44 protein-coding genes and 2 pseudogenes (2 of these 46 running past the window's edge) are annotated in these 57,671 nt (G+C 69.7%); 32 read left to right on the forward strand and 14 right to left on the reverse strand.

The window, feature by feature from the left end; all coding sequences use genetic code 11:
* Both OHS81_RS36615 and OHS81_RS36620 read left to right on the forward strand, forming a co-directional pair.
* Positions 1 to 765 carry the 3' portion of an ABC transporter permease subunit gene (locus OHS81_RS36615; protein WP_328390567.1) on the forward strand. 177 nt of this gene lie to the left of the window's left edge, so 765 of the gene's 942 nt are visible here — the last part of the coding sequence; the start codon falls outside the window, past its left edge; the stop codon is at positions 763 to 765.
* Positions 762 to 2,375, forward strand: a complete 1,614-nt coding sequence (locus tag OHS81_RS36620; RefSeq protein ID WP_328390569.1) for an ABC transporter ATP-binding protein — start codon at positions 762 to 764, stop codon at positions 2,373 to 2,375. The genes OHS81_RS36615 and OHS81_RS36620 overlap by 4 nt, the downstream gene beginning before the upstream one ends.
* Here OHS81_RS36620 and OHS81_RS36625 read toward each other — a convergent pair.
* From OHS81_RS36625 to OHS81_RS36635, 3 genes are all read right to left on the reverse strand, one after another.
* Positions 2,302 to 3,648 carry a cytochrome P450 gene (locus OHS81_RS36625; RefSeq protein WP_443058820.1) on the reverse strand — a complete coding sequence of 449 codons (1,347 nt, stop codon included), beginning with the start codon at positions 3,646 to 3,648 and terminating at the stop codon, positions 2,302 to 2,304. The genes OHS81_RS36620 and OHS81_RS36625 overlap by 74 nt on opposite strands.
* On the reverse strand, positions 3,645 to 4,463 hold the full coding sequence (locus OHS81_RS36630; RefSeq protein ID WP_328390572.1) for an alpha/beta fold hydrolase: 819 nt from the start codon (positions 4,461 to 4,463) through the stop codon (positions 3,645 to 3,647). Before OHS81_RS36630 ends, OHS81_RS36625 begins: the two co-directional genes overlap by 4 nt.
* 194 nt (positions 4,464 to 4,657) lie before the next feature.
* Positions 4,658 to 6,070 carry an alpha/beta hydrolase family protein gene (locus OHS81_RS36635; RefSeq protein ID WP_328390574.1) on the reverse strand — a complete coding sequence of 471 codons (1,413 nt, stop codon included), beginning with the start codon at positions 6,068 to 6,070 and terminating at the stop codon, positions 4,658 to 4,660.
* Positions 6,071 to 6,529: 459 nt separating this feature from the next.
* Between OHS81_RS36635 and OHS81_RS36640 the strand changes: the two genes are divergently transcribed.
* From OHS81_RS36640 to OHS81_RS36655, 4 genes are all read left to right on the forward strand, one after another.
* Complete coding sequence (locus tag OHS81_RS36640) at positions 6,530 to 7,510, forward strand: ABC transporter permease (protein WP_328390576.1); 981 nt, start codon at positions 6,530 to 6,532, stop codon at positions 7,508 to 7,510.
* Positions 7,511 to 7,615: 105 nt separating this feature from the next.
* On the forward strand, positions 7,616 to 8,680 hold the full coding sequence (locus tag OHS81_RS36645) for an ABC transporter permease (protein WP_328390578.1): 1,065 nt from the start codon (positions 7,616 to 7,618) through the stop codon (positions 8,678 to 8,680).
* Between the two features lie 82 nt (positions 8,681 to 8,762).
* Positions 8,763 to 10,898, forward strand: a complete 2,136-nt coding sequence (locus OHS81_RS36650; RefSeq protein WP_328390580.1) for an ABC transporter ATP-binding protein — start codon at positions 8,763 to 8,765, stop codon at positions 10,896 to 10,898.
* An 87-nt stretch (positions 10,899 to 10,985) separates the two neighbouring features.
* Entirely contained in the window at positions 10,986 to 12,671 is a 1,686-nt protein-coding gene (locus OHS81_RS36655; protein ID WP_328390582.1) for an ABC transporter family substrate-binding protein, read from the forward strand.
* A gap of 125 nt (positions 12,672 to 12,796) precedes the next feature.
* Here OHS81_RS36655 and OHS81_RS36660 read toward each other — a convergent pair whose 3' ends face one another.
* A complete protein-coding gene (locus OHS81_RS36660) occupies positions 12,797 to 14,002 on the reverse strand; it encodes a cytochrome P450 family protein (protein WP_328390584.1) in 1,206 nt (401 codons plus the stop codon).
* Between the two features lie 313 nt (positions 14,003 to 14,315).
* Here OHS81_RS36660 and OHS81_RS36665 point away from each other — a divergent pair, with 313 nt between their 5' ends.
* From OHS81_RS36665 to OHS81_RS36675, 3 genes are all read left to right on the forward strand, one after another.
* Positions 14,316 to 15,017, forward strand: a complete 702-nt coding sequence (locus OHS81_RS36665; protein WP_328390586.1) for a class I SAM-dependent DNA methyltransferase — start codon at positions 14,316 to 14,318, stop codon at positions 15,015 to 15,017.
* Positions 15,018 to 15,067: 50 nt separating this feature from the next.
* On the forward strand, positions 15,068 to 17,065 hold the full coding sequence (locus OHS81_RS36670) for an ATP-binding SpoIIE family protein phosphatase (RefSeq protein WP_328390588.1): 1,998 nt from the start codon (positions 15,068 to 15,070) through the stop codon (positions 17,063 to 17,065).
* 284 nt (positions 17,066 to 17,349) lie between these two features.
* Positions 17,350 to 18,048 (forward strand): hypothetical protein, encoded by a 699-nt coding sequence (locus OHS81_RS36675; protein WP_328390590.1) that lies wholly within the window; start codon positions 17,350 to 17,352, stop codon positions 18,046 to 18,048.
* Between the two features lie 76 nt (positions 18,049 to 18,124).
* Here OHS81_RS36675 and OHS81_RS36680 read toward each other — a convergent pair whose 3' ends face one another.
* On the reverse strand, positions 18,125 to 19,375 hold the full coding sequence (locus OHS81_RS36680) for an RNA polymerase sigma factor (protein WP_328390592.1): 1,251 nt from the start codon (positions 19,373 to 19,375) through the stop codon (positions 18,125 to 18,127).
* Positions 19,372 to 19,731, reverse strand: a complete 360-nt coding sequence (locus tag OHS81_RS36685) for a YciI family protein (RefSeq protein ID WP_328390594.1) — start codon at positions 19,729 to 19,731, stop codon at positions 19,372 to 19,374. Before OHS81_RS36685 ends, OHS81_RS36680 begins: the two co-directional genes overlap by 4 nt.
* Before the next feature lie 471 nt (positions 19,732 to 20,202).
* Between OHS81_RS36685 and OHS81_RS36690 the strand changes: the two genes are divergently transcribed.
* From OHS81_RS36690 to OHS81_RS36700, 3 genes are all read left to right on the forward strand, one after another.
* Positions 20,203 to 21,423 carry an AI-2E family transporter gene (locus OHS81_RS36690; protein WP_328390596.1) on the forward strand — a complete coding sequence of 407 codons (1,221 nt, stop codon included), beginning with the start codon at positions 20,203 to 20,205 and terminating at the stop codon, positions 21,421 to 21,423.
* 171 nt (positions 21,424 to 21,594) lie between these two features.
* Positions 21,595 to 22,395 (forward strand): AAA family ATPase, encoded by an 801-nt coding sequence (locus OHS81_RS36695; RefSeq protein WP_328390598.1) that lies wholly within the window; start codon positions 21,595 to 21,597, stop codon positions 22,393 to 22,395.
* 282 nt (positions 22,396 to 22,677) lie between these two features.
* Entirely contained in the window at positions 22,678 to 22,953 is a 276-nt protein-coding gene (locus tag OHS81_RS36700) for a hypothetical protein (RefSeq protein WP_328390600.1), read from the forward strand.
* Positions 22,954 to 23,152: 199 nt separating this feature from the next.
* Here OHS81_RS36700 and OHS81_RS36705 read toward each other — a convergent pair whose 3' ends face one another.
* Entirely contained in the window at positions 23,153 to 23,452 is a 300-nt protein-coding gene (locus OHS81_RS36705; RefSeq protein WP_328390602.1) for a hypothetical protein, read from the reverse strand.
* A 1,157-nt stretch (positions 23,453 to 24,609) separates the two neighbouring features.
* On the opposite strand from OHS81_RS36705, the gene OHS81_RS36710 reads away from it, so the two are divergent.
* The 10 genes and pseudogenes from OHS81_RS36710 (at position 24,610) to OHS81_RS36755 (ending at position 41,164) form a co-directional block, all read left to right on the forward strand.
* Entirely contained in the window at positions 24,610 to 25,935 is a 1,326-nt protein-coding gene (locus tag OHS81_RS36710) for a condensation domain-containing protein (RefSeq protein ID WP_328390604.1), read from the forward strand.
* A 153-nt stretch (positions 25,936 to 26,088) separates the two neighbouring features.
* Complete coding sequence (locus tag OHS81_RS36715; protein WP_328390606.1) at positions 26,089 to 27,045, forward strand: fatty acid desaturase family protein; 957 nt, start codon at positions 26,089 to 26,091, stop codon at positions 27,043 to 27,045.
* Positions 27,046 to 27,065: 20 nt separating this feature from the next.
* Entirely contained in the window at positions 27,066 to 27,731 is a 666-nt protein-coding gene (locus tag OHS81_RS36720) for a GNAT family N-acetyltransferase (RefSeq protein WP_328390608.1), read from the forward strand.
* Complete coding sequence (locus tag OHS81_RS36725; RefSeq protein ID WP_328390610.1) at positions 27,703 to 29,412, forward strand: aspartate aminotransferase family protein; 1,710 nt, start codon at positions 27,703 to 27,705, stop codon at positions 29,410 to 29,412. The genes OHS81_RS36720 and OHS81_RS36725 overlap by 29 nt, the downstream gene beginning before the upstream one ends.
* A 98-nt stretch (positions 29,413 to 29,510) precedes the next feature.
* Positions 29,511 to 31,016 (forward strand): AMP-binding protein, encoded by a 1,506-nt coding sequence (locus OHS81_RS36730; protein ID WP_328391692.1) that lies wholly within the window; start codon positions 29,511 to 29,513, stop codon positions 31,014 to 31,016.
* The gene (locus tag OHS81_RS36735; RefSeq protein ID WP_328390612.1) at positions 31,013 to 32,086 is read left to right on the forward strand and encodes an amidohydrolase family protein; all 1,074 of its coding nucleotides are present in this window, start codon (positions 31,013 to 31,015) and stop codon (positions 32,084 to 32,086) included. The genes OHS81_RS36730 and OHS81_RS36735 overlap by 4 nt, the downstream gene beginning before the upstream one ends.
* Complete coding sequence (locus OHS81_RS36740) at positions 32,083 to 32,331, forward strand: phosphopantetheine-binding protein (protein ID WP_328390614.1); 249 nt, start codon at positions 32,083 to 32,085, stop codon at positions 32,329 to 32,331. The genes OHS81_RS36735 and OHS81_RS36740 overlap by 4 nt, the downstream gene beginning before the upstream one ends.
* Positions 32,328 to 33,311: an amidohydrolase family protein gene (locus OHS81_RS36745; protein ID WP_328390616.1), complete on the forward strand. Its 984-nt coding sequence runs from the start codon at positions 32,328 to 32,330 to the stop codon at positions 33,309 to 33,311. The genes OHS81_RS36740 and OHS81_RS36745 overlap by 4 nt, the downstream gene beginning before the upstream one ends.
* Before the next feature lie 187 nt (positions 33,312 to 33,498).
* Positions 33,499 to 39,747: pseudogene (locus OHS81_RS36750) on the forward strand (amino acid adenylation domain-containing protein); the annotation flags it as partial.
* 442 nt (positions 39,748 to 40,189) lie between these two features.
* Entirely contained in the window at positions 40,190 to 41,164 is a 975-nt protein-coding gene (locus OHS81_RS36755) for an aldo/keto reductase (RefSeq protein WP_328390620.1), read from the forward strand.
* Positions 41,165 to 41,194: 30 nt separating this feature from the next.
* Here the strand turns inward: OHS81_RS36755 and OHS81_RS36760 are convergent, their stop codons facing one another.
* Both OHS81_RS36760 and OHS81_RS36765 read right to left on the reverse strand, forming a co-directional pair.
* The gene (locus OHS81_RS36760; RefSeq protein ID WP_328390622.1) at positions 41,195 to 42,418 is read right to left on the reverse strand and encodes an MFS transporter; all 1,224 of its coding nucleotides are present in this window, start codon (positions 42,416 to 42,418) and stop codon (positions 41,195 to 41,197) included.
* A gap of 272 nt (positions 42,419 to 42,690) precedes the next feature.
* The gene (locus OHS81_RS36765; RefSeq protein WP_328390624.1) at positions 42,691 to 43,185 is read right to left on the reverse strand and encodes a hypothetical protein; all 495 of its coding nucleotides are present in this window, start codon (positions 43,183 to 43,185) and stop codon (positions 42,691 to 42,693) included.
* 639 nt (positions 43,186 to 43,824) lie between these two features.
* Here OHS81_RS36765 and OHS81_RS36770 point away from each other — a divergent pair.
* Together OHS81_RS36770 and OHS81_RS36775 are read left to right on the forward strand one after the other, a co-directional pair.
* Positions 43,825 to 44,328, forward strand: a complete 504-nt coding sequence (locus OHS81_RS36770; protein WP_328390626.1) for a lamin tail domain-containing protein — start codon at positions 43,825 to 43,827, stop codon at positions 44,326 to 44,328.
* Positions 44,329 to 44,522: 194 nt separating this feature from the next.
* Positions 44,523 to 44,969, forward strand: a complete 447-nt coding sequence (locus OHS81_RS36775; RefSeq protein ID WP_328390628.1) for a PPOX class F420-dependent oxidoreductase — start codon at positions 44,523 to 44,525, stop codon at positions 44,967 to 44,969.
* Between the two features lie 273 nt (positions 44,970 to 45,242).
* On the opposite strand, the gene OHS81_RS36780 is transcribed toward OHS81_RS36775, so the two are convergent.
* A complete protein-coding gene (locus tag OHS81_RS36780; protein WP_328390630.1) occupies positions 45,243 to 45,833 on the reverse strand; it encodes a choice-of-anchor C family protein in 591 nt (196 codons plus the stop codon).
* Between the two features lie 510 nt (positions 45,834 to 46,343).
* Positions 46,344 to 47,063 carry a CTP synthase C-terminal region-related (seleno)protein gene (locus tag OHS81_RS36785; protein WP_328390632.1) on the reverse strand — a complete coding sequence of 240 codons (720 nt, stop codon included), beginning with the start codon at positions 47,061 to 47,063 and terminating at the stop codon, positions 46,344 to 46,346.
* 70 nt (positions 47,064 to 47,133) lie between these two features.
* Between OHS81_RS36785 and OHS81_RS36790 the strand changes: the two are divergent.
* Positions 47,134 to 47,430, forward strand: a pseudogene (locus tag OHS81_RS36790) (LysR family transcriptional regulator); the annotation flags it as partial.
* A gap of 7 nt (positions 47,431 to 47,437) precedes the next feature.
* Here the strand turns inward: OHS81_RS36790 and OHS81_RS36795 are convergent.
* Positions 47,438 to 48,313 carry an IS5 family transposase gene (locus OHS81_RS36795; RefSeq protein WP_328390634.1) on the reverse strand — a complete coding sequence of 292 codons (876 nt, stop codon included), beginning with the start codon at positions 48,311 to 48,313 and terminating at the stop codon, positions 47,438 to 47,440.
* A 32-nt stretch (positions 48,314 to 48,345) separates the two neighbouring features.
* Between OHS81_RS36795 and OHS81_RS36800 the strand changes: the two genes are divergently transcribed.
* The 5 genes from OHS81_RS36800 (at position 48,346) to OHS81_RS36820 (ending at position 54,332) form a co-directional block, all read left to right on the forward strand.
* A complete protein-coding gene (locus OHS81_RS36800) occupies positions 48,346 to 50,502 on the forward strand; it encodes a hypothetical protein (RefSeq protein WP_328390636.1) in 2,157 nt (718 codons plus the stop codon).
* Positions 50,503 to 50,944: 442 nt separating this feature from the next.
* Positions 50,945 to 51,652: a hypothetical protein gene (locus OHS81_RS36805; RefSeq protein WP_328390638.1), complete on the forward strand. Its 708-nt coding sequence runs from the start codon at positions 50,945 to 50,947 to the stop codon at positions 51,650 to 51,652.
* Positions 51,562 to 52,185, forward strand: a complete 624-nt coding sequence (locus OHS81_RS36810) for a tyrosine-type recombinase/integrase (protein WP_328390640.1) — start codon at positions 51,562 to 51,564, stop codon at positions 52,183 to 52,185. Before OHS81_RS36805 ends, OHS81_RS36810 begins: the two co-directional genes overlap by 91 nt.
* Before the next feature lie 68 nt (positions 52,186 to 52,253).
* Positions 52,254 to 53,324 (forward strand): hypothetical protein, encoded by a 1,071-nt coding sequence (locus tag OHS81_RS36815; protein WP_328390642.1) that lies wholly within the window; start codon positions 52,254 to 52,256, stop codon positions 53,322 to 53,324.
* A 747-nt stretch (positions 53,325 to 54,071) separates the two neighbouring features.
* Positions 54,072 to 54,332: a hypothetical protein gene (locus tag OHS81_RS36820; RefSeq protein ID WP_328390644.1), complete on the forward strand. Its 261-nt coding sequence runs from the start codon at positions 54,072 to 54,074 to the stop codon at positions 54,330 to 54,332.
* A gap of 5 nt (positions 54,333 to 54,337) precedes the next feature.
* Here the strand turns inward: OHS81_RS36820 and OHS81_RS36825 are convergent, their stop codons facing one another.
* Positions 54,338 to 54,955, reverse strand: a complete 618-nt coding sequence (locus tag OHS81_RS36825) for a TetR/AcrR family transcriptional regulator (protein ID WP_328390646.1) — start codon at positions 54,953 to 54,955, stop codon at positions 54,338 to 54,340.
* 69 nt (positions 54,956 to 55,024) lie between these two features.
* Here OHS81_RS36825 and OHS81_RS36830 point away from each other — a divergent pair, with 69 nt between their 5' ends.
* Together OHS81_RS36830 and OHS81_RS36835 are read left to right on the forward strand one after the other, a co-directional pair.
* Entirely contained in the window at positions 55,025 to 56,359 is a 1,335-nt protein-coding gene (locus OHS81_RS36830; RefSeq protein ID WP_328390648.1) for an alpha/beta hydrolase, read from the forward strand.
* A gap of 113 nt (positions 56,360 to 56,472) precedes the next feature.
* The gene (locus OHS81_RS36835) at positions 56,473 to 57,105 is read left to right on the forward strand and encodes a substrate-binding domain-containing protein (RefSeq protein ID WP_328390649.1); all 633 of its coding nucleotides are present in this window, start codon (positions 56,473 to 56,475) and stop codon (positions 57,103 to 57,105) included.
* Positions 57,106 to 57,583: 478 nt separating this feature from the next.
* On the opposite strand, the gene OHS81_RS36840 is transcribed toward OHS81_RS36835, so the two are convergent.
* On the reverse strand, positions 57,584 to 57,671 hold the end of the coding sequence (locus OHS81_RS36840) for a hypothetical protein (protein ID WP_328390651.1). 578 nt of this gene lie beyond the right edge of the window; the window shows 88 of its 666 coding nt (coding positions 579-666); its start codon lies off the right edge, out of view — the gene reads right to left on this strand; it ends in the stop codon at positions 57,584 to 57,586.

The raw sequence follows: 57,671 nt of genomic DNA on the forward strand, positions 1-57,671 counted from the left end.
GTCTGGCGGCAGGTGCTGCTCGGGGGCCGCCCCGTGGTCCTGGCCGCACTCGCGGCGACGGCGCTGGCCTACGCGGTGGCGCTGCCCCTGGGCCTCCTCGGTGCGCTGACCCACCGCCGCTGGCTGGAGGAGCTCGTGATGCGCCCCCTGGACATCCTGCTCGCCGTGCCGTCGCTCCTGGTCATCTTGCTGGTGGCGGCGGTCCTGACGCCCGGTGCCGGCGGACTCGCCCTCCTGGTGGCCCTGGTCAACATCCCGGATGCCGCCCGGACCGTCCGGGCAGCCGCCGCCGAGGCGGCCGCTTCGCCCGCGGTCGAGGCGCTGCGCATGCAGGGCGAGACCTGGTGGCGGACAGCCGTGGGCTACGTCGGCCGCTCGGCCCTGCGCACCCTTGCCGCCGATGCCGGGGTACGGCTGACCGGCGTGCTCTATCTGGTGGCCACGGCCGCCTTCCTCGGCGTCGGTGCCGAACCGGACGCCGCCGACTGGGCGGTGATGGTCGACCGCAACCGGACGGGCATGTTCGTCCAGCCCTGGGCCGTCGCGCTGCCCGCCGTGCTGATCATGGCCCTGACCATGGGCACCAACCTGCTCTGCGACGCCGCCCTCGACCGAAGCGGCCCACGACAGCGGCCTGGCCGTGCACCGCGGCCCGAACGGGGCTCCCGGCGGCACCGTGCATCGCGACCCGGACCGGCCCCCGACCCCCTGCCCACCGATGCCACGGCCGCCGGGCCGGGGCGCAGTGAGAAGAGCCACGCATGAACGCCACCGACATCGCCCAGGTCCAGGACCTCCGTGTCGAGACCGGCGGCCGGGCCCTTGTCGACGGGGTGAGCCTCCGGGTGCCGGCCGGCCAGGTCACCGCGCTGATCGGTGCCTCCGGCAGCGGCAAGACCACCACCGGGCTCGCCCTGCTCCACGAGTATCCGCCCGGTGCCACGGTGACCGGCGAGGTGCGCGTCCCCGACGGCCTCATCGGCTACGTACCACAGCACCCCGCCACCGTCCTCAACCCCGCCCGGCCGGTGGCCGCCCTCCTCCGGGACATCGCCCGCAGCCGGGTACGCCACCTGCCCCGCCGCGCCCGCCGCCCCGCCGTCCGGCAACACCTGCTGCGCGCCCTCGGCCAGGCCCGGATCCCCGACGGCGAAGCCCTGCTGCACCGCTTCCCCCACCAGCTCTCCGGCGGCCAACAGCAACGTATCGTCCTCGCCCAGGCCCTCCTGAGCGGTGCCACCACCCTCATCGCGGACGAACCGACCACCGGCCAGGACGCACTGACGAAGCAGCAGATCGCCGGCCACCTGGCCGCCCTGGCCCGGCAGGGCCTCGCGATCCTGCTCCTGAGCCACGATCTCGACGTCGTCCGCACCCTGGCCGATGAGATCCACGTCCTGCGGGCCGGCCGCATCGTGGAGTCCGGTCCGCCGGAAAAACTCTGGCGCTCCCCACAGCACTCCTGGACCCGCGAACTCCTCACCGAAGCCGGTACCGCCGGGCCGTCGGACAACGCGCTTGCCCACCGCAGCGCCACCACCCCGGGCACCGGTACGCGGCACGGCACCTCCCTGACCGCCCCCGCCGCCCCGGAACCCGTGCTCCAGGTGCGGGCCCTCACCGCCCGCCACGGCAGGTCCCCCGTCCTGCACACCGTAGATCTCCGCCTCCCGCCGGGCTGCTCGGCCCTCGTGGGCCGCTCGGGCAGCGGCAAGACCACGCTCGCCCGATGCCTGGCCGGCCTCCACCGGACCCACGACGGAGAGGTGCTGCTCGACGGGGCCGCACTGCCCCGCAGTCTCCGCGACCGTACCCGCGAACAACTGGCGGCAGTGCAGTACGTCTTCCAGGACGCCCGGGCCGCCTTCGACGAACACCGCCCGGTCCTCGACCAGGTGAGCCGCACCGCCGTACGCCTGCGCCGGGTCCCCGCCCCCAAGGCCCTGGCCGACGCCGAGCGCACCCTGAGCACCCTCGGGCTCGCCGGCGACCTGGTACGCCGCAAGCCGGCGGAGCTGTCCGGCGGCGAACTCCAGCGCGCCGCCCTGGCCCGCGCACTGCTGGCCCGCCCCAGGGTCCTGATCTGCGACGAAATCACCTCCGGCCTGGACACCGTCGCGCGCCGGAACCTCCGCGCCCTCCTGGTCCGGCTCCTCGGGGCTCACCCGGACCTGTCCCTGCTCCTGATCACCCATGACCGCGACACCGCAGCCCTGGCCACCCGCACCGCCGTGCTCGACCGGGGCCGCCTCGTCGAACAGGGCCCGACCGGTCAGCTCCTCGCCGACCCGCAACACCCCCTCACCGCCGCGCTGCTGCAGGCTCCCCTTGGGGCTCGTTCACCAGCCGCAGAGGCAGCGCCTTCAGCCCGTTGATGAAGTTCGACACCAGCCGCCGGGGAGGCTCGGCGACCGCCAGGGAGGGCACCAGGCGGGCCGTCTCCTCGTACAGCACCCGCAGCTGCAACCGGGCGAGATGCGCGCCCAGGCAGATGTGCGGGCCGTCACCGAACGAGACATGGGGGTTGGGGGAGCGGGACAGGTCCAGGCGGTGCGGGGTGGCGAAGGCCCGCTCGTCGTAGTTCGCCGAGCCGTGGAAGACGACCACTTTGTCGCCGGCGCGTATCCGCTGCCCGGCCACCTCGGTGTCGCACACGGCGGTCCGGCGGAAGCTGAGCACCGGCGGATGCCAGCGCAGCAGCTCCTCCACTCCCGTCGCCGTCCCCACCGCACCGGTGCGCAGGCGCCGGTACGCCTCCGGCTGCCGGGCCAGCGCCAGCAGGCCGCCGGGGGCCGCGCTGCGTACGGTGTCATTGCCCGCGATGGTCAGCAGGAAGAAGAACATCTCCAGCTCGGGCGTGGCCAGTTCGCCGTCCGCTGCCAGGACGGTCATGACATCGTCGCCCGGATGCCGTCGTTTGTGGGCGGCCAGCTCGCGCGCGAAGCCGAACATGTCCTGCAGCATCGCCGGGGACCGCGGGTCGGCGGGGCGCCCGTCCGGGCCCGGGGCGGCCGGGCCCGACTCGTCCGGGTCCTGGTAGCCGATGACGCGCCGGGTCCAGGCCAGGAGCAGCCCGCGTTCAGCGGGCGGTACCCCGAGGAGATCGGCGAGGTTGAGCAGCGCGAAGTCGTCGGTGACATCGGCGACGAGGTCGCGCACCCCGCTCCCCGCACGCGCGGCATCGACCGCCGAGGTCAGCAGGTCACGGGCCCGCTCGCGGACGGCCGAGCCGAACCGCTCGATACGACGAGGAGTGAAGGCACGGCTGACCAGGCGCCGCAGCCGTCCGTGGCCGGGGGGATCCTGATTGAGCATCATGCGGCGGATGAACGGCAGATCGGCGGGGTCCGGATCGCGGATCTGGGTGGCTCCCAGATGGGAGGAGAACCTGCCCGCGTCCTTCAGCACCCGCACGACGTCCTCATGGCGCGTGACCGCCCAGAAGCCGGGCCCGGCCGGCCAGCCGAGCACTTCGTGCTCCTCCTGCCAGGCCACCGGATGCCGGTCCCGCAGCAGCCGGTACGCCGCGTGCGGCAGACCGCCGGCATAGCCGCGCGGGTCGAAGACGTCAGGCACATCCGACACGTCAGGCACATCCGGGACGCCCGGCAGACCCGGCCGAGCCGCACCACCGGCGGGCACGGTCATCCGCCTTCGGGCCCGTCACCGTCACCGTCACCGTCACCGTCGTCGTTCCCGTCGGCGCGCAAGAAGTCCTCCACGGCCCGGATCAGCTCCAGCGGGGTTTCGTCCATGGCGTAGTGCCCTGCCGAGGGCAGTTCGACCAGCCGGCTGTTGGCGTACCAGCGCATCCATGTCGCACGCGTCAGGTCGGCGGTCAGCGCGGGATCCAGCGCCCCGGTCACCGCGAGCGCCGGTACCGCCGAGCCCTCGACCTCGGCATGGAACGTCTCCCCGGACCAGGAGTCCAGCCAGGACCGGAACGCCTTCGGATCGCTGCACTCCAGGGACCGCCGCACCATCCTGTCCAGCCAAGCGGCGGGGCGCTGCCCGCCGGTGGTGAGATCGATGATGGTCCGCCGGTTCTCCGGTGTGTGCGCCGCCGAGGAGAACAGCTCCCACTGCTGCGGTGGCAGCGGCAGCCCGGAGGCGGGGACCGGCGAGATTCCCACCAGCCTGCGCACCCGGTGACCAGCCGCGGCCAGTACCCGTTGGACGACGCTGGCGCCCATCGAATGTCCCACCACCGAGAACCGGTCCCAGCCCAGCCGGTCGGCGAGCGCGAGCACATCGGCCGCGCCCTCGCCCGAGGTGTACGCGCCGGCCGCGCCCCTCGCCTCGCCATAGCCACGGAGGTCGACCAGCGCGTACTGGAAGGCGCCCTGATCGAGATCCGGCAGGACCGGGTCGAAGGCGGACCTGTCGGCGAACCAGCCGTGCACGGCGATGACCTTGTGCGATCCCCGTCCGTGCAGGGTATGAGGCAGTACGAAGGAAGCCACGTGCACTCCAGAGGTGTGACGAACCCACAGGCGGCCACGGGCCGCGTCCGACCACACTGGCCGTACTCTCCCCGCCGTGCAAGAGCGCCGCGGGCCGGGTACGGCAGGCCGGAGGGCGGGTACGGGCGCGGGTGCGGTGCGCCGCGGCAGGTGGGAGCCGTTCCGGCCCGGCCGGGGGAGGGGCGCCGCGGAAGTCAGCTGCCGGTCAGTTTCTCCTGCAGCCAGTCGAAGACGACCTCGCAGTGCTGCTGCGGGGCCATCGGGGAGCAGTGCAGCTGCGCGCCGGTGGCCGCGGTGAGCTTCACGTAGTCCTTGGGAGCCGTGAGTTTGTCGAACATCTGGCGCGGCTGTCCCGGGTAGAACTGCTCGAATTCGTAGTCGAGCACCAGCGTGGGCATCGTGATCCGGCCCACGACGTCCGTGATGTCCAGCGACTTGATGAGGGTGGCAGGGGTGTAGAAGTCGGTGAACATCTTGCCCTTGCGGGCCGCGAGCATCGCCGGCACGGAGAACGGCTCGAAGCGCTTCTTCATCGTCGCGGCCGCGGACGGCGGCAGGTCCGGGACGACCTCTTTGTTCCAGATGGCGTTGGTCTTCTCCTTGTCCGGGGTGAGAACTTCCCGGATCTCCGGAGGAAAGCCCAGCCAGGGCGTGAGCACACCGGGCATCGCCACCAGCGCCGCGATCCGGTGCTCGAAGGCCGCGGCCCGGGGGGCCAGATTGCCGGCCATGCTCAGCCCGGTCAGGGCGATCTTGCCGCTGTCCACGTCCGAACGGGCGGACAGCCAGTCGACGAGCGGGGTGACGGCCCTTTCCCAGCGTGGCGTGAAGACCACCTGGTCGACGAAGAGCAACTGGCCCTGTCCGGGCCCGTCGTACACCAGGGCGTTCCAGCCGCGCTGCAGAGCGGCCGGGACGCCATAGGTCCACATGTCGACGTTCTGCCCGTCGCTGCCGTTGGTGAGGATCACGGTGGGGCGCCGCTCGCCGGAGCCGTCCGGCCGGAAGAACCACACGGGCAGCGGGGTCTTCCCGTACGGGACGCGGGCCGTCACCGGTGCCGGGTCGCACCGCTTGCAGAACGCGTCCCAGGCGTCGCGCCCCGCCCGGTACAACTGCTCCTCGCTGCCGGGGGTGTGGGAGCCGAGGACGAAGAAGAGCCCCTGGCCGTAGTACTGCGCGGCCCGCAGGTCCCGGAACCGTGTGGTCTGCGTCCCGGGCTCGCCGGCCTGAGGCGGTTCCCTCAGCTGATCGCCGAGCTTCCTGAACGTCTCGGTGTACGTCTGCGCGGAGAGGCCGGCCTTGTTGATGGTGTTCACGGCGGTGAGCACCTCGCCCACCTCACCGGCACCGTAGCCGGACGCGCCGAGCGTAAGGAGCCCGTTGAAGTTGAAGCCGGAGTCCTTGAAGAGCGTCATCACACCGGGCGTGGGATCGCTCGCCGAGGCATAGGCCCGCGCCGTGCGACGGGTCTCGGGCGCCGTCGCGGGCGAGGCGCCCGAGGTGCTGCACCCGGAGGCCAGTACGGCCCCGGCCCCACCGGCGAGCCCGGCCAGCGCGGTGCGGCGGGTGGGGCCGGATGTGCGATCAGCCGATACGTACGTCATGCCGACCGAACGTACGAGCCGCGCGCACCGGTCCCCCTCTGCGACACCCGCCCTTCCCCCGAACGGCACCCGACGTGCATCCGTCCGCCCGGCGGCAGCAGCCGCGATGTCTCTTCGGACGCTCCGTCAGCCCGGGGGGTCCCCGATACCCCCTCCGTCGTAAAGTCTTCGTCAACTACCTCTGTGCCGTATCACGTTCGCGCGGTGTCCGACTATCGGGTTTCGCTACGCGGGGGAGCGGTGCAAGCCTGGGATTCGAAAGTATTGCTCCGCGATTGCCATCGATTGGCGTGGTCATAGGCGCAATGCCCTTGACTGACGGGGCAGTTGGCGTTACCGCTCCGTAAACATCTTGTGATCGACAAATGTGTCGATGACAAGAAGGATGTGTTCGATCCGTACCGACCCCCACTTCAGCTGCACATGGCTGTTTCGGTGCGCATGAGGAGAGACATCACCATGGGCCGATATCTGCTGCGCCGATTGGCGAACTACCTGGTCCTGGTCGTCGTCGCCGCGTCCCTGACGTACTTTCTGGCCGGGCTCAGCCTCAACCCCCGCGCCAAGTTCGAGGGCCGCAACCCGCCGCTGCCCGAGTCGTCCATCACCAAGACACTCGACGACTACAACATGAACCCGGACACCCCGATCCTGTCCCGGTTCGGACACTGGGCGGAGGGTGTCGTCCACGGTGACCTCGGCAAGACCATCGAAGGTGACGACGTCAACGACGACTTCGGCCGCCGGGTGGGTGTCTCCACCCGGCTCCTGCTGATCGCCACCCTCATCGGCTCCCTGGGCGGTGTCGCGCTCGGCGCATTCGGCGCCATCCGCCAGTACCGCCTCTTCGACAGGTTCACCACCCTCGCGTCATTCTTCGTGCTGGCCATGCCGGTGTTCGTGATCGGCGTCGCGCTCAAGATCGGTGCCACCGCGCTCAACGACGGCACGCAGACCATCAAGGTGCTCGGCGAGTACGACCCGCAGTACGCGGGGCAGTGGAACTTCGACGCCCTCGTCAACCGCGCCCAGCACATGCTGCTCCCGGCACTGACCCTGATCATCCTCCAGGTGGCGCTCTACAGCCGCTACCAGCGCTCCACCATGCTTGACGTCCTCGGCAGCGACTTCCTGCGCACCGCCAGGGCCAAGGGGCTGCGCCGGCGAAAGGCCCTGGTCAAGCACGGGCTGCGGACCGCGATCCTGCCCGTCGTGCCGTTGCTGGTCTACAACATCGTGCTGCTCTTCACCGGAGCGACCTTCACCGAGAAGACCTTCGGCTGGCACGGCATGGGCGAACTCCTCGTCGACTCCATCAACAAACAGGACGTCAACTCCGTTGCCACCGTCGGGCTGTTCACGGCCGTTCTGGTGCTGATCGCGGGAGTGCTGTCCGATCTGCTGTACGCGGCGCTCGATCCGCGCGTACGGGTCCGCTGATCCCCCAGCCACCGCTGGGAGGTGCCCCCACCCCCGGCTACCGCTGGGAGGTGCCCCCGTCGCCGACCGGCCCCCCACCCCCACCGCCCCTCAGGAGAGCGCGCGATGAGCGTCCAGCTGCCCCCCGCGACCGAACCGGCCCCCGGCCCCGTCCCGCCCGGTGAAGCCGAAGGCCCATCCACCAAGGCCCGTACCTCACGAATGCGGCTGACGGTCCGCCGCTTCGCCCGGAACCGACTGGCACTGCTCGGCCTGGTGCTGCTGGTGCTGCTGTTCGCCGGTGCCTACGGAGGCCCGTTCCTCACCAAGTGGGACTACCAGCAGCACGACTTCATGAACTTCCTCTCCAGCCCCTCCGGGGACCACTGGTGGGGCACCACCCAAGGCGGCGTCGACCTCTTCTCGCTGACCATGCGCGGTCTGCAGAAGTCGCTGATCATCGGCCTCCTGGTCGGTCTCATCTCCACCTTCCTCTCCGCCACCGTCGGCGCCTTCGCCGCGTACTTCGGCGGCTGGACGGACCGGGTGCTGATGTGGATCGTCGACCTGCTGCTGGTGATGCCCTCGTTCCTGATCATCGCCGTGCTGTCGCCCGCGTTCCGCGGCGCCACCTGGCTGGTCTTCGTGATCCTGCTCGGCGCCTTCAGCTGGATGGTCACCGGGCGCGTCGTACGCTCCATGACCTTCACGCTCAAGGACCGCGAATTCGTCAAGGCCGCCAAGTACATGGGCGTCCCCGCGCCCGTCATCATCTTCCGGCACATCCTGCCCAGCATGGCCTCGATGCTGATCATCGACGTCGTCATCCAGGTCGGCGCGGCGGTCATCGGCGAGAGCAGCCTGTCGTACTTCGGGTTCGGCGTGCAGGCGCCCGATGTCTCCCTCGGCACGGTCATCGCCGACAACACCACCAACGCCTCCACCTACCCGTGGCTGTTCTTCTTCCCGGCCGGCTGCCTGGTGCTGATCGGCGTCTCCATCTCCTTCATCGGCGACGGGCTGCGTGACGCGCTCGACCCCAACGCGTCCGGTGCAAAGGCGCGTTCGCCCCGCAAGAAGAAGCAGTCGCGACCGTCCGCGGCCGCGGTGGTCCCGGCGCAGGCGACGGCTGCCGGCACCCGGCCCGACGAGCCCGAGACGTCCGCCGGCAGCCAGGGCGCCGCCTCGTGAAGCGCGTCGCACACTCCCAGCATCAGCATCAGCATCAGCACCAGCACCCCGCGCACCGCGCGCCCCAGGAAGGACCCCGACGGTGACCGAAACCAGGCCGTCCCAGCCCACCGAGGCCCTTGACGCGGCGCAGCCCGTCCTCGCCGTCAGCGATCTGACGGTCTCCTTCCCGAGCGAAGCGGGCGAGGTGCAGGCCGTACGCGGCGTCTCCTACGCGGTGCGTCCCGGGGAAGTACTCGGCATCGTCGGCGAGTCCGGCTCCGGCAAGTCCGTCTCCTCCATGGCCGTACTCGGACTGCTCCCCGAGAGCGCCGAGGTCGCCGGGTCCGTCAAGCTCGCGGGCCGTGAACTGCTCGGCCTCGGCGACGCCGCCCTCTCGAAGATCCGCGGCAAGGACATCGGCATGGTCTTCCAGGACCCGCTGTCCGCGCTGACCCCCGTCTACTCCGTCGGCGACCAGATCGTCGAGGCTCTTCAGGTCCACCAGTCCCTGGACAAGAAGGTCGCCCGCAAACGCGCGATCGACCTCCTCGACGTGGTCGGCATCCCTGACTCCAAGCGCCGGGTGGACGCCTTCCCCCACGAGTTCTCCGGCGGGATGCGCCAGCGCGCGATGATCGCCATGGCCATCGCCAACGACCCCAAGGTCATCATCGCCGACGAGCCCACCACCGCCCTCGATGTGACCATCCAGGCCCAGGTCCTGGACGTGCTCAAGACCGCCCAGGAGGTCACCGGCGCCGCCATCGTCATGATCACCCATGACCTCGGTGTCATCGCCGGCTTCGCCGACCGGGTGCAGGTCATGTACGCGGGCAAGCCGGTCGAGGCGGGTCCGGTGGACGCGGTCTACTACGGGCCGCGGATGCCGTACACCCTCGGCCTGCTCGGCTCCATCCCGCGGCTGGACGAGGCCCGTGCGGAGGGCACCGCACGCCGCGCGCTCACCCCCATCGAGGGCAACCCGCCCAAGATGGTCGACCTGGCGCCCGGCTGCCCCTTCGCCCCCCGCTGCCCCATCGCGATCGACCGCTGCCACACGGTGGAACCGGAGCTGACCCTCGCCGAGGGCTCCGACCACCCCACCGCCTGCCACCGCGCCCACGAGATCGGCGCGGGCCTCGACCGCGACGCCGTCTACCCGGTGCCGGTCCTCCCGGAAGCCGGCACGGTCGAGCGGCTGCCGCGCGAGGAGCGGCCCACCGTTCTCGCCCTCGACGGACTCGTCAAGCACTTCCCGCTCACCAAGGGCGCCCTCGTCAAGCGCACGGTCGGCACCGTACGGGCCGTCGACGGCATCAGCCTGGACATCCGCGAGGGCGAAACGCTGGGCCTGGTCGGCGAGTCCGGCTGCGGCAAGACCACCACCCTGCTGGAGATCCTCGACCTGCCCAGCGGCCAGGCCGGCACCGTCACCGTCTTCGGCAAGGACATCCGCGGCCTCAGCCGGGCGGACCGCAAGGGACTCCGCCGTGACATGCAGATCGTCTTCCAGGACCCGATGGCGGCGCTCGACGCCCGGATGCCGATCGGTGACATCCTCGCCGAGCCGCTGAAGACCCACGGCTGGGACAAGGACCGCATCGCCGCCCGTATCCCCGAACTCCTCGACATGGTCGGCCTGGAGGCCGAACACGCCGACCGCTACCCGCAGGAGTTCTCCGGCGGTCAGCGCCAGCGCATCTCCATCGCCCGTGCGCTCGCCCTGGAACCCAAACTGGTCATCCTCGACGAGCCGGTCTCCGCCCTCGATGTGTCCATCCAGGCGGGTGTCCTCAACCTCCTCGACGAGCTGAAGACCCGCCTCGGGCTCAGCTACCTCTTCGTCGCCCACGACCTGTCCGTCGTCCGGCACATCGCCGACCGCATCGCGGTGATGTACCTCGGCCGGATCGTGGAGCTCGGCGCGGCCGACGACGTCTTCGCCGCGCCCTCCCATCCGTACACCCAGGCGCTGCTGTCCGCGGTGCCGCTGCCCGACCCGCGCAAGGAGCGCGAACGCAGCCGGATCCTGCTCAAAGGCGATCTGCCCAGTCCCGCGGACGTGCCGGCCGGCTGCCGGTTCGCGGGCCGCTGCCCGAAGTACGCCGGGCTCGGGGAGAGCGAACAGGCGCGCTGCCGGGACGAGGACCCCGCCACGGCGGTCCTCGGCACGGACCACACGGCGGCCTGCCATTACGCGGCGCCGCTCGATGTGGTCGAACCCGCGGCGCAGTGAGACGCGCTCCCGACCGCTCCGTACCGCACCGCTCTGCACATTCACATCCGTAGCCGGCACGTTTCGACAGCTCAGGAAGAGGCATCAGTGAAGGTCTCCCGATATCCCCTCGCGCTCGTAGCGACCCTCGCCGTGTCGTCGCTGGCACTGACCGCCTGCGGCGGCTCGGACGACGACGCGGAGCAGAAGGCCCCGGAGGGGACGACAGCCCTCAACATCAAGGCGACCGACCCCGCGAAGCTGAAGCAGGGCGGGACGATGAACTGGGCCGTCCAGACGTTCGCCACCCAGTGGAACGTGGCCGAGATCGATGGGCTGGAGGGCACCGAGGTGATGAAGTCCCTCATGCCGAGCCTGTGGCACTCGAACGCGCGCGGCGAGCAGGTGCCGAACAAAGCGTTTCTGCTGGACGCGGACTCCCGGACCGTCAAGGGCAAGCAGGTGGTCACCTGGCATCTGAACCCCAAGGCCAAGTGGTCCGACGGCACCCCGATCACCTGGAAGGACATCGCCGCCGGCACCCGCGCCATGGACGGTCACGACAAGGCGTTCAAGGTGACCTCCACCGTCGGCTTCGACCAGGTGGCGGACGTCAAGAAGGGCAAGGACGACTACGAGGCCGTCATGACCTTCACCAAGCCGTTCGCGGACTGGAAGGGCATGTTCAACGCGGCGAACAACCAGCCGCTGTATCCGGCGAAGTACGTCTCCGACCCGGAGTCCTACAACACCGCCTACGTCAACAAGATCCCGGTCACCGGCAACGCCTTCAAACTGGGCAGCATGGACAAGTCCGCCAAGACGGTCACGGTGGTGGCCGATCCGAAGTGGTGGGGCGACAAGCCCAAGCTGGACAAGATCGTCTTCCACGCGATGGACCAGGCATCGATGCCCGGCGCCTTCGCCAACGGCGAGATCGACTACTTCGACGTCGGCGGCGACTCCTCCGCCTACAAGCAGGTGTCCAAGGTGTCGGGTGGCGAAATCCGTGAAGCGGGCGGCCCCAACTACCGCCAGATCACCCTTAACGCCAAGAGCGCCAAGCTGAAGGACCCGAAGGTACGCCAGGCTCTTTTCAGGGCCACCGACCGCGCCACGATCGCCAAGTCGGACCTCAAGGGCCTCGGCTGGAAGCCCTCCACCCTGGACAACCACCTCCTGATCGCCAACCAGAAGGGGTATCAGGACAACGGGGGCACGCTCGGTAAGTACGATCCGCAGGCGGCCGGAAAGCTGCTGGACGAGGCGGGCTGGAAGCTCAGCGGCAAGGTCCGCAAGAAGGGCGGCCAGGAGCTGTCCCTGCGGTTCGTCATCCCCTCAGGCACCCCCGCGGCCACCAACGAGGGGTCGATGCTGACCCAGATGTACCGGCAGGTCGGCGTGAAGCTGCAGGTCCAGACGGTGCCGAGCAACGACTTCTTCGAGAAGTACATCACCCCGGGCGACTTCGACGTCACGCCCTACACCCTGCTCGGCACACCGTTCGCCGCGAGCGGTGCCACCAACGTCTACGCCGCCAAGGGCGGCAACAACTACTCGAAGATCGGCAGCAAGAAGCTGGACGACCTCCTCAACTCCGCCAGCACCAACGCCGCCGACCCGGCCGGCGCGCTCAAGACGACCAACCAGGCCGACGCCGAGGCCTGGCAGCTTGCCGGCGTCCTGCCGCTGTACCAGCGCCCCGACATCGCGGCGGTCAACAAGAAGCTCGCCAACATGGGCGCCCTCGGTATGACCGACCCGGTCTACGAGCACATCGGCTTCACCAAGTAGTCCGCTGAGCAGCAGGCGGCCACACGCCGGTGGCCGTACCCGAAGCGTTCGGGTACGGCCACCGGCGTTCGTGCATGGCGGAGTTGACCGTCATGACAGGCTGGGCCGTCTGCCGGCCGGGTCCTTCACGACCAGCGGACAGGAAGACTCCGCGGACCACGGAGCAACGCGCCCAACCGCCAGGAGAGGTCGGCCGGGTAGGCGTCCAGTGCCAGTTCCGGGCAGTGCTCCAGGAGTGTGCGCACCGCGATCCGTGCCTCCAGCCGGGCGAGCGGGGCTCCGAGGCAGAAGTGGATGCCATGGCCGAAGGCCACATGGCCCCTGGCGTCGCGGGTGATGTCGAAGCGGCCGGGGTCGTCGAACCGCAGGGGGTCGCGTCCCGAGTCGGAGATCACGGGGAGCACCACCTCGCCGCCGCCGGGGACCACCGTGCCCGCGATCTCGGTCGGCTCGACGGTGAAACGGAATGTGGAGGTCTCCAGGGGGCCGTCATAGCGCAGCATCTCCTCGACCGCACCGTCGATGAGGGACGGATCGGCGCGCAGCAAGGCGAGCTGGTCGGGGTGGGTGAGCAGGGCCAGGACCCCGTTGGAGATCAGATTGGCGGTGGTCTCATAGCCGGCGATCAGCAACAACTGGGCCATGCCGAGGAGTTCGTCCCGGCTGAGCCGGTCGCCGTCCTCGTCGCTCACCGCAATCAGATCGGTCAGCAGATCGTCGCCGGGCCGGGCGCGCTTCGCCTCCACCAGGTCGTCGAGGTAGCAGGACATGGCCGTCCGGGCTTCCCTGGTCTGTGGCGTCGCGGCACCGGCCAGCAAGATGTCGGTCCAGGTGCGGAAGGCCTCCCGCTGCAGGAACGGCACTCCCAGGAGCTCGCAGATGACGGTGACCGGGAGCGGGAAGGACAGCGCCTCGACGAGGTCGCCGCGGCCTTCGGGCCGGTCGAGCATCGCCGCCAGGAGCTCGTCGGTGATCTCCTGGACGCGTGGCGCGAGGGACGCCACCCGGCGGGCGGTGAAGGCACGGGCGACCAGTCCTCGGATGCGGGTGTGCTGCGGCGCGTTGGAGCGGAGCATCGACACGCCGATGGACACCGGCTGCAGGGACTGCGCGGACGACGCGTGCCGCCACTCCTTCGACAGCCGGGGGTCGCTGAGGGCCGCGCGCACCTCTTCGTAGCCGACCACCAGCCAGACGACCGTGCTCTCCGGGAGCCGTACGCGATGCACCGGCCCCCGCTCGCGCAGCCGCGCGTACACCTCGTACGGATGGCGGACGAAGTCCTCCCCTAACGCCGCCAGGTCAAGGGTCTCCACCGGTTCCGTTGCCATCTGGCCTCCTGCCCCCGTGCGCTGTGCCGCGGTGCATGTGGGTACGGGGGGAACTATCCGTGACGGCAGCTCCGCAAACCGCCGGCCGTCGCCGGGAGGCCGTTGCGCCCGGCGGTGGCGCGGCCGGCAGCCGTGTGTCCCGCGACGGTCGGGCTGCCGGAGGAACGGTCGGCCCTGGCCACAGCCCGCGCTCCGCCCGCGCCCCTGCGTGCTCCGTGCGTGCCCCGGCGGCCTGCTGCGCAGGGCGCGGTGGCGGACGGACGGGGTGCATGATGGAGGTAATCGAATAAACGCACGTGAAGAGGCGTCATTCGTGAGCGAAGGATTTCTGGAGACCGGTTACGAGAGCGATGAGGCCGCCGCCGAGGGCACACGACCCGACCGCGAGGGGCAGGCCGAGGCGTTCGACGCGATCGGCGACCGCTATGACGAGGCCTTCCCGTACAAGAAGGGGCAGCTCGCCGCCGCCGAGTGGCTGATCAGGACGCTGCCCGCCGGGTCCCGGGTGCTGGACCTGGGCTGTGGAACCGGCCTCCCGACGGCCCGGCAGCTGGTGGAGGCGGGCTTCGAGGTGGTCGGCGTCGACCTGTCCCGTGGCATGGTGGACCTCGCCCGGGAGTACGTGCCCCGTGCAACGTTCCACCGCCTGGACATCGCCGACCTGGCGCCCGACGGCCCCCATGACCTGGGGCCTTTCGATGCCGTCGCGGCCTTCTTCTCCCTGCTGATGCTGCCGCGCACCGAGATCCCCGGTGCCCTGCGCACCATCCACGACCTGCTGGTTCCCGGTGGCCTGTTCACCCTCTCGATGGTGGAGGCCGATGTGGACTACTTCACGATCCCGTTCCTCGGCAACACCATCCGGGTCTCCGGCTACCTGCGGGACGACCTGCGCGCGGTCATCGAGGAAGCGGACTTCGAGGTCGTCGACGAGTCCTCGTACACCTACGCCCCCGCGGTCTCGGACGTGCCGCCCGAGGAGCAGCTGTTCCTCAACTGCTCGCGACGCGGCTGAGGCCACCGCCCCCGCGGTCCCTGACGCCCACCGGACGGACGAGACGAGTAATGGAGCCCCGCACCCCCGACCACGGCCCCGGCCGGCTCCCCGCCGGGACCGAGGGCCGTGGTGCGCCCCAGGACCTGGCACTGAACGCCACACCCGTGGACACGGGCGCCACTCCGCCGGTACGGCCGCCGCCACCCCCGAGCGGCCGTCCCGGGAGCGTGCCCCCCAAGGGCCCGGACCCTCCCGGCCGCGGCACCACCCGTCCGGATCCGGCCGCCCCCGAGTGCCCCGCTGAGGGCGTCCGGGACGCGACGGAGCGCGCCCCCGGGACGGCGACCGACCGGCTTCGCTACCTCGAAGCCGCCACGCGGCAGATCGCCCGGGGCCTCGACCAGGACGAAACCCTCCGGGAACTGTGCCGGGCAGCGATCCCCACCTTCGCCGACGCGGTCCTGGTTCACCTGCGTGATCCCCTTCCGACCGGGGAGCGGCAGCCGGCCGGCCCTCTCGTCCTGCGGCTGCACAGCATCGCTCAGGGGCCGGAGGATCTGGTCACCACCGCGCCTCCGGGCTCCGGCGACTTCGGGCAGCTCACGGTCACCGGCCGGTTCGCCGAGCTCCTGCTGGCCGGGCGTCCCGCGTTCGGCGATGCCCCGGAGACCGCCCCCGCGGTGACCGGGCTGCTGCAGCCGGTGGCGAGCGGGCCGGCGGCACCGCCACCGGGCCGACGGCTGATCATCGCCCCGCTGTACGGCCGCCGGCACCTCATCGGAACCGTCGCCCTGCTGCGCGGCGCCGAGCGGCCCGCCTTCACGGGCGATGACCTCCTCGTCGCCTCCCAGCTCGCCACCCACACCGCCTTCGGCGTCGACAAAGCGGTGCTCCACGGGCACGAGGCCTCGCTCGCCGATGCGCTCCAGCTCACGATGCTGCCCTCCTCGCTCCCCGAGACCACGGGTGTCCGGCTGGCGAGCCGGTACCTGCCGGCCGCCGAGACCTCCCAGGTGGGCGGCGACTGGTACGACGCGATCCCGCTGCCCGGCAACCGCGTCGCGCTGGTGGTCGGCGACGTCATGGGCCACTCGATGACCTCCGCCGCGATCATGGGGCAGCTGCGCACCACCGTGCAGACCCTCGCCGGGCTCGACCTGCCGCCGGAAGAGGTCCTGCACCACCTCGACGAGCAGGCCCAGCGCCTCGGCAGCGAGCACATGGCGACCTGCCTCTACGCCATCTACGACCCCATATCGCAGCGGCTGCTGGTGGCCGACGCCGGGCATCTGCCTCCGGTACTGCTGCACCCGGACGGGTCGGCCGAAGTACTGCGGATCCCGCCCGGCGCGCCGATCGGCGTGGGCGGCGTCCCCTTCGAATCCGTGGAGATGCCCGCGCCCACGGGAGCGACCCTGCTCCTGTACACCGACGGCCTCGTGGAGTCCCGGGGCAGGGACGTCTGGACAGGAGTGGAGGTGCTGTGCGCCCGCCTGCAAGCCACCGCCGCCGTGGTCGCCTCCCCGCCGCTGGAAATGCTCTGCGACACGGTGCTGACCATCCTGGACCACGGGGCCCGGGACGACGATGTCGCGCTGCTCGCCGCCCGGTTCGACGGTTTCCCGCCGCGCAATGTCGCGTACTGGTTCCTCAACCCCGAGCCGCAAACGGCCGGCCGGGCCCGGCAGCTGACCCGCAGAGCGCTGCACCGCTGGGGCCTGGACCCGCTGCTCGATACGACCGAACTCCTGGTCAGCGAGGTGGTGACGAACGCGGTGCGCTACGCCTCCCGGCCCATCGCCCTGCGGCTGCTCCGTACCGATGTGCTCCGCTGCGAAGTGGGCGACGATTCACCGCAGGTGCCCCGGATGCGGCGCGCCCAGGCGGGTGACGAGGGCGGACGCGGCCTGTTCCTGGTCGACCGGCTCGCGGATCGCTGGGGAGCGACCCGGCTGAGCACGGGCAAGGTCGTCTGGTTCGAGCAGCCGATCCCCGAGGAGTACCGCCCGATGGACCGGAAGGACTCCACGGACGCGAGGGACCCGAAGGACGGCGACGCGGCGTAACTCCGGCCACCGTGTTTCGGTACTGCCGCGCAGGGCACACGCTCTGCAGTCCCCGGCCGGCCCCCCGTCCGGCCGGGGATTCCCTCCGGCCGTAGCTCCGCGGTGACGATGTATCGGATGATCGGCCAGGTGTTCCACCGGCGCATTCCGGTCGCTGCGTCGCGCGCCCGGCCGGTGGGAGGAATCTGCCGCCTAAACCTCCGCCCCGCCTGTCGCGTTTTCCCTCACGGCTCGTTGTCGCTCACATGATTCCCTGTAGCAGCCCCCTCTCGGGTACCAAAACGATGAACGGACCGAAGAGCGTCAGCTGGGCCGGACGCATCGCCTTGATCGAGCCCGCCCCCAAGCCGGCCCGTTACGCCCGCTATCTGGCGCCCCATTGGAAGGGCATGGCGCGTCTTGACAGTGACAACGGGATCGGTGCCCTTCCGGCCACCCTTCTCCTTCTGCTCGCCGGGGTGCTGCTGTTCGGAGCCGGCGGGGCCGGCGCAGCCCTGGTGGCACAAGCGGCCTGCGGGCGGCCCCCGCTGCTGCAGCTCTGGCTGGCCTTCGACACCGTCACCGCTCTCGTCCTGGCGGCCTCCTACTGGCTGGTGAGCCGCTACGGCCTGCGGTTCTACGACACCGAACCCGCCGAGAACGAGATCTGGCGCCTGGTGACCGTGGCCAACACCGCCTGGCGCGCCCTACCCCGCTCCCACCGGCGCATCCACCAACCCCGCCTGCGTGCCGCCAACACCGCGGCCCGCCTGCTGCTCACCGACCTCTCCGATACCCGTACCCGTCAGGTCCTGGCCGCCCATACCGAGCTCCTGCGCCATCTGTCGATCACCGTTCTGCCGGACACCCAGCCGCACGGCCAGGCGGACGAAGCCCTCAGCGCCGTCCTCGCCCACCACGATGCGGACGCCTGCCAGATCCTGGACGCCACCGCCCCTGCGCCGCCCACCTCGCTCCCGTCCCTGGCCGCCGCCTCGGCATGACGGGCCACTCCAGAGCGGTCCGTCGCCCCTCGGCCCCTCCGTCGCTCTGCCTGCCGTGGCAGCCGGGCCGCCTCCTTCACCGCCGGGCCTGGCCCTCCCCGGGGAGGGCTTGACGACTGCGCCGCAGGAAGTCACGCTCCGCCGCGTTCTCGGTGCGGGCGATCGCCTCCTCGTACGCCAGGGCCGCCTCGGCATCCCGGCCGAGGCGACGGAGCAGGTCGGCACGGACGGCGTGGAACAGGTAATAGCGGTCGAGCTGCAGGCTGCCGACGAGGGCGAGTGCCTGCTCGGGCCCCTCGACCTCGGCCACCGCGACCGCGCGGTGAAGAGCTACGACGGGGCTCGGGTCGAAGGAGAGCAACTGGTCGTACAGCTGAAGCACCTGCCGCCAGTCGGTGAGTGCCGCGGTCGGTGCGTCGCTGTGAACGGCCTGGATCGCCGCCTGGATCTGGTAGGGGCCCGGTTGATTGCGTCGCAGGCACCGCCGGACGAGGGTGTGGCCCTCGGCGATCAGACCGCGGTCCCAGCGACGGCGGTCCTGGTTGGCCAGCAGGACGAGGGTGCCGTCCGGGCCCGTACGGGCGGCGCGGCGCGATGCCGTCAGCAGCATGAGGGCGAGCAGCCCCGTGGCCTCGGGCTCGTCGGGCATGAGCTCGGTGAGCAGCCGGCCGAGACGGATCGCCTCCCTGCACAGGTCGTCGCGGACCAGCGCCTCACCCGAGCTGGCCGTGTAGCCCTCGTTGAAGATGAGGTAGAGGACGGCCAGTACGGCCCGGAGACGGTCGGGGAGATCGGCATCGGCAGGGACCCGGTAGGGGATGCGGGCGTCGCGGATCTTGCCTTTGGCCCGGACGATCCGCTGCGCCATGGCCGGCTCGGCGACCAGGAAGGCGCGGGCGATCTCGGCGGTGGTCAGCCCGCCGAGGAGCCGGAGGGTCAGGGCGACCCGGGCGGCGGGGGCGAGCGCGGGGTGGCAGCAGGTGAAGATCAGGCGTAGCCGGTCGTCGCGCACGGGTCCCTCCTCGGCCGGTGCGTCCCCGGCGTGCAGCAGAGCGGCCTGGGCCTGCCGGTCGTCGCGGGACGCTTCCCGGCGCAGGCGGTCGATCGCCCGGTTGCGGGCGGTGGTGATGATCCATCCCGCCGGGCTCGGGGGCAGCCCGGTGGACGGCCAGCGCTCGGCCGCCGTGGTGAACGCGTCCTGGACCGCTTCCTCGGCGACGTCGAGGTCACCGAAGACGCGGACCAGGACGGCGACCGCACGGCCGTACTCCTCGCGGAACACGCCGGAGATGTCCGCCGCGGTCGCCCCCGGCCTGCCGGATGTCACCCGCAGGATCCGTCCTGCAGCGGCCTGACCTCGATCGGGAGGGTGGTGGCGCGGGCGAGCTTGCGACCCCATGCGAGTGCGGCATCGAGATCGGGGGCCTGGATGACGGTAAAGCCACCGATGTGCTCCTTGCCCTCGATGTACGGCCCGTCGGTCGTGAGCATGTCGTTGTCCTTCTGCCGCACCACGGTGGCCGTGCTCGGCGCGTGCAGGCCCCCGGAGAACACCCAGGCGCCGGCCGCCCTGAGCTCGGCCTTCAGGGCCTCGACGTCCCGCATGATCGGCTCCAGGAACTCCGGCGGCGGCGGGGTCCCGTCCCCGTCGGGCTGGTAGATGCTGAGCAGGTAGTGCGTCATGGTGTGCCTCCTTGGCCGATTCTTCCGGCCCTGTGCCGGCGTCTCACCCTCTGTACGAACGGCCTCTTCGCGGATCGACACCGGAGCACGACCGGACGGCAGTTTTTTTGCGCCCGCTCCGGCAGCGGGGGAGCGGAGGTGCCCTCAGGTGCCCTCCGCGGAAGTGCCCCCTGCAGGGCTGCCCCCTGCAGGGCTGCCTCTTCTCCCAGCGTGAACCCTCGGCTTCTCCCGGTGTGAACCCTCGGCTTCTCCCGGTGTGAACCCTCGGCTTCTCCCGGCGTGATCCCTCCGCCCCGGAACCCCTTTCCCTGCCGCGTGCCTTTGGGGGAATGCAGCCCCGCTCACGTTCGAAGGTCCGCTCGCGGTGATACCACGTTGGGGTATGCGCGGAGGGCGGGTGCCGTCCCTCGTGCGGCAGACGTCCCTCTTCCGGCCCTGGGCACGGGAGGGGAGGGAGGTGGTGGCGGCCAAGTGCGGAACCGATCCGGCAGGTATCGCGGGCGTGACCCCGCTGCCCACGGGGTCACGGCGCAGCGCCGCAGGAACAGCGCGCGGCGCCTGGCCCGCGGGGCGCGCGTCATAGGCATCCGCTGGTCGGTCGGGGGCCTGCCCGATCGCGGTCCCGGCGCGGAGGCCGAGGTCTCGCCGTCGCTGCGGGTGGCGGCGGCCTACGGGTGGCGCCTGATCATCGTGGGGGCCGCCGTCTACGCGGTCTTTGCGGCGCTGGGGCGGTTCCAGCTGGTGACGCTGGCGGTGTTCCTGGCCTTGGTGCTGACGGCTCTTCTGGAGCCGTTGGTCAGTCTGCTGAACCGCTGGATGCCGCGGTCCGTGGCGGTCGCGGGCGGCCTGCTGCTCGGCATCGTGCTCCTCTTCGGCATTCTGAGTCTGATCGGGGCGAATGTCGCGGGTGAGTGGGAGGGACTGCGCCGGGAGTTCGTCGGCGGTGTGGCGCGGATCGAGCGGTGGCTCGAAGGCCCGCCGTTCCACCTGCGCGCGGGGACGCTCTCGGATGTGCAGGCGCGGGTGTCACGCTTTGTGTCGAGCCATCGCACGAGTCTGATCAGCACCGCGCTCAGCGGGGTGGGCCAGCTGGTGGAAGTTCTGACGGTGGGCGTGCTGGCGCTGTTCTGCGCGGTGTTCTTTCTGCATTCGGGCGACCGGATGTGGGGCTGGTTCGGCGGTCAGCTGCCGGGGCGCGGGCGGCATCCCGTGCGTCTGGCGGGGCGTGCCGCGTGGGTGACCTTCACCGGGTACACCCGCGGCATCGTGGTGGTGGCCGCGATCAATGCGGTGCTGGTGGGGGTGACGCTCTTCGTCCTGGGCGTTCCCCTCGCCGTTCCGCTGGCCGTGCTGGAGTTCTTCGCCGCCTTCATCCCGCTGGTGGGTTCGCCCATCGCGCTGGCCGTGGCCGCCGTCGTGGCGCTGGCCGCCAAGGGGCCGCTGGTGGCCGTGGCCGTGGTGCTGCTGATCGTGGCCATCGGACAGATCGAAGGCCATGTGCTGCATCCCCTCGTGATGAGCCGGGCCGTCCGTCTGCATCCGGTGGTGGTGGCGCTCTCGGTCATCTGCGGCAGCGTCACGGCGGGCGTGCCCGGAGCGGTCGTCGCCGTACCACTGGTCTCCGTGGCCTGGTCCGTGTACGGCGTTCTGCGCGCGCACCCGCGCCCGCCGTCCACCTCGCCGGCACGCTGAGCAGGCCCTCAGGACGACAGCAGACGAGCCGGCGGACCCGGTCGGCGGCATCGCCACGGCGGGCCGGCAGCAACCGGTACAAAGCGTCCCGGCTTTGTAGTCCTTGAGCCGTGTGTGAAGATCGCTCGTCGCAGAAGGTGGGGGAGAACCAGTGAGGCCAAAGGACGCGTAGTGGGTAATTCGGTCTGGCCGGGTGCAACGGAGAAGTCCGTTGATCCGCACGGGGGGTTGACGCTGCGGCCGCGCGGACTGGTGGATCTGCGGGGCCCGGGAGACGTGCCGGCCCTGTTGTCGTATCCACCGGGGGCGGTGGTGGTGGTCTCCGGACTGCCGGGGAGCGGCAAGAGCACCTTGCTGCGACGTTGGTCCGAGGCCGCGTCCGTTGCCGACCCGCGCACCGTGCATCTCGCCTGCGAGGCGGTGATGCCGGCCCGGTTGCCGTATGCGGTGTACCGCCCTTGGGCGCGGTGGAAGTACTTCCGGTGGCTGCGTGTGGCGGTACGCGCCGGCGAGGCGTTGCTCGTCCACGATTGCGGTGGCCGGCCGTGGATGCGCCGGTGGCTGGCCAGAAGCGCCGGACGGCAGGGGCGCGAACTGCACCTGGTGCTGCTGGACGTAGGGGTGGCCGAGGCGTTGTCGGGGCAGCAGGCCCGCGGCCGGTGGGCCCCGCGCCGCGCCTTCGTCCGGCATCGCAGAGGCCTCGACCGGTTGCTCGGGGCGTTGTCCGGCCGCGGCGCGGCACCGTTGCCTGCCCCACGAGCTGCCGCCGGTGAAGCCGATGACGCTCCGTCCCCACACACCGTCAGGCTCCCGAAGCAGTCCGCACCGTCGGCGAACCCGGCCGCCGACCCGGTGCCGGAGGCGAGATCGGTGGTTCTGCTGGACCGCGGTTCACGAGAGCAGGTGGCGGCCGTGGAGTTCGTCCCCGCAACGGTCCGGTCGCCACTGACGGAGGACGGGGTACGACCGTAGCGCCCGCTCTTCACGCCGGTCCGTCCGGTGAGCCCTGGGCGGCGAGTCCTGCCCGGGGAGTCGTGCCCGGTGTGTGGGGGGCGGCGAGTCCGGGGCGGTGTGCCTTGCCTGGCGAGCCCCGCACGGCGGGTCTTGCTCGGCGGAGCCCCGCCCGGCTCGCGCCGTCGACTGCCCCGGACACTCCTGCAGGGCGCTGTCGCGACCGTCGTCCGGACAGCCGGGCGGAGGTCTCACGCGGGGGCTGGTTTGCGGGCGGCACGAGGTGCAAGGCACCCTTGCGTCATGTCATACGTGAGGCTCGAAGCCTGGATCGGCGGAGAGTGGCTGGAAGTGGACGCCGTGAGCGTCACCGTAATGGACTCTGCGCTGACCCTGTCCTTCGAACCCCAACGAAGCGAGACGGCCTACCGGAGTCTCATCTGGGAGCCCCTGGAGAACTTTCTGAGGGAGTACCGCGATGAGCCGGTCGTGGTGGTGCCGCTGGGGCGCAACCTGCCGGTGATGTTCGGCCCGGGCGCCGCGGGACCCTTCCGGCTGGCGGAGACGTCGGGCAAGTGACCCCCGATCGCCCCTCCCGGCTTCGCTGAAGAACCAGGCATTGCGGCCCCCGTCGAGCGGCGGGGGCCGCAGCGCGTCAGCCGATCGGCTGACGCCGGGGGTGTACCGGCTTGGGGCGCCGGGGGACGGACCGGCTTCCTGCTCCTGAACTTGTGGGCACGAGGCCGCGCCATCGCATCACACGCTCGGTGGATCCGGGCTAAGTGAGCCCGGTCTGGGCCTTGCTGAACAGCACACCCTCGGAATAGAAGAACACCGCGCTGCTGCTTCCGTCGGCGCCGTAGCACGTCCAGGTGAGGGGGTAGCCCTTGGCGGGCTTCTCGCTTTCCCGCTGGCAGGTGCTGGCGTAGGTGAACAAGGTCTTCTCGCTGCTTCCGGCCTTGAGCTTCTCGTATTCGGCGAGGGTCAGCGGGTCGGTGGAAGCGGTGCTGCCCTGGTAGGCGCCGGCGATCACGAGAAGGCCGAGTATGCAGCCGCCGGCTATCGCGCTCTTCTTCACGGGTGGGGTTGTCCTTTGGCGGGTGGGGCCGGGAAAGCGCCGGGCCTGGGCTGGAGGTGCGGGGCGGCGCGTATGACGTCGCCGGTGAAGGCGGGGGAGCGAGCGCCGCCGCGGGCGGGGACGGACACGGACTGCTCGGGCACGGCGGGGCGGCACCTTTCTGCGGGTGGGGGCGGCGGACGAGCCGGCAGGGGGAGTCTATGCGGCGCGCTCTCACGGACGCGTGGGGATGCCCGCCCGGGAGCACTGATGGAGGGAGCGTTGGGTCAATGCCGAGCAGCAACGGGTGGACGCGGTCGTGGACAGGCGGCTCGTGGGCGAAGGCCCGGCGTACGTGGTGGTGGTTGGCGAGGCGCGCCATCAGTTCATGGAGGGCGAGCCACCGGTACTTCTCGCCGAAACGCCCGGCCTTGTGAGCCTGGCGGGATGAGGGAAACGATCCGCGCAATTCGTCGAAGTCGTCGAAGAGCTGTGGGCGCAGCCCAGCTCGTCCACGCGGGCGATGATGAGCAAGCCGGTAACGCTTGGCTGTGGCCCACTCGTGCTCGCGCCGCGCCTCGGATCCACTGTCAAGATGGCCTTGACGGAACTGGCCAGCTCATCGCCGGCCGGTGAGCTGGTGACGAAGTCCCCCGGTAGACGCCGCCGGCCCCGCTCCCGCCGCTGCTACCAGCCGTGTCACCCCGGCCGTCAGCTGCCCCTGGGCGGGCGGGACGTCCCAACCACCGGCCACACGAGGCGGATTGGACCACACCGTTCACTCTGGCCAATCCGGCATCGGCGTTCCCGTGACCAGCGGATCTTCCGTAATCCCCCGGGTGCACGGTGAGCAAATTCAGCCGTATCACAGCCTGTCTTGATCACAATCAGGGATATTCCTTGATCCTTGAGGCCGTCTCGTTGCGCGTGTAGCGTCTCCCCGGTCGACTGATGAACATCATTTTCGGGCTGCAAGGCGGTCGGCATTCGGACTGTTCACAGTGTTTACCGGGCACCGACTACCAGCCATGGCCGTCGGCATGACATCCATGCCGGATATCTGTTCTGTCCCGCCGGCCGACTATCGAGCGTGACCATTAACGAGTGCATCCAGTCAATTTTCTCCTCACTCGCTTCTGCGTATTTCGGTTTGCCCCACATCAGAGAAGGGACGCACGGTGCATGCATCTCACGGGGGACACTTTCCGCTGCTCCCCGCACAGTTGAGAACCTGGAATGCACAGATCGACGACCTCACCAATCCCGTCTTCTTCATCTGTGACTATTTGGAAATCCGCGGTCCAGTGGACCCGGATATCCTGCGTGCCGCACATCTGCAGGTCGAGCGCGAAGCCGACGCGCTGCGTCTGGGCATCATCACGGTGGAAGGCGAACACCGCCAATTCGTGCACCCGGACCCTACTCCCTTGCAATGGGTCGACCTGAGTGCACGGAGCGATCCGGCTGCGGCGGCTGCGGCGTGGATGGCGGAGGACGTCCACCGGCCGGTGGATCCGCTGAGGCTGTGCGGTGCTGCCGTTATCAAAACGGCGGACGACTGTTTCCTGCTGTACTGGAAGGTCCACCACGCCGTCGTCGACGGCTGGAGCCTCGCGCTGATCTTCAACCGGATGGCGGCCGTCTACAGCGCCCTGTCGGAGGGGCGGAGTTACGAGAAGGGGATGCTCCAGCCGTTCGAGCGGCTGCAGGAGCACGAGGCCGCGTACTGGCAGAAACGTTCCCTCGCAGATCGAGCACACTGGCACAGCAAGCTGGCGGACCGCCCGGAGCCCGTCGGACCGTCCCGTCGCCGGGCCCAAGTCGCCGCAGGCCGGCGGCTTCGGCACGAGCTGGCGCCCGACCGGGTCGCCCGCCTGGGGGAGGTGGCGGACGGCCTGGGCGTGACCTGGTCCGATCTGGCCATCAGCGCGATGGCCGCGTACGTGGGCAGCACGGTCCAGGTGCCTGAAGTGCTCCTCGGGCTGCCGACAGCCGGCCGGCTGAGTCCGCAGGTGCGCAACGCCGTCGGCATGGCGACGAACATCCTGCCGCTGCGGGTCCCCTTTGACGACGGATCGTCCCTGGCCGGTCACGCCCAACGCGTCTCGCGCGAAGTACGTGAACTTCTGTTGCACTCGCGCTATCCCACAGCAGAGTTGTCACGGGAGATCACCGAACGGGGCGGCAGCGGACGGCTGTGGGCCGCCATGGTCAACGTCATGCTGTTCGACCACCGGCTGGACTTCGCGGGAGTCCCGGCGATCCAGCACACGGTTTCGATCCCCCTCACCGTCGACATGACGTTGTACCTGATCCAGATCGCGTCCGACGGGACCATGGAACTCATCCTCGACACCCACCCCGACCTCTACAGCGCACCGGAGACCGAGGCGCATCTGGCCGGGCTGCTGTCGATGTTCGATGCGATCGAGAAGGCCGGTCCGCACACGCCGCTCCACGCGCTGTGCCCCGGGCCCGAGCGGTCCCGTGCGTTGTCGGGCTGACCACGCGCCGACCCGAGCAGAGCCGAGCGGCGAACCAGGCCTGGCCAGAACCGGACCAGGCCAGGTCGAGGGCGGTGTGCCACGAACACACCCTGCCCGAACGTGCCCTCCGCACTGCACACCTTGCGTCGTGATCGGAAAGGAGGCAGGCGCGTGGACGCGTCCGCAGGCGAGACGACAGTCCCTCGTTCATCCCGGCAGCAGGAGGCCGCTGACCTCAAAGCAACGCTGAAACACCTGCGCACCGAGCCCCGGGGCTGGGTGTTCTCTCTCAAACTGACACTGTGCGTCGTCCTCACCGGGGCGGGTGTCGCGCTGGCGCTGCAGCCCGTGCTCTGGTGCCGGATCGTCGGAGTGGCCCTGACCGGCGCCATGTTCGCGCATGCCGCGGAGCTCCAACACGAGACGCTGCACAATCTGGCCTATCGCAGCCGCCGGGCGAATACCGTCACCGGCATCGTCCTCGGACTGCCGATGCTCATCTCCTTCGCCGCCTACCGGGCCACCCACATGCGCCACCACCGCGATCTGGGAACCCCGTTGAACCGTGAGTTTTTCGACTACGGCAACCAGTACGGTGCGAAAGGGGACCGGTCGCGACTGGCTGTCGGCCTCGACTGGGCCGTTCGTTTCTCCATGGCCCACCACTACGTGTTCTTCATCGCGAATCTCGGCCGCTCGCTGCTGGGCCGCGATTTCGCCGATGAGAACGCCCTGGTATCCCGCAGGATCCGGCGGGACCATTTTCTTGCGGCGGCTGTCATTGCCGGGTTAGGAGCGCTGACCTGGTGGACAGGGTATGCCGTCATCGTCTGGGTGTGGTTGCTGCCGCTTCTGCTCGTCGCCGCTCCGGTGCATGCAGTGATCGAACTGCCCGAGCACTACCGGTGCGAGACCCTCAACCGGGACCCGTTCGCCAACACACGGACGATACGTTCCAACCGGATCGCCATGTGGTTCACCAATGGCAACAACTACCACGTCGAGCACCACTTGATGCCGAATCTTCCGATCGAGCGACTGCCTGCTCTCCACACCGAAGTCCGAGACCGGATCCGTTACTTCCACAGCGGGTATCTCGACTTTTTCGTGAAGTTGCTCCGCAAGTAATCTCAAAAGGGGTGAAGGTCGTGGATGTTACTTATCGAATAGCCCGGACAGAGGCCGAGCGAGCCGATGTGATCCTGCTGCGTGACGCCGTCTACGTGCAGGACCAGGGCCGGCTCGCCGACACGGCCGACACGGCAGCCACCTTCGACCGCTTCGACGGGACGGCCGAATACATCGTCGGCTACCTCGACGGCGTGCCGGTGGGCACCGTCAAGGTCGTTCCGGACTCGCCGTCGGGGCTGCCCTGCGACGACACCGTCGACCTTTCCCTGCTGCGGCCGGGAAACCGCCTGGTGGAGTTCGGCCACCTGATGACCCTGCCGAAGCATCGGCACCAGGAGATCGGCATGGCGCTCATGCGGCAGGCGCTGGTCCACAGCGTCCGTGCGCACGGGGCCACGCACATCATCGGCGACTTCTTCGTCGACGACTCGGGCGGCCTGCGCAGCTTCTACCAGGACATCGGCTTCGTGGCGCTCGGCGAGCCGTACGCGGACGAACGCTTCCAGGGCGCGCCGCTCAGCCTGGTGGCGACCCTGGATGTGTCCGGAGCCGCACAGGCGGCGCGCGAGGACGTACACCGCGGCAATCGGCTGCTGCAGTACTTCTTCGGCGACTACGACACCTACACGTCCGCCGATCCGAAGGAGGCCGTATATGCGCACTCGACGCCAGCGGCTGGCTGAACTGAAGGCGGCACACAACCACCCCACCTACGCCAAGATGGCGTTCGTCATGGGCTGCAAGGTCCAGGACAGGGGGGAGGGGAGCCGCGTCAGCGACGACGAGGGACGGTCGTTCCTCGCGATGTTCGACCAGTACGGCAACCAGTCCTTCGGCTACTCCCATCCGCGGATCGTCGCGGCCGTACGCGAACAGCTCGACACCGGGGTGCTCAACAGCACCAAGATCATGTTCGAGGATGTGCAGATACGGCTCTCCGAGCGGCTCGCGCAGATCACCGGGCAGCGTCTGCCGTACTCGTACCTGGCCAACGGCGGAGGGGAGACGATCGACAACGCGCTGAAACTGGCCCGTGCCGCGACCGGCCGCCCCGGTGTCATCAGCGCCCGCGGCTGCTTCCACGGCAAGACCTTCGCCACCCTCAGTGCCTCCAACCGCCCCGAACACCGCGCGCACCTCGCCCCGTTCATGGAGCACTTCCGGCAGGTGACCTTCGGTGACACGGCCGAGCTGGCCGCCGCGCTGGACGACTCGGTCGGCGCGGTTCTGCTGGAACCCGTACAGGCGGAGGCCGGGGTGATCGTGCCGCCGCCCGACTACCTGCGGGAGGTGCGCAGGCTGTGCACCGAGGCAGGGGCCCTCCTCATCCTCGACGAGATGCAGACGGCCTTCGGGCGGTGCGGGACCTTCTTCGCTTACGAGCAGTTCGGCATCGTCCCCGACCTGGTGTGTGTGGGCAAGGCGTTCGGTGGCGGTGTGCTGCCCGTCTCGGCGGTGCTGGGCACCGAGGAGGTGTGGAAAGTGCTGCGGGAACTGCCCTCGACATTCGGGTCGAGTCTGGGCGGCAACCCGCTGTCGTGCCGGGTCGGTCTGGAGAGTGTCGCCATCGCCTCGGATCCCCTTTTCCTCGACGGAGTGCGGGAAAGGGCGCGGATGATCGAGCAGCGGCTCACCGCGGCTGCGGAGCGGCACCCCGGCGTGGTAGCAGCGCACCGCGGTGTGGGCATGATGCACGGCCTGGAATTCCACGACCAGGCCCTGGCCGGTCTCGTCCTGGGACGGCTGCTGGAAGAGGGCATCACGTCCACGTATTCGCTGTACAACCCGGGGGTGCTGCGGGTCCAACCCCCCATGGTCATCACCGTGGACGAGCTCGACCACTGCCTGTCGGTCCTCGACGCCCTCCTGGCGGAGGCCGACGCGCATCTACGTGCTGTCGGCGAGGGACCTGCCGACGGCTCCGGCACCGAACTGTCCCCGCTCACCCGCACCGTGTCGCTGCCGCACCCGGCCCATGAGGTGCTGGAACTCCTGCACGCCCGGCCCCGCATCCTGGATCCGTTCGCCACTGCCGACACCGGGCCGAAGGGGTACGACGCGGAGTTCGCCGGACGGCTCGGGGCGGACACCGTGGTCTGGGCCGACCGTACGGAGACCACCGCCCAGGGGGTCCGGCTGAGCGCCGAGGCCGGCTGGCTGTGGCGCACCCTCTGCCGCGAGGCGACCGTCACGCCCACCGCCGACGGCGGCAGTCTCCTGCACCTGTGCATCACCTGGGACACCGACAGCGGCTCGTACGAGGAACTGCTCGGCGGCCGCATCGGCTTCCTGGCCGGCCGGGCGCTGACCGAGTGCGTCGCGGCGCTGCGGTCCGCGCTCGGATCCGTGCGGGAGACCGTGTGAGCCGCGCGCAGCCCCCTCCGGGCAGCCCTGCCAGCGCCCCGAACGACCAGACGGCAACAGCGGCAACAGCGGCGACGAAAGGCGAACCCGAAGTGAGCATGACCCTGCACGACCTCACGAACCGGTACGGCGGCCACACGGACGCCCGCGTGACGGCGATCGACGTCTCGGGCAGTCGCCGGGAGATGACGCACAGCGATCTGCACGCCCTGGCGGCCGACCGCGCCGGGCAGTTGACCGCCGCGGGCGTGCGGCGGGGTCACCTCATCGGGATCAAGGCGGGCAACAGCCTCGACTGGCTGGCCTGGGACCTCGCGGCACTGGCCACCGGTGCCCTGCTCAAGGCGTTCCCGGACTCCACGGAGGTGGCCGATCCCTCGGAGTTCGTCGCCCGGCACGGCCTGGCACTGTTGATCGCGGACGACTCCGTACCGCTCACGGCGCCCACCGTGATCCGGCCCGACGGCGTCCCCGGGGAGAACGTGGCGCCGCCGAGTGCTGAGGTGTACGACCGCGAGGACGTGCACAGCCTGGTCTACTCCTCGGGCACATCGGGCCGGCTCAAGGGACTTCAGATCAGCGGCAGCGGCACCGACTACGTCATCAACCGTTTCATCGACAGCTTCCGTCTGACCGCCGCCGACCGGCACCTGATCTTCCTGCCGCTCTCCAACTACCAGCAGCGGCTGTCAGTCTACTGCTGCCTGTGGCTCGGGGCGGATCTGGTGCTCGCCCCCTACCAGCGTGTTTTCCAGGCCCTGCGCAAGGAGCAGCCGACCTTCCTGATCGGCCCACCCGTCTTCTACGACACTGCGCTGCAGCTCTGTGCCTCGAGCGGCGCGGACATCACCCTGGGCGACTTCCTCGGTGGGCGCATACGCTTCCTGATCACGGGGATGGCGCCGATCCGGCGTGAAACCCTCGAAGGGTACTGGAAGCAGGATGTCCGACTCCTTGAGGCGTACGGGCTGACAGAGACCGGCATGGTCGCCTGGAACACCCAGGACGCCTACCGCCTCGGCTCCGTCGGCAAGCTGATCGACCCGGACGCGGTGACCTTCCTGGACGACGGGGAGGTGGTCATCAACCGCCCGGCACCGCTGAGCCGGGGCTACTTCGAGACCGACGACGGCTCGACGCCCGAAGACTGCTTCCGTCCCGACGGCTCCATCCTGACCGGCGATTACGGGCGGCTGGACGAGGACGGGTACCTCACCCTGATCGGCCGCAAGAAGGACGTCATCGTGCTCGGCAGCGGGCGCAAGGTGCACCCCGCCGAGATCGAGAGTGCGTTCGTCTCCGTCGAGGGCCTCAGCGAGATCATCGTGGTGCCGACCTCGCAATCGGCCAGGCTCGGCGCGATCATCACCCCGACCGACCCCAAGAACGACGCCCTGCGCACGCAGCTCCGCAAGTGCGTCGAGGAGGTCAACGGGTCGCTCCCGGCCCACCAGCGCGTGATGTCGATGGTCTTCTCCGAGCGGCCGCTGCGCTCCGACCCCGCCTTCCTGACCGGCAATCTCAAGCTGAGCAGGGCCCGTGCGGCGGAGCACTTCGCCGCCACGCTCTCCGCCGCGCCCGCAGCGGACGAGGGGGGCCGGTGAGGGAGTCGGCCGGGCCGACGACGGCCGGAACTGCCGGCAACGGTAGGGGGACCGGGAGTTCCGACCGGCCGTTCGTCGTCGACGCGCAAGTACAGCTGGGCAGCGAACTGGCCATCCCGCGCGCCTTCTTGGAGTACCAGGCAGCCAACGTCCATCACCGGCTGGCCTCGTACGGCCACCGGGTGCGACCCTCCCGCACCCTGGACCACGTACTCGCCCTCCACCAGGACGACGAGGCCGACAAGCTCGTCGCCGAGATGGACGAGGCGGGCGTCGACCAGGCGTTCCTGGTCGTCCCCGACTTCTCCCAGGTGGCGCGGTGCCGCTTGTCCCGTCCCGAACTTGCGGCCTGGCACGACCGGGTCGCCCGTCGCCACCCGGGCCGCTTCCACGTCTTCTGGGGAGTCGACCCGCGAGCCGGCCAGGACGGTATCGACCTCTTCGAGAGGTGCGTGACGGAGTACGGCTTCGCCGGGCTGAAGCTGTATCCGCTGTGCGGTTACTCACCCAGTGACGCGCGGTTGGACCCGTACTTCGAGAGGTGCGCGCACTACGGACTGCCCGTCCTCACCCACACGGGTCCCGGCTGGGGGCCCTTGGACTTCTCCTACGGCAGTCCGCTCCTGCTGGACCGGGCGGCCCGTGACTTCCCCCAGGTCGACTTCATCCTGGGGCACGGCGGGGTCACCCACATCGACGAGGCGACCTATCTGTGCGCCCACCGGCCCAACGTGCACCTGGACATCAGCCAGTTCCACTCGGTCCTGGCCGCGGACGGCTGGCAGGCGCACCTGAACCGGCTCCTCCGCACGGGGATCTGCCACAAGATTCTCTTCGGTACCTGCTGGCCCTCCTACCGGCTGTCGGAGTCGCTCAGCGGTCTGGTCGGCGCGTTCGCCCAGGGTTCCCCAGCCGTCGCCGGACTGCGGGAGCCCGACCGACGACTACTGATGAGCGGCAACAGCCTGCGCCTGACCGGCCGCAGAAAGCCCACGGGAACCACTCCCGGGGAGCGGCACCGCACACCACCACACGATGCCGCAACGACGCACAGGAGTGGCCTGAAATGAAGCCGGACAGCACGGAACTGGAAAAGTCCCTGATCGCATGGGTGGAGGACTGGAACGCCGGGGAGACGCAGACCGTCGTCGACGCGGACACCAACCTCAGCCACACCGGTCTGCTCGACTCCATGGCGGTCGTCGGCCTGATCGCTCACCTGGAGGAACAGATCGACGCGACCTTCGACTTCGCCACCTTCGACCACAGTGACGGCGTCACCGTCCGGGGCATCGTCCGGCACTGCGTCGGATGACCACCATCTACGACGGCCACTGCCACGTGGCATCCACGCACTTCGTCCCCCAGGCGTTCGTCGAGGACGTCGCGGGCAACGTCCACAGCAAGCTCTCCGCGAGGGGCGCGTCCCCGTCGGTCGCCCGCATCGCCCGCAGCTACGTCGACCAGCACCAGGACCACCTGGCCGACGGGCTGGTCGCCGAGATGGACGCCGCCGGGATCGCACGGGCGGTGCTGCTGGTACCGGACTTCAGCCTGCGCATGCCCGGAAGCGTGCCGCCTTCCGAGGCGGCCCGGCTTCACCACGAGATCCGGCAGCGCCACCCCGATCGCTTCTGGGTCTACATCGGGGTCGATCCGCGGCGCGGCCCCGAAGGGGTGCGAGCCTTCGCGCAGATGGTGGACGAGTATGCCCTGGACGGGGTGAAGCTGTATCCGCCCTGCGGCTATTCGCCCTCCGACCCGGATCTCTACCCGTACTACGAGATCTGCGCGGCCTTGTCGCTGCCCGTGTTCGTACACACCGGACCCACGGCGGCGAGCCTGGACTACGAGCCCGCGGACCCGATCAAGATCGACCGGGCGGCCCGCGACTTCCCGCAGGTCGACTTCGTCCTGGGGCACGCGGGGCTGACCCATGTGGACACCGGCGGCTACCTCGCGGCATACCGGCCCAACGTGTACCTGGACATCGGCGGGTTCGCCAGCACCCCGACCCTTCGGAGCTGGCCGGAGCATCTCAACCGGCTCTTCCGGGCGGGCATCAACCACAAGATCATCTTTGGGACGGACTGGCCGCTGGGCCGCATGGGCGGCGGGCTGAAACGCCTGACCGACGAAATCCTGCACGGACCGACCGTCTTCTCCGGGGTCTCCCGCACCGACCAACGACTCATCCTGCGGGACAACCTGCTGCGTGTCCTGGCGCCTGGCAGCCGCCCGGCTCCGCACCCGGCGGCCGCACCGCGAAAGGGGGCTGCCGACGTCGCCGGCTGACGCCACGACGGACCGTGGACACCCCGCCCGCTGCAACCCGGAACAGACCGGTCGCCTACCTGGAACAGAGACCTGGAACAGACCGGCCGCGGGGAATCCGCCGGACGAAAAAGTGAGGAACCGAGCAATGGCAATCACCGGATCGGACAGCGTACTGGCGTGCCACCGGCACGCGGCCGGCGGTACGGCCCTGACAGACCTGTTCGAGGCTCAGGCGCTGCGCCATCCCCGTCGCACGGCCGTCAACTACGGCAGCGACAGCCTCGACTACGCCGCACTCGACGCACGTGCTAACCGGCTGGCACGCGTCCTGATCCAGCGCGGCGCGGGACCCGAACAGCTCATCGCCCTCGCCCTGCCGCGCTCGGTCGACCTCGTCGTGGCCATTCTCGCGGTCCTCAAGTCCGGCGCCGCCTACCTCCCGCTGGACCTGCACCACCCCGAGGAACGGCTGGAGAGCATCCTGCAGGACGCCCGCCCGCTGCTCCTGCTCAGCCTCGTCCCCCTTGACCTGCGTGCTGCGACGCCACGACTGGTGCTCTCCACCCCGCAGACCGCCGCGGAGCTGGCGGAACAGGACACGACCGCCCCCACCGACGTGGACCGCAGCGCCCCCGTGGGCCCGGACACGGCCGCGTACGTCATCTACACCTCGGGATCGACCGGCCGGCCCAAGGGGGTCGTGGTCAGCCATCGGAACGTGGTCCGCCTCTTCACCCACAGCGCGTCTCACTTCCACTTCACCGAACAGGACGTGTGGAGCCTCTTCCACTCCTACGCCTTCGACGTGTCGGTCTGGGAGATGTGGGGTGCTCTCCTGCACGGCGGAAGACTGGTCGTCGTCCCCTACGACATCAGCCGCACACCCGACCGCTTCCTCACCCTGCTCGCCGAGGAACGTGTCACGATCCTCAGCCAGACCCCGTCGGCCTTCTATCCCCTGATCCAGGCCGACCGGGACCGGCCCGCACAAGGAGACCGGCTCGCCCTGCGCGCCGTCGTGTTCGGCGGCGAGGCACTCGACTTCGGGAAGCTGGCCGCCTGGTACGAGCGCCACGCCGACGACGCACCGGTCCTGGTCAACATGTACGGCATCACCGAGACCACCGTCCACGTCACCTACACGGCGCTCACCCGGGACGACACCCTCGGCCGGCCCGCCGGCAGGATCGGCACCGCACTCACCGACCTGTCCACCTACGTCCTCGACGAAACCCTGCGCCCCGTGCCGGCCGGAGTCCCCGGCGAGCTGTACGTCGCCGGGCCCGGCGTCGCACGCTGCTACCTGAACCGGCCCGCCCTCACCGCGGGACGCTTCGTCGCCGACCCCTTCGGGCCGCCGGGCAGCCGCATGTACCGCAGCGGTGACGTGGCGCGCTGGAACGGCCAAGGCACACTGGAGTTCCTCGGCCGCGCGGACCAGCAGGTCAAGATCCGCGGCTTCCGCATCGAGCCGGGCGAGATCGAGTCGGTCCTCACCGCCCACCCCGCCGTGAGCCAGGCAGCCGTCGTCGTCCGCGAGGACCGCCCCGGCGACCAACGCCTGACCGCCTACGCCGTCACCGCCCCCCGGACCGGCGAGGCACCCGATGACACGGCCGCCGAGCAGGTCGGCGACTGGGCGAAGGTGTTCGACTCCCAGTACGCGCGCACGCGCTCCGCCCGTACCCCGGCCTTCGGCGAGGACTTCGCCGGCTGGCACGACAGCTACCACGACGGCGCATCCCTGCCCGCACCCCACATGTGGGAATGGCGCGAGGAAACCGTCCGCCGCATCCGCGCCCTGAACCCCGACCGCGTCCTGGAGATCGGCGTCGGCACCGGGCTGCTGCTGTCGCAGCTGGCTCCCGGCTGCCAGGAGTACTGGGGCACGGACGTCTCCCGGCAAGCCGTGGACCTGCTGCGCCGCGAAGTGGCGGTGCGGCCCGCCCTGGCCCCGAGGATCCGGCTGAGCTGCCGGGCGGCCGACACCGTCGGCGAGCTGCCCGCCGGCCACTTCGACGTCGTCGTCCTCAACTCCGTCCTGCAGTACTTCCCGAACCCCGGCTATCTCCACGACGTACTGACGCAGGCCCTCGCGCTGCTCGCACCCGGCGGGGCCCTCTTCGTCGGCGACGTCCGTGACGCGCGCTCCCTGCGCTGCTTCACCACCGCCGTGGAGCTGCACCGCGCCGCTGCGGACGACAACACGGCCAGGCTGCGCCAGGCCGTGGAACGCGCCCTGACCCTGGAGGAGGAACTGCTCCTGGCGCCCGACTACTTCCACGCCTTCGCCCGTCGGCAGCCGTCGGTCGGCGCGGTCGACATTCAGGTGCGCCGCGGCCGCCACCACAACGAGATGACCCGCTACCGCTACGACGCCGTGCTGCACAAGACGACGACACCGCCCACAGCCGGCCGGCACGACGCGACCGTCCGGCTGCGTCGGCCCGACAGCGAGGACACCGCGGCCGCCCTCACGAAGTACCTGCGCGAGCACCGTCCCGCGCACCTGCGGGTGTCCGCGATCCCCAACCGGCGAACGACCCAGGAGGCCGCGGCCGCCCGGGCCCTCGACGAGGGAGCGACCCCGGCCGAGGCACTGAACGTCCTGTCAGCCGCACCGCACGGGGTCGAGCCCGACGAGTTGTACGCACTCGGTGCGGAACTCGGCTACCAGGTGGCGGTCGCACCGTCGCCGACGGACGTGGACGCCGTCGATGTCCTCTTCTCCCGCGCCGGCACCACCCTGCAGGCGTACGAGCCCGCCGACGACCTGGGCGCACCGGCCGCGTACGCCACCAGTCCGGCAGCAGCGCGCCACGGCGCGCGACTGACCGCCGCACTGCGCGCGTACCTGCGCGAACAGCTGCCCGACTACATGGTGCCGACCGCGATCGTGCTCCTGGAGCGGCTGCCCCTGACGGTCAACGGCAAGCTCGACCGGGCGGCGCTGCCCGCCCCGGCTGTCGAGGCCGGCTCCGGCCGCCTCGCGCGCACGGACCTCGAACGCGAGCTGTGCGAGCTGTTCGGCGAAATCCTCGGCGTCGCGGACATCGGCATCGATGACGACTTCTTCGCGCTCGGCGGTCACTCCCTGCTGGCCACCCGCCTCGTGGCACGGGTACGTGCCGTGCGGGGTACCGAACTCCCCATCCGCGCACTCTTCGACAGCCCCACCGTCGCCCAGCTGGCCGACCGGGTCCAGGACCGCGGGTTCGACACCGACACCCGTCCCGCGCTGCGGCAGGCCGACCGCCCCGGCACGCTGCCGCTGTCCTTCGCCCAGCGCCGCCTGTGGTTCCTGCACCACCTGGAAGGACCGAGCCGGGCGTACCACGTGCCCTGGCTGCTCCGGCTGACCGGCGAACTGGACACCGGCGCGCTCCGCGCAGCCCTCCAGGACCTCATCGCCCGCCACGAAGTCCTGCGCACGATCTTCCCCGACCAGGACGGCGAGCCCTGCCAGCGGATCCTCGACCCGGCGGACGCCCCCGTGGCCATGCCCGTACGGCGCATCACCGACGACGCGCTGACCACTGCCCTCGACGAGGCGATCGGCCGGCCCTTCGACCTTGCCGGTGGCATTCCGCTGCGCGCCCACCTCTTCTCACTCGGCCCGCACCGGAACGCGCTGCTGCTGCTGATCCATCACATCGCCTGCGACGGGTGGTCCTTCGCCCCGTTGGCCGAGGATCTGATGGCGGCCTACGAGGTCCACGCCGGGTCCGTGCCCGAGGCCGCTGCCACGCCCCCCGTCCCGGTCGGGACACCCGACGACGCCCCTGCCGACGAACGGCCCGGGCCGCCCGTGCAGTACGCCGACTACACGCTGTGGCAGCGAGACCTGTTCGGCGACGCCGACGACCCTGACGGCCTGCTGGCCCGCCAACTCGCCTACTGGCGGCAAGAGCTCAGCGGTCTGCCCGCGGAACTGGACCTCCCCTCGGACCGCCCGCGCCCCGCGGACCCCACGTACCGGGGCGCGACGGTACCGGTCGCCTGGGACGCGGAACTGCACCGCGCCCTGGCCAACCAGGCCCACCACAGCGGCACCAGCCTCTTCATGGTGCTGCAGGCAGCCCTGGCCGCCCTGTTGACCCGGCTGGGCGCGGGACACGACATACCTATCGGCTCACCCGTCGCCGGACGTACCGACCAGGCCCTGGACCGGTCCGTCGGATTCTTCGTCAACACCCTCGTCCTGCGGGCGGACACCTCCGGCTCCCCGAGCTTCCGGGAACTGCTCCACCGCACACGCGACACCGCGTTGGGCGCGTACGCACACCAGGACGTGCCCTTCGAGTACCTCGTCGAGGACCTCAACCCGGCCCGCGCCATCGGCCGCCATCCGCTCTTCCAGGTGTCCCTGGCCCTGCAGAACACCCCCGAACCCGGCTGGACCACCCCCGGGCTGAAGATCGACAGCGAGCTCCTGCACCCCGGGGCGGCCCGCTTCGACCTGCTGCTCAACCTCACCGAGCAGCAGACGGCGGACGGCGAACCGGGTGGGCTGACCGGATTCCTCGAGTACAGCACCGACCTCTTCGACCGGGACACCGTCCTCGGCCTGGTCGCCCGGCTGACCCTCCTGCTCACCAGGGCGGTGGCCGCCCCGGACACGCCCGTCGAGGCCCTGGACATCCTGACCCCCGAAGAGCACCACCAGCTGCTGGCGGAACGCACGAGCACCGACCGCCCCCGGCCCGCCACCACGCTGCCCGCCCTCTTCCAGGACCAGGTCGTCCGCACCCCGGACGCGACGGCCGTGATCTGCGACGGCGACCGTCTTACCTATGCCCGGCTCGACGCCCGTGCCGTTCGGCTCGCCAGGCGTCTGAGCGCCGCCGGAGCGGGACCCGAGCGGCTCGTGGCCCTGGCCCTGCCCCGGTCGGCGGACATGGTGGTGGCCGTACTGGCCGTGCTGAAGACCGGCGCCGCCTACCTTCCCCTGGATCCGCACCACCCCGCGGGGCGCATCGCCCTTGTCCTGGACGACGCGGCCCCCGTCTGCGCGGTCGCCACCGATGAGACCTCCGCACTGCTTCCCGACGGCCTTCCCGTGCTCCGCGTCGACGGCCCGGCCGATGACGGCCTCGCTGACCAGGACCGGCCGCAGGCACCGCTCCCCGGCAACACCGCGTACGTGATCTATACATCCGGGACGAGTGGCCGCCCCAAGGGCGTAGCGGTCCCGCACTCCGCTGCCGTGAACCTTGCGCTCTGGGCCCGCGACACCTTCGGGCGACAGGAACTCTCCCATGTCCTGGCCGCCACCTCACTGACCTTCGACGTCTCCGTCTTCGAGATCCTGTGCCCCCTGCTGTGCGGCGGCAGCATCGAGATCGTCCGCGATGTGCTGGCGGTGGCGGAGCGCCCGGCAGGACGTTGGACGGGCAGTCTGATCAGCGGCGTGCCCTCGGCCGTCTCCCACCTCGTCGGCCACCACGACGTGGACCTCAAGGCGGAGACCGTCGTACTGGCAGGCGAAGCACTGCCCGCCCATGTCATCGCGGAACTGCGGACCGCCGTCCCCGGCGCCCGAATCGCCAACATCTACGGGCCGACGGAAACGACCGTCTACGCCACGGCCTGGCTGGGCGAGGACTGCGGCCACCGCACTCCGCCCATCGGCCGCCCCCTCGACAACACTCGTGTCCATGTGCTGAACCGGCACCTCCAGCCCGTTCCGCCCGGTGTGGCAGGTGACCTGTACATCGCGGGCGCCGGACTTGCACGCGGATACCTCGGCCGCCCCGTGCTGACCGCGGAGCGCTTCGTCGCCGATCCCTTCGGCGGCCCGGGAGAGCGGATGTACCGCACCGGCGATCTGGTCCGTCGCCACCGGGACGGCTGCCTGGAGTTCATCGGGCGGACGGACGACCAGGTAAAGATCCGTGGATTTCGAATCGAACCGGATGAAGTGGCGGCGGCCCTGACCGGCCACCCCGGCGTCGGCCAAGCGGCCGTGACCGTACGGGAGGACCGGCCGGGCGACAAGAAGCTGGTCGCGTACTACGTGCCGAGCCGCGGCACCAGGGACGCGGTGGCTCTCCGGCCGGCGCCCCAGCAGGAGGAACTGCGCACGCACCTGGAACGGACCCTGCCCGCGTACATGCTCCCCGCCGCCTTCGTCGAACTGGACCAGATGCCCCTGAACGCGAACGGCAAACTCGACCGCCGCGCCCTGCCCGCACCGGACACCGTGGGACACGGGGCGGGGCGGACCCCGCGCACGCCGGACGAGAAGGCACTGTGCGACCTGTTCGAGCAGGTTCTCGGGGTGCCCCGGGTCAGCATCGACGACAGCTTCTTCGACCTCGGTGGGCACTCCCTGCTCGCCGCCAAACTGGTCGCTCGCATACGGGCCGACGTCGATGCGAGCATCCGCGTCCAGGCCCTCTTCGAAGCGCCCACCGTGGCCTCACTCGCCGCGCGTCTGCATGCAGAGGCATAGGCGCGCAGAGACCCAGACGCGCAGAGACCCAGACGCGCAGAAGCGCCACACCCAGCTCCGGGAGACAAGGAGGCAGAACCGTGCCGCACCCCTTCGAGGACCCGACGGGATCATTCCTCGCCCTGGTCAACCACGAGGGCCGGCACTCGCCGTTGGCCTGCGTCCGCCGAGGTGCCGACGGGCCGGCCCGCCGTGTTCGGTCCGGACAGCCGCGCGGCCACCCTGGAACACGTGGAGCGCACCTGGACCGACATGCGTCCCGCGTCCCTCCACAGCGGCGGTCTGCCGGACGGGGAGCGGCAATGACCCACTACTTCGTCCAGCGGTCGCCAGGCCCCTCGGCCGTAGATCTGGAACACCGGCTGAGCGCCGTCCGATCCGTCCGATCCGTCCAATCCGCCCGGTCCCCGGGCTCCCGTCACGAGGTGGAGGCACCCGCATCATGAAGTACGCCAACTTGGGACGCTCGGGGCTCGTCGTCGGACGCCTCGGTCTGGGCACCATGAACTTCGGCCCCCACACACCGGAGCCCGAGGCGCACGCCATCATGAACCTGGCCCTGGACAAGGGCGTGAACCTCTTCGACACCGCCAACATCTACGGCGCGCAGAGGGGCGAGGGGATCACGGAGCAGATCATCGGCAACTGGCTCACCGAGGACCCCGCACGTCGCGACCAGATCGTTCTGGCCACCAAGGTCTACGGAATGATGGGCCTCAAGCCCAACTCCGGCCGGCTGTCGGCCTTCCACGTCAGGAAGGCGTGCGAGGACTCGCTGCGCCGGCTCCGGACCGACCACATCGACCTGCTGCAGGTGCACCACATCGACCGGACCACACCGTGGGAGGAGACCTGGCAGGCACTGGACCTGCTGGTCGCCCAGGGAAAGGTCACCTACGTCGGCACCTCCAACTTCGCCGGATGGCACCTGGCCAGGGCACAGGAGCACGCCCGGCAGCGCAACACACCCGGCCCTGTCAGCGAGCAGTCCGTCTACAACCTCTTGGAACGCACCGTCGAGCTGGAAGTGCTTCCCGCCTGCCGCGACTACGGCATCGGCCTGCTCCCCTACAGCCCGCTGCACGGCGGTCTGCTGGGCGGAGCGGTGCGCCGCGGCACTGCTGACGGGCGCGTGGCGGAGCCCAAATCGGGCAAGCAGCTGAAGCGGCACCACGATCGGATCGCGGCGTACGAGAAGTGGTGCGCCGACCTCGGCCTGCCGCCCGCCCAAGTGGCGCTGGCCTGGCTGTTGCACCAGCCGGGTGTCACCGCGCCGATCCTGGGTCCACGCGTGGCGGCACAGCTCGACCAGGGCCTCGCAGCGCTGAAGATCTCCCTGGACAGGAGCCAGCTCAAAGAGCTCGACGCGCTCTTCCCCGGACCCGGCGGGCCCGCCCCGGAGGCGTACGCCTGGTGAGAGGGCCCGACGGGGCGTCGCCCGTCGGAATCAGCGGTGCTCGGCGGGGCTGCTGTCCACCGTCCGGCCGGATTCGGCCGGACGGCCCTGCTCCGCGGGCGGCAGCATCCGCTCGGTGAGCACTGTCGCGAACGCGACGACGGTCAGCAATCCGCCCACCAGGAACGTGGACCGCACGTCCCAGGCGGGCAGGATGAGGCCGCCGAGCAGCGCCCCGCCCGCGACCCCGGCGTTGAAGGCACCGGAGTTGGCCGCCAGGGCGATTTCGGTACGACCGGGAGCGAAGCGCAGCATCTGGTTCTGTGTGGCCATGAACACCGGGCCGAGCGAGCCGCCCAGCAGCACCAGGAACGCGACGGCTCCGGCCCGGGCGGTACCGAACGCGTACAGGCCCAGCATGCCGGCCGCCTGGGTGGCCACCGGAACGACCAGCGTGCCGCGCGGGTAGCGGTCCAGGAGTGGCCCCGCGATCGACACACCCACCACGCCCGCGATGCCGGAGACCATCAGCAGAGCGCTGACGGAGGTGTCGGAGAAGCCGCTCACGTCACCCAGGAACTTCACGAGGTACGTATAGCCCGCGAACGCGCCCGTGACGGACAGGGCGGTGGTCGCCAGCACGATCCTGAACCGCCGCTTGTCGGGTGCCGAACCGTAGGCCGCGTGCCCCTCCTCCGGCCGGGACGTCGGGAGCAGAACAGCGATGGTGACGAGGGAGACCAGCCCCAGCCCGGCCAGCACGACGAGCGGGACCTGCCACGCGCTCTGCTGGCCCAGCCACGTACCGAGCGGGACACCCAGCACCAGGGCCAGCGAACCGGCCACCGACAGCACCCCGATCACCCGTCCCCGGACAGCCGGTGCGAACAGGCCGACCGCCACCGGCCCCATCACCGCCCAGAACAGCGCCTGGGCGAGCGCGGTAACCAGCCGGGCGACCATCAGCAGCCAGTAGCTGGAGCCCAGTGCCGAGACCAGGCTGGACAGGACGAGCGCGGCCAGCAGCACGGTGAGTACATGGCGGCGCGGCATGGACCGGGTGGCGTGCGCGACAGGCAGGGAGACCAGGGCGACGGTCAGCCCGTAGGCGGTGACCAGATAGCCCACCGCCGAGAGTGACACCTGCACGTCGGCCGAGATGAGCTTGAGCAGCCCGATCGGCAGGTTCTCCGTGGTGTTGAAAGTGAACGCGGCCAGCATCAGGGCCGCGAGCACGGCCAGCCTGTGCCAGCGAGCCGACGGTGCCGTTGCCATGCAGCCTCTTCCCGCTCTCCTAGTCGATCACACTCCCATTGAACATACACACAACTCATCTGCCTCGTGGGCCACTTGAGGCCACATTGGCCGAGATCGCCATGCTGCAGGGCGGTCAGGAGGATCCAAGGTCGCGAAGGGTGGCTCGATTCCTTCCCCGCCGCCGGCTGGGCCCCCGCCCGGGCGCAGGTCCGAGAGCGGTCCCACAGATGCCGCCGCCCCTTCCGGACCAGAGTTATGCCTGGTCAGGAAGGGGCGGCGGCATCTGTCGATTAAATGTAGGTGATGTCCCAGTGGCTGCTTTCGCGGGCGTAGATGTTGCCCGTGGCGGACTTGTACATGGGCGCTCCGTCCCCGCGCTTGCCGGCGTACCGGAACGTGCGCTTGATGTAGTTCGTGACGCAACCGGTCGGAGAGATGTCCACCTTGTAGCCGTTCCAATGGCTGTACCGGCCTGATGCATGGCCGGTCTCGGTGCCGCCGGTGATGGTGACCGCACACCGGCCGGCCCGTTTGAAGGCGATGATCCCTTTGACGGTTCCGGAGTTGATGCGGGTGAAGGACGTGCATCGCCGGTTGTTGCGGTGCGAGCAGTGACCGCTGGAGGTCCAGCTGATACCGGCCGCCCGCAGCCTGCTCGCGGCTTGTGCATGCGTCAGCTTCGCACCGCTGGCGGCCGCGGTGTCCGCGGTGATGACGGGCGCGGCGAGGGCAGCCGCGGCCAGCGCGGCGACGAGGCCGCTGCGAGCGGACAGAGGGGTGGGCATAGCCGGGTTCCCTTCGTGACGACTATTCGAGTATTCGAGGCGCATGCACAGCGAATCCGAGGCGAGGGGAGGGGCGACGGGCTTGGCTCCCCGGGTGGGGCGGCACTCCGTCGGCAGAACGGCCGCTACGGGCAGCACCGGGCCTCCCGTCTCGCCGCACCGATCATGTCCATCGGAACGGCGACGGAACACCGCTACCGACCGGCTGGGGTTCTCACGGGACGCCGTGGGCGCTGAGCTGCTGGGACGCCCTCACCCATGAGGCGATCGTGGGACGCCGGACACGCGGTGCCGGGTGCCGGGTGCGTGGCGCCGCGTGCCGGACGCGCGCAACCGGGTGCCTTCACGGCGGCGATCGGTGCCGGGTGGCTCATGGGCCCGCGGCAGCCGCGAGGTGTACACCGCCAGTAACCCTTGCCGCGCCTGGGTGCGTGTACAGGGCGTCGCGTTTGTGCTGGTGAGCGCGGGGGAGTGTGCGCCTGGCGTGGTGTGGTTGTGTATATGTCTGTGTTTTGTAACACCAAACCGGATTTCTTCCCTCAAGGTGTGACCAGCCGTCACTGTGTGGGAGCCCGGTCAAACCGGCCGGGTATCCGGTTTCCGGCACCTGGTTGTGGGTGCCGTATCCAGGGGGTTTTCGTGCTCCGTAAGACTTCGCGTATTGCCGCCACGGTCCTCGGCTCCGTGGCTCTGGCGGCCGCCGCCGTCCTCCCGGCCGCCGCGGCCGGCCACGGCCATGCTCCGGCTCCGCATCACCGCTCGGCGGTGGTGCTCGGTGCCATCCAGTACGACAGCCCCGGGCGGGACGACCACTCCAACAGGAGCCTGAACGCCGAGTATGTGACGGTGAAGAACCACGGCCGTACGGCGGTCAACCTGCGTGGCTGGACCCTCTCGGACCGCGCCGGCCACACCTACCGCTTCGGCAACGTCCGTCTGGGCGGCCACTCACAGGTCCGTGTCCACACGGGGATCGGCCGTGACAACCGCTGGGACCTCTTCCAGGACCGTCGTGACTATGTCTGGGACAACCACCGGGGCACCGCGGTCCTGAGCAACGATCACCGCCGGGTCGTTGACTCCGAAAGCTGGGGTCAGCACGGCCACGGTGGGCACCACGGTCACTGGGGTCACCCCCGCTGATCAGCCCGAACCGGCCGGTGAGAGGTGATGTCGCCTCGTCGGCCACCCGGTGCGCCGCAGGTTCCTGCACCTGCGGCGCACCGCCATGTTCCGGCCTGTCCGTCTGCCCGCCCGGCCGGCACATCATGAGCCTGATGCGGAATCCACGGCTCCCTCCGATCCGTCCTGTCGATCATGGTTGGTAGCCTGCCGGGATGACTGCGATCTTTGACGAAGCCGTCCGCGCCCGGCTGCAAGCCCCCAACATCTGGTACGTCGGCACCGTGTTCGCCGACGGAGCGCCGCAGGTCAGCCCGATGTGGGTGGATCTGGAGGGAGAGGGCGAGCTGATGTTCAACACCTCGGTGGGTCGGGTGAAGGAGGAGAACCTGCGCCGCGACCCCCGCGTCTATCTCTCGCACGCGGACGCCGCCAATCCCTTCGACCGAGTGCAGATCAGTGGCGAGGTGGCCCGCTTCATCGACGGTCAGGAGGCGCACGACCACATGGACCGGCTGGCCCGGAAGTACCTGGGCAGCGAACGGTTCGAGTGGATCATGCCGGGGGAGCAGCGGGTTGCGGTGATCGTGCGCCCGGTCAAGGTGCGGCACATCGTCGGGGTGGAGCGGTTCCGCCCCGGCGGCCCCGTCCCCGCACCCTGACCGGCCCACCCAAGCGCCGCTCGTTCCCCGCGCAGGGTGGCCTTTCGGCCGGTCGTGGCAATCCGTCGCCACCGGCATGGCTCCGTCGCCAGGCCGGTGGCGACGGCCGGGTGAGGACGGCCGCTTCCTTGCCTCCGGCTGAAAGTGTTCAGCCCTGCCAACTCAGTTTCTCAATGCGCGAGTTGACGATTTGACGAGTTGAGCATCCCAACGCCACAGCCGCGGCCCGTGCCCATGAGGGGCGGCTCGCCCGCGGACGCGTCGTGGCGTCGGTCAGCCGGAGCAGGACGAGCAGGAGCAGCAGGACCCGACCCGCACGTTGTCGATCACCGGACCGTAGGCGCCACTGGCAGTGGTGCTGGCGAACGACAAGGTCGTGGAGGCACCGGTGGCCACGAACGTCACCTGACGTCCCACGTAACCCATCCGGGCAAATGTCTTGCCAGTGGTGTCGAACGAGAAGTCCTGGAAGTTCTGTCCGTCAACGAGAACTTCACCTGTCTTCACGCCCTGATTGCCCGCCGGGTTGCCGGCCAGCGCGTAGGAGACCGTGTACGTCTTGCCCGCTGTCGTCGCGAAGGTCTGCGACACCTTCCCCGGGCCCTGGCCGTTGAGGTCGACGGACTGTGCCCCGTCAGCCGCCTGCCAAAAGCCGCTGCCGATCAGGTCCACCGAACCGCTGTCGACCGTCCAGGGACCGATGGACTGCCCCGCCTGCAGCGCACTGAAGGAGTTCGCCGGCGCGGTCGGGTATTCGAAGCTGCCGTCATCGAGCGCGACCGGGGCCGCCAGCGCGGTACCGGGCAGGAGTGCCAACAGGCCGGCAGCGGCAACGGCTGCGACGGATACGCGTAAGGCCACCATGTGTTCCTCCAGGTGAAGAGCGTTTGGGCGTACTGGTGGAGCACACGAAGTCTGTAGGGCGGGCCTCGCCAGGGACAGATCGCGAAGACGGCGCCTGGGGGTAACTGCCCTGGTGAGTTCACCGTCGCGCGCCGCGCTTGCGCATCAGCGCGCCGACAAAAATCAGCCAGGGCCGGCCGCGGGCACATCACCGGCTGCGAGTGGCGGCTGACCAATCAGAGGCCGTTCCGCTCCTCGTTCCCCGCAGCCCGACCCGCTCGGGGGCATGGCACATGAGCAGATAGGGCTCACGTGTCGGGATGTCGTCAAGGGCCCGCGTCAGGACGGGGCGAGGACGCAGCTGAACAGGTCGCAGTGCCATGCCGGCGATCCTATGCGCCCGCTCTGCAACGACATCCGCAGGTACCGTCGCCGAACAGGCATCAACTCTTTGCCCAACGCCATGGTCGGCTGGCCGGCTTGTGCGCTCAGCCCTGCCGGGCGACCTGCTCGCTCGCCGGTTGAGGCATGTCATGCCGCCGCGTTCGCCCGGGCAACGGCGGCCGTCGCGAGGCCGCGGATGAGGGGGTGCGGGCGGGCGCCGTCGCCGGCGAGTTCCGGCTGGAAGAGAGTGGCGAGGAAGAACGGGTGCTCCGGCAGCTCGGCGATCCGCACCTCGCCGTCGGTGTCGGTGCCGGTGAACTGCAGCCCGTGGGTGCGCAGCAGCTCCACGTGGTGGGGGCTGGCGCCGAAGTTGCAGTGGTAGCGCTCGATGGATCGTTCGGCGCCGATGAGCGCTTCGGCGCGGGAGCCCGCGGCCAGCTCGATCGTGCCCTCGTGACCGACCAGGGAGCAGGCAAGCGGCACCACCACGGCGTCGGCCGCCGAGGTGCCGGGAGCGTTCTCCGCGTGACCGGCCGTTGCCAGCCCGGCCACGTTGCGGGCGTATTCGAGCAGGACGTGCTGGAAGCCGGCGCAGGTGCCGAGCAGGGGGATGCGGTCCTCGCGGGCGGTGCGGATGGCCGCGAGCGCGCCGGCCTCGCTGCGGTATGGGCTGCCGGGCAGCACCCAGATCGCATCGAACCCGGCCAGGGTCCTGTGGTCCGCAACATCCTGGGTGGGGATCCAGTAGGCGTCCAGGTCCAGGCCGTCACGCTCGCGCAGCGCGTCGAGCAGGCCCGGGATGCGGTGGTGGGAACGGACGTGGGGTGAGCGGTCGCCGACCAGGGCGACGCGGGCGGTGTGTGTCACGCGGCCATCCTGAGCCGCCCACCTGCATCACGTCCAACGATGATCCCTGCATCCGGTATCAGCAATACTGATGCTCGGGGATCCGCAGCAACTGCGTACTTTCGTCGCCGTCGTCGACCACCGTTCCTTCTCCGTCGCCGCCCAGACTCTCGGCTTCACCCAGTCCGCGGTCTCGCAGCACATCGCGAGCCTGGAGACCGATCTGGAGGCGCCGCTGCTCACCCGCCGCCCGGTGGCGCCGACCGAGGCGGGCGAGCGGCTGCTGGATCACGCCCGGCCGCTGCTGCTGCGCCTGGATGCGGCGCGGGCCGACATCGAGGTGTTGACCGGACTACCGAGCGACTCGCCGGGCCACGGCGCATCCCCCGGTTGGTCTAGGGCTTGTCCCGTGGATCACCAGTGGCCCAGATGAAGACTGCAGCGAGTTGGACGGCTGCTGCGTAGTGGACGGCTAGTTTGTCGGTGCGCATGGCGACGCCCCGCCATTGTTTGAGTCTGCCGATGCACCGCTCGACCGTGTTACGGAGCTTGTAGTCGTCGCGGTCGAAGGCTGGCGGGCGTCCTCCGGCCGCTCCTTGATGTTTTCGGTTGGCGACTTGGTCCGACCGCTCGGGGATAACGGCCTTGACCCCGCGTCGCCGGAGGTAGGCACGGATTGCGCGGGAGGAATAGGCTCGATCGGCGCTCACCTGCAGCGGCCGGGTCCGCGGGCGCCCGGCGCCGGTCCGGGGAATGTGAATGCTGGCCATGACGGCCTCGAAGAACAACGAGTCGTGACGGTGCCCTGCCGAGAGCAAGAGGGCGATGGGGCGGCAGTAACCATCGGCTGCCAGGTGGACTTTCGTGGTCAGCCCGCCGCGCGAGCGCCCCAAGGCGTGGTCAGGTGGCTCACCTGATTCCTCCGGCAGTGTTGGGGCGCCCGCGGCGTCTTGGTGAGCTCGGACGGTGGTGGAGTCGACGCTGACCCGCCAGTCGATCTCGCCCGCAGCGTCAGCCAGGCTCTGGAGCCTGGTCGGCAATCTTTGCCAGGTCCCGTCCCGGGCCCAGCGGCGGAACCGGTTGTAGACGGTCTGCCAGGGACCGAATCGGCCAGGAAGGTCTCGCCAGGGTGCCCCAGTCCGGTACTTCCAGGCCACCGCCTCGATCACTGTCCGGTGATCGTGCCACCGGCCGCCTCGCGGCGGGTGGCCGGGCAGTAAATCTTTGATTCGTTCCCACGCCGCGTCAGTCAGACGGTCCCGAAGCTTCACACGGAGCCAACGACGCAGCCTGGGCAAGCAGGATGATTTTCGGCCTTTGTCTGCCTTTTGGCGCCAATGAGCGTCACCAGGAGGCTGCTCTGAGTAGCGTCCTGACCCGATGGGAGCCGCTCGAAGCGGTCCGCGGACAGAAGGGCAGGACGTTCATGGCCGGTGCAGGGGATGCGACTCCGGAGCAGCGTCTGGAGAAGTTGCGGGGGCTGTTGATGGGCACGCGCAGGGATACGCGTGCTGCGCGGTCGCTCGCGCGCTACGACAAGGGCAATGTGCTGATCGGGGCGGCATTGCATGCTGCGGACCGGTTGCGGGAGGGGAAGGCCCCCACCGATCTGGAGCGGCAGTTGCTTGCGGTGATGCGGGCCGCGCTGCCGGATGCGGAGATCAAGGGCTGGGGACAGGTCTACCGCGAGGCAGTGGCCAAACTCGGGAACCTTGACGTGATCCCGCAGACCATCACCAGCCGACCGGTGTCCTCCGGCTACAGCATGGCGGACCTGGTAGCGGGCTTCGGGCCGGTCGCGCAGGAGGCCGCGTCGATGCCGAACACGGCCGTGGTCGACCCAGAGGTACTCGCGACGGGGAAAAGCATCGACAGCCCGGAGTTCAACGCCGGTACGCGCGAGTTCGGATTCGGCGCCACCGCATTCAGCCGGTCACGCCAGGCAATCTCCGGACAGACGGCGGAGAACGAGGAGGCCACTGAGACCGCTGATGCCGCAGAGGATGGGGAACGCACGGCGCCATCGGCGTTCAACGTCAAGCTGGAGCTTGAGAGCTTCTACGTTCACCGAGCGGTAGGCGACCAGGGCGGAGGAAGGGACGAGATCTACTGGTGTTCCGCCTCCGCCAGCGACAAGGCCGAGGGCCCCGCCTACAAGTCGCAGGAGTTCGGGGCGGTCAAGAAGGGGGACCGCCGCGAGTTCTCGGCGTCGAACCGGACGGTCTTCAACGGCAAGGCAAGCACCCATGTGATGCTGAGCGTCTACTGCTGGGAGGCCGACCAGAGCAGCAGCGCGTGGTACGACGAACTACACAAAAACCTCAAGACCCTCTCCAAGACCATCTTCGAAACCTGGAAATGGCAGCTGTACACCGGAGTGCTGCCGGGGACCGAGGTCGCCGGCTGGGCGGGCGAGATCTTGAAGCTGGGCATCTTCCTGATGGAACACCTGCGCAACTACGACGACCTCTCCTGCGCACGCGCGATCGTCCTGGACCAGTTCGACCTGGCCCTGATGTCCCACCGCAAGACAGCCTTGTGGCACTTCGACGGTGACGGCCACCACGAGCTGACGGTGAGGTATTCCGGCGACAAGGTGCCCTTCCCCGAGGGAACCCTGGAGTACGTCGTCTACGAGGGCGACAACGCGAGCGCCCCGATCACCCTGCCCTGGAAGAGCATGGGCGCCCCGGCCCTGGCCTCGTTCAAGGGCAAACTGCACGCCCTCTTCCTCCGCGCCAGCGATCAAGCCGTCATGTGGACGGTACTGGACGGCCAGACCTGGACGCCGCCTGTTCGGGTCCGTACCTGGAGGAGCTACTACCCGCCGGCCATGGCCGTCTACAAGGACAAGCTGTACTGCACCATTGTCGCCACGGACGGCAAAATGGTCTGGAGCGTCAACACAACCGGCACCTCATGGGCCGAGACGACACGGTCCCGAAACTACAACTATGCCGCGGCCCCGGCCCTGGCGGCATGGCGGAACCAGCTGTGGCAAGTGGACGTGGACTTGAACCAAAAGATCTATGAGAACTACTACGACGGGACAGACCCTCTGTGGAGCAGGTCCGAACAGTGGCATCCCTGGGAGACGAAACGTCCCGTTGGCCTCACCACACAGGGAAACACCCTGTGGCAGGCCGTTCGCGGGACAGGCAGCCGTGAGGGCCGGGTGGACCTGACCTACTGCGAATTCAGCGGAGGCTGGAAAGACTTTGCCACGCCCTCCAACTGGCGCGTCACATCCGGGCCGACACTCGCCGCCCACAACAACAGGCTGTGGATCTTCCTCCGCAACACGAGCGGTGTCCTCACTTCCTCCACCCACTCGGGCAGCGCCTGGAGCGACACCCAACCTGTCGGCTTCGGGGGCGAGATCAAACCGATGGACGAGGCGAACCCAGCCGTACACAACGGCAAGCTGTACGTGGCCTACCGCCGCCCGGCCCCCGCGTAAGAACACCATGGCGGCTGACGGCAACGTGCCCGAGAAGATCCCAGCCTCAGACCCCATAGCCGTCAAATGCTTGCCCACGCCTACGCCCTGGTGACCTCCGGCACCACTGCGATACCAACCGAGGTCCCGCTCAGCAGCAAGGCCAGCGGCCACCAAGTGGGCCCCTGCCTCGAACTGGAACCCTGAAGTCCCTGGTTGCGTTGGGTGAGTCCCCAACGCAACCAGGGCAAACACAAGAGCGAGCCGTCACACACCTACGAATGGGTGACGCCGGTCGATCCCACTACCCCCTCCTGAGCGAGGCACGAGACCAGACTCATAGATCGGCTGCAAGACCGCACTCGTCAGGGCCACCGGCTCTACAGAGGCCCAGCGATGATCCACGAGACAGGCCCTAGTCGATAGATGTTGCGCATCCGAACGAGCAAGGAGCGCAGCAAAGTTGGACGAGTTCTCGCGCGATGTCCGATCGATTCGCCTGCCACGGTGGGGGCATGTGGCCGCGAACCCGGGCGTGGTGCCGTGGCTGGTCTTCGATGAGGAGGGGCGGGCTGTCGAGCCGGTACGTCGGTACCTGATCGATTTCGTCGCCCGGTACAACCGGCCTGGCAGCGTCCGCAGCTACGCATTCGGCCTGCTGCGGTGGTGGCGGTGGCTCCGGGTGGTGGATGTTCCGTGGGACCAGGCCACTCCTGCCGAAGGGCGGGACTTCGCGTTGTGGCTGGGGGCGACGGTCAAGGTCCCCAACGCTGCGCGGACGGTGTCCATCGCGACGGCGGGCACCATCAACCCGATCACCAAGAAGCCCTATCTGGATGACCGCTACAAGCCCCGCACCATCCGGCACAGCAACGCGGTGATCCGCAGCTTCTCCACCTTCTGGATCGAGACAGGCGAAGGCCCACTGATCAACCCGGTGCCGCTGGCGCGCTCCGAGCGCCGCCGTCCCCACGCCCACCACAACCCGCTCGATCGTACCGGGGCGAGGGCCGGCTTCGGTACAACCCGAAGCTTCCACGCCGCCGGCCCCGGCAGATGTCGGACGGACGGTGGAACGAGTTGTTCGCCGCGCTGCGCTCCAACCGCGACCGGGCGATCGTCGCGCTCGCCATCAGCAACGGCGCCCGCGCCTCGGAACTCCTGGGCATGAAGGGGGTCGACGTGGACTGGCGGGATCAGCTCGTACGTGTGGTGCGCAAGGGCGCCCAGGCCGAGCAGTGGCTGCCCGCGAGCGCGGAGGCGTTCATCTGGATCCGGCTCTACCAGAGCGAGGGCACGCCGCTGGACCCGCAGGCCCCGCTGTGGTGGACGCTCCGGCGCCGTGACCGCGGGGAGGGTCTCATCCATCAGCCGATGAACTACGAGGCGCTACGGGCGGTGTTCCGCCGGGCCAACGCCCTGCTGGGGACGAACTGGTCCATGCATGACCTGCGGCATACCGCTGCCCTGCGCATGGCCCGCGACAAGCGTCTTTCGCTGCGTGACGTGCAGACCATCCTGGGACACGCGCACCTGAGCACCACCGCCGACATCTACCTGGTAGAGGACGAAGAGCAGGTGATCGCACGCGTCCAGGAGTATCTGGCCGACGTCAAGGAACGTGCCGCCCTTCCGCCGCCCTCGCCGGCCACCGGCTACGAGGCGAGCGACCTGGACGTGCTGTTCGGCGGTGAGTTCGCATGACCCGGCAAGGATCGCGGCGGGCCAACTCCGTCCGACTGGCGGGAACCGGACCGGTTCCGCCGCGGCCGTTGTTCGTCGACCACGAGCTGAAAGCCGACGAGGGACGAGTCGGGCCCCACGACCACCTGACCCGCGCCGAAGTTCTCGCGCTGCTGCCCACCTGTCCGTCCTGGCCATCCCGCGATTCCAAGGCGGACCGGGACCGGGGGCACATGCGGCTGCTGAACGCGGTCAAGATCCTGGACTGGCTCGCCGCTCACCCCGGCGGTGGATGGCAGGAACGCTGGCGGGCGGCCGGCAAAGAATTCGTGCTCGCCGCCGTGCTGGGCGACGACCAGAGTGAGGGCCAGCGCAACGGGCTGGTGGCGGGGCTCAACTGCCTGATGATGAGCCGGATCGTCCTGCCGGGATACGCCTTCCTGCGCGGTTACAAGGCATGGCGGCTGTTCAAGGACGTCCAGCAGATGTTTCCCGACGGGGACCTGGAGACCATGCGCAATCACGGTGTTGGGCTGGGCATGACTCCCCGGCACGTCGATGAGGGCTTGCGCCTGATCTCCGCGATGATCCTGCACACCGGCCGCGACCTGCATGAACTGACCGCTGAGGACATTTTCCACGTCCGGGCCTTGGGACGCCGTCTGCGAGGTGAGGCGTTCATCGGAACGCACACGGCGTGGGAACTGCTGCGGGGCGTCGGCGTCATCGAGTCCAAGGAGACCCTCAAGGACGCTCTGCGATTCGGCCAGCGGCCGACGGCCGAACTGGTCGACGTCTACAACATCCAGTCCACGGCGATCCGGAACGTTGCTGGTGCGGTATCTCGACGAGCGCCGTCCCGGTGTCGACTACGGCAGTTTCCGCGGACTGGTAAGGGAACTGGTCGGTGTCTTCTGGGCGGACATCGAGGCCCACCACCCCGGCATCGACACTCTCCGGCTCCCCGACGAGGTCGTCGACGGCTGGAAGCAGCGGCTCGTGACCTACGTGCACAGCAAGAGCGGGGAGGTCAAGGAGCGACGTGGCCGCATCGCCGTGATGATGCGCGTCCGAGGCTTCTACCTCGACATCCAGGAATGGGCGCACGAGGACCCGTTCTGGGCGCAGTGGGCCGTCCCCAGCCCCATCACCCGGAGTGATGGAGCCGGGAACCACAAGATCTACAAGCAGACCACCGCACGCATGCACCAGCGGGTGCGCGAGAGGCTCCCTCACCTCCCGCTGCTGATCCAGACGGCCGAGCGAGTACACCATGAGGCAGCCGCTCTGCTGGAGGCCGCTCGCGCTACTCCGCCGAACGGGGTCTTCGAGCACGACGGGACGAGTTACGTGCGGGAGTTGCTGAAGGTGAACCAGGTTCCCAGTCGGCTGGACCACGGATCGCCGCACGTCTACATCAGGCCGGTCGGTGCCACCGGCCGTCGGATCAACCAGAGCCTTGTGGAGGACGACGCCTTCTGGTCCTGGGCGGTCATCGAAACCTTGCGCCACACCGGAGTGCGAGCCGAGGAACTGACGGAACTGACGCATCTGGCGCTGGTGTCTTACCGGCTGCCCGAGACCGGGGAAGTCGTTCCGCTGCTTCAGATCGTTCCGTCCAAGAGCAACGAGGAACGGCTCCTGCTGGTCAGCCCCGAACTCGCCAGCGTCCTGGCCACCATCATCAAGCGCCTTCGCGACGCCAACGGCGGCAAAATCCCGCTCGTTGCCCGCTACGACTCCCACGAGCGCGTTACCGGCCCGCTGCTGCCGAGCCCACCGAGCAGGAGTGGCACGACTTCCAGCAGCACTTCGAGCTCCGCAAGGTGTCACTGGGCACCTGCGGGCGACCTTACGGAACCCCCTGCAAGCACGAGCACGCCTGCATCCGCTGCCCCGTTCTCCAGGTGGATCCCCGCCAGAGGCCACGCCTCATCGAGATCATCCAGAACCTCCACGAGCGCATCACCGAGGCCCGCGCCAACGGCTGGCTCGGCGAGGTTGAGGGACTCCAGGTCAGCTTCGACGCTGCGATGGCCAAGCTCAACAGCCTCAAACGGGCTCCGACCGATGGCCGGCCGCAGCTGGTGGACCTTGGCATGCCGGTCTTCACCGACGATGCACCCCGCCCCGCCAGGGACCGGGAGGGCCCGGATAACGGGCCCTGATCCTGTCAGTGAGCGAGTTCGGCTTGGCGAAGGCTGCGGAACACCGATGGGGTCATCCATCCGCGCAGCGTGGCGTGAATCGTCGAGCGGAATGCGGCCTCGGCCGTGGCGGCGTCGAGGGCTCCGGCCAGTTCGAGAGTCACCAGTCCGTGCAGGGTGGCCCAGATCGACAGGGCGATCGACGTTGCCTCGCCGACGAGGATGGACGCCGCCAACGCGCGATCGATCGCCGCGAGGAGCGGACGGATCGGGTCACTGGCACCGACCTCCCCCGACGGGTCGAAGGACTGCACACCACCGAACAGCACCGTGTACAGGTGACTGTGTCCGCGCCCCCAACGACGGTAGGCGACGGCCAGCGCGTAGAGGTCGGCGAGAGGGTCCGCGGAGGTCTTCGTCGCCGACAGGTCCTGGAACAGGCCGGCGACGGCTCTGTCGCGCACCGCACCGATCAGCCCGTCCTTACCGCCGAACAAGGAATACACCGCCGTCGTCGACGCCTCGGCAGCAGCGGCCACGGCGCGGAGCGTGAGCGACTCCCGCGGACGGGTGGCAAGCATCTCGGTCGCGCACTCCACAAGCCGCTCTTTGACGGCCTCGTCGTTTGTTCTCGGCCTACCCACGGGCAGCAGCCTACCTCTCTTTGATAACGTCGTTTTGAAACAGCATTCTGAAACTGTTGGAGGTCCGCTATGCCCACGTCCGCCATACGTCTTGTCCGCTTCACCGGACGCTTACTGCTGGCCCTGGCCGCCGTCGTGATGCTGGTTGTCGTCTTTCTCGCGCTGATCGCCCTCACGGACGGGGCAGGCTCGGGGCTCGCCGCATGGTTGCCGACCCTTGGAGTCGGGGCTGTCCTCGCGACGTGGCGGGGCCGGCGCGGCACTTGGCCGGCGCGGCTCGTGCCGTTCCTGCCGGTGGCTGTCGCGGCGGCGTTGACGGCATCGGTCTGCATCCCGACCGTGCCGACGGCCCGGCGGTACCCGCCCGCGCTACCCTTCGTGACCACGCAACACTGGAGCCTGACCACGGGCAGCCGGGTCGCGGTGTACCACTACCCGCCCGCGCACCCCAGCCCCCGGCATCCCATCCCGCTCGTGTACCTCAACGGCGGACCGGTCCGCGGCATCTCGGTACTCGACCATCGATTCCTGCAACTCCTGGCCCGCCAGGGCTACGACGTCTACGCCTACGAACAGGCCGGCGGCGGACGAAGCGACCTGCTCCCCATGAGCCAGTACACGATCTCCAGGCCGGTCAGCGACCTTGCCGCCTTTATCGACCGCCTGAACAAAGGCAAGGTCGACATCCTCGGATTCTCTTCAGGCGGGGCCGTGCTCACCCGAGCCTTGGCCGACCCGAGCGTCGCCGGACGCCTGCACCGGGCGATCATCGCCGAGCCCGGCCCCATGGATGGCCCTACCGCACACATCACCGGGCACAAGGGCCGAAAATCCGCACGCGGCCTCGCGCCGGCCCCGACCGGACCGCGATCGACACACGTCCCCCGGTACGCCGTGGCATTCGGCCTCATGCGGCTCGGACTCCTCAGCCCCGACACCGGACTGATCGGACAGGCCGAAGGCGACAACGCCTTCACCGCCGCAGACCTCGGCAGCGACACCGCATCCGCATACTGCGCGCGCGACGCGCACCGCATCCCCGCCGAGGACACCGCACAAAACTTCTCCTTCAGCCCCGCCGCCAGTCTCCGCATCCAGCAGACGGTCAAGGACTCACCCTCCATCGCCTCACAACTGAGGCAGTCCCGGACCCCCGCGATGCTGATGATCGCCGAGTGCTCCTCCCAGATCCGTCAATGGGAGACCACCGTCCTTGCCAATGACCCCGCCATCCAGCGCACGCAGTACATGCCCGGAGTCGGACACCACATGTGGAACGGCCTGGACGACAACAACGACCGGGCCGCCGCCGTCATCACCGCGTTCCTTCAGGACAAGCCAGCACCCCTGCGGAGCTACCCGACCCGCGACGAGATCCCTACCTTCCTGCGCGATCACGAATGAAGACGTTGAGGCCCGTCACCGGCAGCGGCTGGCGAACCCTCGAAGCCGTCCGGGCCCTGAGCCAGGCACAGCCAAGGACGACCTCTTAGTCCGGAAAAGCGCGCCTGCGGCAGGTGCGCCCGGGGCGGCTCGCGGTGGCCTGCACGCCGGGCGCGCTGACGCCCGCCACCGCGCACGCGCTGGTACGCGCCCGCACCGCGGCCCCGCAGCTCGCGGCCTCGGTGCGGGTGTGCAGTCGTACCGAGGCGGTCCAGGCGGTGCTGACCGGTGCGGCGGACCTGACGCTGGTCGACGGGGCCGTGGCACCCAGCGATCCGCTGCCGCTGCCCGACGCCGGCCCTCTGACCGCCTTTCCCCTCAGCGAGGAACCTCTCGTGGTCCTACTGCCCGCCACCCACCCGCTCGTCGGCCGTCCGGCGCTGCGGCTGGCCGACCTCGCCGCCGCCCGCTGGATCGACGCACCCGACGCCGCCGTGCCCCTGAGCCAGCTCCGGGCCGCCGCCCAGTCCGACGGCTTCGGTCACCAACTCACCTACACCGGAACCGACATCCGCGGCCTGTCCGTTTTGGTGGCCGCCGGAGCCGGCCTCACCGTTGGCGCCCTGCCCGCAGCCGCAGACCTCCCCGGCATCGCGGCCGTACCGATCAGCGAGCCCCGCCTCGTGCACCGCACCGAGCTCCTTCACCCCCGCACACCCACCACCCCGGCCGCCGAACTCGTCGACACCTTGCGGCTCGCGCAGTGACGGCAGCGGAGCCGGCACGCACCCTGTGCGACCTGGCCCCTCCATGAAGCCGTAGGTGAGAGGCCGTGCAGCCGCTCCGGTCGCCAACCGGGGCGCTCAGTCCCGCCGCCCCTGGTACTCGTCCGCCCACCGAAGCGCTCCGTCACACGTGAGCCGAAGCTCAGGAGTTGTCACCAGCGGGACCGGCTGAGCTGGTGAATGGGAACGGTCGAAGCAGCCTGGTTGTCACAAGCGAGGCATCCGGCTTGTCACAGACGCTCATTCAGCACCCCTGACTACCTCGCGGTGACCCGGCACGGCGTCCGGCTGATCGACGTACGCCCCGAGCCTGCTGGGTCTGGGCTGGGTCGGTTACCGCACGCTGATCCGGTGGGAGAACGCCCGCCGCCGGTTCGGGCTGGTCGGCTGCGCGGATGACCGATGGATGCGCCGAAGTGGCGGAACGCGGACGGTTTCCGAGGAGAGCGGCGCTCGCGACTCAGCCGCCGTGAAGACCCCACTCGTCGAGGCCGCCGTAGAGGTGAGCTTCAAGGCATTGCGGGGCGTCGAGGCCCAGGGCCTCGCCT

The organism is Streptomyces sp. NBC_00400 (genome assembly GCF_036048035.1).
Taxonomy (GTDB): Bacteria; Actinomycetota; Actinomycetes; order Streptomycetales; family Streptomycetaceae; genus Streptomyces.

Coding starts and splice junctions, on each gene's coding strand:
- OHS81_RS36780 (WP_328390630.1), bottom strand. CDS start 45,833: ATGGTGGCCTTACGCGTATCCGTCGCAGCCGTTGCCGCTGCCGGCCTG.
- OHS81_RS36740 (WP_328390614.1), top strand. CDS start 32,083: ATGAAGCCGGACAGCACGGAACTGGAAAAGTCCCTGATCGCATGGGTG.
- OHS81_RS36670 (WP_328390588.1), top strand. CDS start 15,068: ATGGAGCCCCGCACCCCCGACCACGGCCCCGGCCGGCTCCCCGCCGGG.
- OHS81_RS36700 (WP_328390600.1), top strand. CDS start 22,678: ATGTCATACGTGAGGCTCGAAGCCTGGATCGGCGGAGAGTGGCTGGAA.
- OHS81_RS36830 (WP_328390648.1), top strand. CDS start 55,025: ATGCCCACGTCCGCCATACGTCTTGTCCGCTTCACCGGACGCTTACTG.
- OHS81_RS36685 (WP_328390594.1), bottom strand. CDS start 19,731: ATGACGCACTACCTGCTCAGCATCTACCAGCCCGACGGGGACGGGACC.
- OHS81_RS36645 (WP_328390578.1), top strand. CDS start 7,616: ATGAGCGTCCAGCTGCCCCCCGCGACCGAACCGGCCCCCGGCCCCGTC.
- OHS81_RS36800 (WP_328390636.1), top strand. CDS start 48,346: ATGATTTTCGGCCTTTGTCTGCCTTTTGGCGCCAATGAGCGTCACCAG.
- OHS81_RS36775 (WP_328390628.1), top strand. CDS start 44,523: ATGACTGCGATCTTTGACGAAGCCGTCCGCGCCCGGCTGCAAGCCCCC.
- OHS81_RS36635 (WP_328390574.1), bottom strand. CDS start 6,070: ATGACGTACGTATCGGCTGATCGCACATCCGGCCCCACCCGCCGCACC.
- OHS81_RS36625 (WP_443058820.1), bottom strand. CDS start 3,648: ATGACCGTGCCCGCCGGTGGTGCGGCTCGGCCGGGTCTGCCGGGCGTC.
- OHS81_RS36620 (WP_328390569.1), top strand. CDS start 762: ATGAACGCCACCGACATCGCCCAGGTCCAGGACCTCCGTGTCGAGACC.
- OHS81_RS36760 (WP_328390622.1), bottom strand. CDS start 42,418: ATGGCAACGGCACCGTCGGCTCGCTGGCACAGGCTGGCCGTGCTCGCG.
- OHS81_RS36745 (WP_328390616.1), top strand. CDS start 32,328: ATGACCACCATCTACGACGGCCACTGCCACGTGGCATCCACGCACTTC.
- OHS81_RS36725 (WP_328390610.1), top strand. CDS start 27,703: ATGCGCACTCGACGCCAGCGGCTGGCTGAACTGAAGGCGGCACACAAC.
- OHS81_RS36660 (WP_328390584.1), bottom strand. CDS start 14,002: ATGGCAACGGAACCGGTGGAGACCCTTGACCTGGCGGCGTTAGGGGAG.
- OHS81_RS36755 (WP_328390620.1), top strand. CDS start 40,190: ATGAAGTACGCCAACTTGGGACGCTCGGGGCTCGTCGTCGGACGCCTC.
- OHS81_RS36640 (WP_328390576.1), top strand. CDS start 6,530: ATGGGCCGATATCTGCTGCGCCGATTGGCGAACTACCTGGTCCTGGTC.
- OHS81_RS36765 (WP_328390624.1), bottom strand. CDS start 43,185: ATGCCCACCCCTCTGTCCGCTCGCAGCGGCCTCGTCGCCGCGCTGGCC.
- OHS81_RS36730 (WP_328391692.1), top strand. CDS start 29,511: ATGACCCTGCACGACCTCACGAACCGGTACGGCGGCCACACGGACGCC.
- OHS81_RS36675 (WP_328390590.1), top strand. CDS start 17,350: ATGAACGGACCGAAGAGCGTCAGCTGGGCCGGACGCATCGCCTTGATC.